We start from the raw sequence: 57,211 nt of genomic DNA, 5'->3' as shown, positions 1-57,211 counted from the left end.
TCGCCGGTGCCGCGCGCGTAGCCTCGGTGGCGCGCGAGGCCGGCCTGCCGTGCATGGTGGGCTGCATGCTGGAAAGCCCGATCGGCGCCGCGGCGGCAGCGCATTTCGCCGTCGCCAACGCCGACCTCGTGCGCCTTGTCGACCTCGACAGCCCCGGCCTCGCCCGTTTCGACCCCGTGGACGGCAACGTGTGTTTCGAAGGTCCGCGCATCACCGTCGGCGATACGCCGGGCCTCGGCATCCGCACCGTCGCCAGCCTTGAATTCCTGGATCCCTGACATGCCCAACCCCTGCCTCCCTTGGCGCGCATCAACGTCGGTCGTCGCCCTGGGCGTCCTCGCCCTGCTCGCCGGCTGCGGCAACCTCGGTGATCGCCGTCCGCTGCGCGCGACGCCGGACCCGGCCCAGGCCCCTGCCCCGCGCGCGCTCGACCATGGGCCTTGGCCGAACCCTTCGACGCGCCAGCTCGTGGTCGTGCTCACGCCGAACTGGGACGCCCCGCAGGGCCGCCTCGCGCGCTTCGAACGCGAGGCCGGCGGCGCCTGGCGACCGGTGGGACCGAGCGTCGCCGTCACCGTCGGCCGCAACGGAAGCGCGTGGGGCCTCGGCGTGCACGCACCGCAGGACGAGGGCCCGCAAAAGGCGGAAGGCGACGGCCGCGCGCCCGCAGGGGTGTTCGCCATCGGCAGCGCCTTCGGCTACGGCGCTGCGGCGACCACCCGGCTCGCTTACGCGCCGATGCAGCGCGAACACTGGTGCATCGACGTGCCCGGCTCCCCGCTCTACAACCGGATCGTCGACCGCCGCGAGGTCGGCGCGAAGGCGATCGAAGGCAGCACCGAACCGATGCGCCGCGATCTGCACAAGGACGGCGACCAGCGCTATCGCCTCGGCTTCGTCATCGAACACAACGCCGCCGGCGTGGGCCGCGCGGGCAGCTGCATCTTCGCCCACCTGTGGGAAGGGCCGGACGTGCCGACCGCCGGCTGCACCGCGATGGGCGAGGCCGCGATGGCCTCCCTGCTGGAATGGCTCGACCCGGCAGCGACACCGCGTTTCGTGCTGCTGCCGGTGCAGGCCTATGCACGCCTGCAGGCGCCCTGGGACCTGCCCGCCCCCGGCGGCAGCAACCCCAACGCGGGCCCCGCCGGCGGCACGCCGCCCGGCCGGGACGCGCACGAGTGAGCAGCGCGGCCAGGGTCTTCCTCGGCCTGCTGCTGGGGGCCGTCCTTGGCCTGCTGCTCGACGCCATCGCGCCGGCCGCGGCCCGGCACGCGGCGGCGATCGCGCAGCCCGTCGGACGCCTGTGGCTCAACGCCCTGCAGATGACCATCGTCCCCCTGGTGATGGGCCTGCTCGTCGTCGGCGTGGCGCAGGCGAGCGATGCGGCCGCGTCGGGGCGCATCGCGCGGCGCACACTGGCGTGGATCCTCGGCCTCGCCACCGCCTCGGCGGTATTCGCCGCGCTCTTCGCACCTTTCCTGCTGTCGTTCGCGCCGCGGAGCGACGCGCTCACCGAGGCCCTGCACGCCGCCACCGGCAGCGTGGCCGCGCCGGAGGGCAGCGTGGCCGCCAGCATCGCGGCGCTGGTACCGACGAATGCCATCGCCGCCGCGGCCCAAGGCGCCATCGTGCCGCTGGTGGTGTTCACCCTGCTGTTCGCCTTTGCGCTGACGCGCCTCCCGGCGGAACGCCGGGCACCGGTCCTGGCGCTGGCGCAAGGCGTGGCCGACGCGATGACGGTCATCGTCCACTGGGTGCTGAAGGTCGGGCCGATCGGCGTGTTCGCACTGATCCTGCCGGTGACGGTTCAGGCCGGCGGCAGCGTACTGGGCGCGCTCGGCGTGCACGTGGCGGTGCTCATCGCGACGTATCTCGCGATCACCGCCTCGCTCTACGTCATCGCGCCGCTCGCCGGCGGTGAGCCCCTGCGGCGCTTCGCCAGCGCCATCCTGCCGGCGCAGGTGGTCGCCGCCAGCACGCAGAGCTCGCTGGCCAGCCTGCCGGCCATGCTGCAGGCGTCGAACGAGCGCTTCGGCTACCCGGCGCAGGTCGGCGCGCTCGTGCTGCCGCTGGCGGTCTCGCTGTTCCGCATCACCAGCCCGGCGCAGTACCTCGGCGTGATGAGCTTCATCGCGTGGGCCTACGGCGTCGAGCTCGATGCGACGACGATCGCGACCGGCATCGCGCTCGCCGTGGTGATCAGCCTGGGCTCGGTGGGCCTGCCCGGACAGGCGAGCTTCATGGGCACCAACCTGCCGGTCGTGCAGGCCGCCGGCTTGCCGGTCGAGCCGCTCGGCCTGCTGCTCGCCGTCGATCTGATCCCCGATGTGTTCGCCACGGTCGGCAACGTGAGTGCCGACCTCACCGTGGCCAGCAAGGTGGCGCGGGCGGAGGACCGCGGGGCGTCGCCCTAGCGCAAGGGCTCAGGGGTGGGCACGGAGAGGTGCACGTCGACGCCGAGGCCTCCAAGGTCGGAATCACGCAGCCGGATCGTGCCGCCATGGCTGGCGAGTACCGCGCGGACGATGGACAGGCCGAGGCCGCTGCCCGTGGCCGTGCCTCCGAGCTCGCGGTGGAAGCGGTCGAACACGCGCTCGCGTGCTTCCACGGGCAAGCCCGGACCGGAATCGTCGATGCGGAGTTGGGCTCCACCGCGCCCACCGCGGACCTCGATTCGGATCCGCCCCCCATCGGGCGTATAGCGGAAGGCGTTGTCGAGCAGATTGCGGACCATGACGCCCAGCGCGACCTCGTCGCCGGCCACGGCCGCGTGCTCGTCGCCGATCACCTCGAGCTGGAGCCCCCGGCCGAGGCCAGCCACTCCCAACTCCGCGGCCTCGCGCCGTACCAGGGCCGCGAGGTCGATCGCGCCATCAGCGTGCATGGCGGCGACGGGCGCGACGGCGTCCTGTCGCGCCAGGTCGAGCATCTGCGCGATCACGCGCTCCATCCGGACCAGCGCGCGATCGACGCGCGCGGCCAGCCGGTCGCGGGCCGCGGGGTCTTCTTCGGCATGGCAGTTCGCGACATGGACCCGCAGCGCGGCGAGTGGCGTCCGGAGTTCATGCGCCGCATCCGCGGTGAAACGGCGCTCACGCTCCAACGCCGTCCGCATGCGGCCGAACAAACCGTTGATCGCGCGCACCAAGCCGCCAAGCTCCGAGGGCACCGAAGACGGGTCCATGGGCGTGAGGTCGTGGCCGGCGCGGCGCTCGACGCCATCGACGATACGGGCGAGGCCGCGCGCCGCGAAATCCAACACGACCCAGAGCAGCAGAACGAGGACAGGCAGTCCGAACATCAGGGGCAGCAGCGTGCCGCGGGCGATGCCGGTGGCCAGTTCCTCGCGGATCTCGCCCTCCTCTCCCGCCTGCACCCACAGGCCCTCGCGGCTGCGCAGGGTGAACACGCGCCACGGCTGGCCCTCGAGCTCGACGTCGGCGAATCCTGCGTGCAGTTCGGACAGCGGCGTCGCGGGCCCACTTTCGGAACGCAGCAGGAGGCGGCCTCCGGCATCGCGCACCTGGAAGGCGAGCTTGGTCTCGTAGGCGTGGCCGTCGGCACTCACGAGGGCATCGCCCCGGCCTTCGGCGTCGCCGTGCCACACCTCGATCAGCGACGGCGCGCCGTCGGCCTGCGGGAGGTCGGCGACATGCGGTGCGACGAGGGCGGACAGCACCCGGGCCGAGTGCGCGAGCTTGGCGTCGAACAGTTCCGCCGCCTCGGTGCGGCCCTCGCGGTAGCTGAAGAACGCCGCCACGGCCGACACGCTGCAGACCACGATGACCAGCGCCGCAAGCAGCATCAGCCGCGCCGACCTCATGCTGGCACCGAGAGGGTGTAGCCCACGCCGCGCACGGTGCGGATCAGGTCGGCGTCGAGCCGCTTGCGCAGGTGGTGCACGTGCACTTCGAGCGAGTTGCTGGCCACGTCCTCGTCCCAGCCGTAGATGGCCTGCTGCAGCGCATCGCGCGTCAGGATGCGGCCGGGCTGTTCCATCAACGCACGGAGCAGGGCGAACTCGCGCCGCGGCAAGTCGACGATACGCCCCTGCCAGTGCACGCTGAGCGTCGCCGGGTCGAGGCGCAGCGCGCCGTGCGACAGCGTGGACTGGGCCTGCCCCTGCGCGCGGCGATGCAGCGCCCGCAGGCGGGCAAGCAGTTCGTTCGGATCGAAGGGCTTGCCAAGGAAATCGTCGGCGCCGAGATCGAGTGCCTCGATGCGGTCACCGACGCGGTCGCGGGCGGTCAGCACGAGGATCGGCACGCGGCGCCCCTCCTGCCGCGCGGTGCGGATCACCTGCACGCCGTCCATCCGTGGCAGGCCGAGATCGAGCACCACCGCATCAAAGCCACCGTCACGGATGGCCGCCAGCGCGGCGACGCCGTCCTGAACCCAGTCCACCGCGATGGCCGCCCGGCGCAGGGCCGTCTGAAGGCCCTCGCCGAGCGAGGCGTCGTCTTCCACGAGCAGGATTCGCATGGCAGGAGTCTAGGCGTCAGCCATCCAACGCGGCCAGCGCAGCTTCGATCTCGCCGCGACGGCCGGCGTCGGCCGATTCACGGCCGGGGCGCGGCGGTGCGGCAAGGGCCTTGCGGAACGCCGCCACGGCGCCGGCTTCGTCGCCCTGGTCGCGCAGGAAGTCGGCCCAGAAGTAGTTACTGTCGATGCCCGCGGGGTTCATCCGCAAACCCGCCTGCAGGTGCTCGCGCGCGGCCTCCTCGTTACCGAAGCCGACCGGCCAACCGGGCACCTGGTAGTACAGGCTGCCGAGGCTGGTGTGTGCCGAACCGTCGAGGACGGCGTCGTCGATGGCGAGCGCGGCTTCGAAATCGGCCTTGGCCTTCTTCACCAGCGACAGCGCCCCAAGGCCGCCCTTCGCGCCGGCCCACGAGGCTTCGATGATCCCCCGCCAGGTCAGCGCGGCGGCATCGCGGGGGTGCGCGGCGACGACGGCATCGGCTTCCTTCGCCAGCGACTCGAACGCCGCGGCCCGGGCGTTCGCCTCCATGCCGTACTTGATCTCGGCCCAGCGGGCCTGCAACCCGGCGACGGTCGAAGAAGCCTCGCTCACGGCGACCGTGGACGCCACGGCGGGCGCGTCGGCAGCGCGGGCGGACGTCGCGACAAGCAGGCCGGCAATGATCGCCACGGCAAGGGGATGACGGAAGGCATTCATGGGCGGGACTCCAGGGCGGTTTCGGAAACGACGGGGGCGGCGGCGCGGGCGAAGCGCCGCACGGTGGGAAGCTGCTTGGCGAGCGCGCGATCGACGAGCTCGGGAACGAAGCCGTTGAGCCGGGCGAACAGGCGCTCGGGCCAGCCAAGCTGCCGGCGGCGCGTGCCGGCCTCGATCGCGTCGAGCAGCGCGGCGGCGACCCGATCGGCATCGTCGACGGCCACGCCGAGCTCGGCGTTCATGGCGTCGACCGCCGGGCTGTTCAACGCCGTGCGGGTGGCGCGCGGGGAGAGGTACTGCACGCGGAGCGCGGTGTCGGCGTGCTCGCGGGCAAGCGCTTCGAGGAACCCGCGCAGGCCGAACTTGCTGGCGCTGTAGGCGGCGAAGCCGGGGTAGCCGAGGCTGCCGAAGGTCGAGCCGATGCCGACCACACTGGCCTCCGGACGACGCGCCAGGGACGGCAGCAGGGCGCGTACCAGCAGCATCGGTGCCACGAGATTCGTGGCGACCTGGGCTTGCAAATCGACGACGCTGCTGTGTTCGAACAGCCCGAAACGCGAATCCGCCGCCCCGAGGATGAGCAGTGACACCGGGATCGGCGCCGCGACCACCGCGCGGCGGACCGCGTCGATGCCGTCCGTCGTGGCCAGGTCGGCCACCACGGGACGGATCGCGCCCGGGCGCGCACTTGCCGCCAGCGCTTGGAGCGCATCGGCACGGCGTCCGACGGCATGCACGGTCGCGCCGGCCTCGGCGAGGCGCAGCGCCAGGGCTTGCCCGATGCCGCCGCTGGCGCCCGTGAGCAGGACGCCGCGACCCGCGACGCCGCTCACGCGGCCACCGCCAGCGAGGGCGCGTTGCGCAGGCCCTGGAACACCGCGCCATACAGGCCGTAGAACATCCGCGCCGCGTGCATCACGGCCGCCTGGTCGGACGGTTCGTGCAGGCGGTCCATCAGGCCTTCGTAGAAGCCGGTGTGCTCGACATCGAGGCTGCCGTGCGAGCGCAGGTAGCGGAACGCTTTCTTCGGCAGCCCGAGCGTGGTCTCGATGACATCCGCCGCGCGTGTCGCCAGCGCGACGCTGGTGCCTTCGAGCACCAGCACCATGCCGAAAAAGCCGACCGGGTTGCCGCGATGGATGGTGTCGTAGGCGTAGGCGACCATCAGCTCGGTCGCAGGCGAGGGGCCGGCCTCGAGCACGGCGGCGCGCGACACGCCCAGCGTCTCGAGATCATCGAGGATCCATTCCTGGTGGCCGACCTCCTCCTCGATGTACTCGGCGATGGCCTCGCGCAGCCATTCCAGCCGCGCCGGCAGCCGGCTGCCGCAGGCCATCAGCAGCGGCGTGGTGTGGCGGACGTGGTGGTAGGCCTGGATGAGGAAGGCGATGTAGTCCTCGCGGGAGACGCGGCCCTGCACCGCCTCGCCGAGGATCGGCAAGGTCTGGAAGGCGGCGCGCGCTTCGGCGGTCTCCGCGATCAGTCGGGCATGGAAGCGGCCGATCTCGGGCAGCGGGCTGAAGGTCTTCATGGATGGACGCTCTCGTGGGAAGGATGGGCATGGGCCGTCCGCGCCTGCGGGTCCGGCGCGGCGACCAGGGCAGCGCCGTAGCGCTGCCACAGCGCCTCGCGCCGCGGTCGGCCGTTGCCGGTGAGCAGGCCGTTGGCGACGGTGAAGGGCTCGTCCGCGGGCAGCACGGCGGCCACGCGGGCGTAGTCGGGCAGGCCGGCGTTGACCTCGGCCACCGCGCGCTCGATCGCCGCAGGCGAGGCGTCGGCGCGGCGCGGCACGAGAACGGCAGCGCCTTGCACGCGGCCCTCGCCCCAGACGAAGGCCTGCGCGATCAGCGGGTGCTGGACGAGCTCGCTCTCCAGCCACTCGGGGCTGACGTTGCGGCCCCAGGCCGTGATGTACATCGCCTTGCGGCGGCCGCGGAGGTGCAGGAAGCCTTCGCCGTCGAACTCGCCGAGATCGCCCGTCGCATGCGGACCGTGAGCACGCGGGGGCTCGCCGGTGTAGCCAAGGAAGGCGGGGCCGTCGACCCACACCTCGCCCTCGCCGTCGACGCGAAGCTGCGCATGCGGCAAGGCACGACCGACACTGCCGGCGCGCTGCGCCCCCGGGCGGTTCAGGGCCACGACCGAGGCGCATTCGCTCAGGCCATAACCCTCGAAGACGGGCAAGCCGAGGGCCGCGGCGCGGCCGAGCAGGCTGAGCGGCACGCGGGCGCCGCCGACGGCGATCATCCGCAGCGAACGCGGCAAGGCCGCACCGGCCTCGGCCGCCTGTACCAGCCCCTGCAGCAGTTGCGGCACGAGGATGATCGACTCCGGGGCATGGCGGTGCAGCGTCGCCAGCAGGGCATGGATGTCCAGGCCTGCGCTGCCGCGATGGCCCACCGTGGCCAGCGAGGGCAGATGCACTTCGCCGCCCGCCAGCAGCGGCGCATACAGGCCGCCGACCGTTTCCAGCAGCACGCCCAAGGGCAGCAGGCACAGATGGCGGCGCACGCCCAAGGGGGCCATCGCCTGCACCAGCGAGGCGGCGACACGCTCCGGCAGCGCGCGGTCGAGGCAGACGCCCTTCGGGGCGCCGGTACTGCCGGAGGTATACGTGACGATCGCGGTGCCCGCCGGCAAGGCGCGTGGCGAGGACTCCAACTTGCGCCACTGCAGACAGTCCAGCGGCGATTCCGACGCGGCAGGCAGGGCGATCGCCACCGCCGACTGCGACGCGTGCGCTGCCTGCGCGTCGGTGAAGAACGGCGGCAGGGCGATGTGCGGGCGCGCGCTCGCCGCGAGGGCGAGATCGAGCACGACGGCGGCCAGACCGTTGTCGAGGCGGCTCGCGATCGCGCCGGGCGGCAGCGTCTCGAGCTGGTGGCGGCAGCGCGACACCGCGTCGCGCAACGCGGAGGCCGTGAGCGCCTGCTCGCCGTCGTGCACCAGCACGTCGCGGGGTACGCGATCGGCCAGCGACTGGAGGACGGCGCTCACGTGCCGACCCCGCGCATCGGCATCGCGGCCTCGCGTGCTTCAAGGAACGCCATGCCCGCGGCGATGTCGCCGGAGACGAGCGTCGGCGACGTGTCGTAATAGCGACCCCAGTCGGTCGCGCCGGGACGCAGCCGCGAGGCCAGCGCGGGCGCGAGGGCGACGGTGGCCAGCCCGAGGCGGTCGAAGGCATTGCGCAGCTGGCGCGTCGCGGCGAACAGCACCCAGCGCAAGCCGGCCCGGTGCAGGCCACGCGTCAGGCAAAGGATCAGGCGACGTGCATCACCGGGCCGCAAGGCGGCAAGGCCGCCGACTTCCACCATCGCATCGCGATCGATGCAGCGACCGAGCGCCGTGGCGACGGCCTGCTCTGCCGGCTGGTCGAGATATTGCTCGACGAACAGCGGCTGGCCCTTCGCGGGGCGCAGACCGACGACGGCGCGCAGCATGCCTTGCCGATCGTGGAAGACCAGCAGCCAGGGCATGAATTCGGCGAGTCGGGCGTCGAACTGATCGCGGTAGACGCGAGCGACAAAGGCCTCGGCGGTCCCTCGCTCGTCGTCGGGGCCGAGCAGGGTCGGCACCCAGTCCGGATCGGTGGCCGCGTCGAGCGCGGCGTGGGTGCGGGCGGGCAAGGGGAAGGCGGTCATCGGCATGGGGGCATCGTTGCCGCGCCGACTTAAGCCAGCCTTAGGCCAAGGTTAGGCAAGGGTTAGTCGCAGGCTAAGAAACCCGTAAACCGGCGATGCCGTCGCGCGGACGCTGAATGCTCGCTGCATGCGACGCCCCTCCGCTAGCATCGGACGCCCGCTTCCGGAGAACCCCATGCCCCCGCCGAACCGTACCGTCCTTCCGCACATGGCGCCGATCGCGCTCGCGCTCGGCGTCGGCCTTGCGTCGACACCCGCTGTCCGTGCGGCGACGGACGACTGGTCCACGCCCGCCGAGGCCAGCGGCTTCACGCGCACGCCGCGCTATGCCGAGACCATGGCCTACTTCGAGCGCCTCGATGCGGCCAGCCCGCAGGTGGCGATGATCGAGTTCGGCACGACGCCGCAAGGCCGGGCGATGAAGGCGGTGATCGTCTCGTCGGAAGGCGTGTCCACGCCGGCGGCGGCGCACGCCACGGGCAAGCCGGTGGTGCTCATCCAGGCCGCCATCCATCCGGGTGAGAACGAGGGCAAGGACGTGCTGATGGCGCTGGTGCGCGACCTCACCGTCAGCGGGGAGCACGCCGATCTCGTCGACGAAGCCGTGCTCGTCCTGGTGCCCATCTTCAACATCGACGGCCACGAGCGCTTCTCGCCGTTCAATCGCATCAACCAGAACGGCCCCGAGGCGATGGGCTGGCGCGCCACCGCGCAGAACCTCAACCTCAACCGTGACTACGCCAAGCTCGACGCGCCCGAGATGCAGGCGTGGATGCGCCTGTGGCAGGCCTGGAACCCCGACCTGCTCATCGACATGCACAACACCAACGGCGCGGACTACCAGTACGCGATGACCTGGGCCTTCGAGACGGCGCAGAACATCGAAACGCCGCTCGCGGACTGGCAGCGCCGCGCGTTCGACGGCGCGCTGAGGCCCGCGCTGGAGCGCCAAGGCTGGCCGATCGCCTTCTACGTGAGCCTGAAGGATCCGACGAACCTGCGCGCCGGCCTCGTCGAAGGGGCGTCCGGGCCGCGCTTCTCGGTGGGTTACGCCGCGTCGGCGAACCGCCCGGGGCTGCTGCTCGAGACCCACATGCTCAAGGACTTCCGCACCCGCGTGGCCGTGAACGAAGCGCTGCTGCTCGAACTGCTGCGCACGCTGGGCCGCGAAGGGGACTCGCTGCAGGCCGCGATCGCCGTGGCCGACGCGACGCGCTTTGCGATCGGCGAGACGATTCCGTTGGCCTTCGGCCTTGCCGAGACCACCGAGACGATCGACTTCCTCGGCTATGCCGACTCGCGCACCGACAGCGGCGTGTCGGGCGGTACGTGGGTGCGCTACGACACCTCGAAGCCGGAGACGATCCGCGTCCCAGTGCAGCGCGCCGTCACCGTCACCGCCGAGGCGCCGGCACCGGCGGCCTACGTGGTACCGCCGCAGTGGACTGCGGTCCTCGATCGCCTGCGGATGCACGGGGTCGCGATGACCCGCATCGCCGAAGCGACCACTGTCGAAGCCGGCCGCTACCGCTTCGGCAAGGTGGCGTGGGCCCCGCGCCCCTTCGAAGGCCGGCACGCCATCGTCGAACTGGAACAGACCCTCGAGACCGGCGAGCAGGCCATTCCCGCCGGCAGTTGGCTGGTGCCGATGGACCAGCCGAAAGCGCGCCTCGCCGCGCTGCTGCTCGAACCGGCCTCGCCCGACAGCTTCCTGCGCTGGGGTTTCTTCGACGCGATCTTCGAAGAGAAGGAGTACGCCGAGCCACGCGTGATGGAAGCGATGGCGCGCGCGATGATGGCCGAAGACCCGGCGCTGGAGGCGGAGTTCGACGCAAAGCTCGCCGCCGACGCGGCCTTTGCCGCCGACCCGCGCCAGCGCCTGCGCTTCTTCTATACGCGCACGCCCTTCTTCGACAGCGAATTCAGCCGTTATCCCGTGCTGCGCCTCGATGCCGACGCAGCGCGTCGAGCCGCTGGCGGAAACGCCGCGCCTCCCAGGCCAGCAGGCGCCAGGTGAGGTCGGCGAGCAGGGCGAAGGCGAGGCCCACGATCACCCCGCCGACGAACAGCGCATTGGTGTAACGCAGGGCGTCGGGCCATCCGGCCCCGACGCCCGCCAGCGCCATGGCGCCGAGGCCGACCCAGGCCGTGAACCCGTACACCGGGACGATGGTCAGCGGGTTGGTGATCATCTGCAGCGCCGCCATCACGGTCAGGTTGCCTCGCAAACCGAGGGCGAGGCCGAATCCGAACAGGATCTGCAGGCCATAGACGGGCAGGAAGGCCAGCACCGAACCGGCGTACAGCGAAGGCATCACGTTGGCGCGCTTGAACGACCAAAGGAACGCCGCCCGCCGCGCGTGGTCGGCGAACCATTTCAGCACCGGATAGCGGGCGAGATTGGCGCGGCGCGGAAGCGGTCGCAGCAGGCGGCGCAAGCGACGGCGGCGGCGGAGCCAACGCGCGTGGTGCCTGTGCAGGTCGTCGGGAGGCGTCATCCGCCGATTATCCGCCGCCCCGGGCCACGCCGTCAGCGGCGCCGTCGCTCACCCCACGGTCACCCTGCCTTCAAGGGCCATTGATGGCGCGCGGCGCATGCTGCGGCCCCGTTCGCCGCGAGTCGTCCATGAGCCTGTTCCGACTGATCTACGCCAGCCGCGCCTCGGATTCACTCACGCCCGCCGACCACGAGCAGATCCTGGAGTCCTCGCAGCGCAACAACGGCAAGGCCGGCGTGACCGGCATCCTCGCCTTCGGCGCCCGCGAGTTCCTGCAATGCCTCGAGGGGTCGCGCGAGGCGGTGAACGCGACCTACCACCGCATCCTCGCGGATCCACGCCATCGCGACCTCGTGCTCATCGACTGCCGCGACGTCGACCAGCGCTGGTTCGGCGAATGGGGCATGCACGGGCTGCCCCCTTCCCGCCTGACCCGGCAGCGGGTGCTGCGTTACAGCGAGCGCGAACTGTTCGCCCCGACGCGCCTTGGCGGCGCCAGTGCGATCGCCCTCCTCGCCGACCTCGCTAGGGAGCTGGAGGCCATCGACACGGCGCCGACCACGGAGCCTGCGGCTGCCGTCGGCACGGCATCCGCCCCGCTCGGCGGCGCCCTTCGCGCCTTCGCCCGACGCCTGCCGACGTCCTAGGCTCCGCGAGCACGATTGACCACGGTCAAGCCACGGAAGACGCACCGCGCCTACCGTGCGGCCATGACCACCGGCCGCCCCCGCTTCGACCCCGACCTGCTGGCCCGGCACGACACGCCGGGGCCGCGCTACACGTCGTACCCGACCGCGCCGCACTTCGACCCGGCGTTCGGAGAGTCGGCGCTCCGGTCGGCCATCGCGCGCAGCAACGACGCGCTGATCCCGAGACCGCTGTCGCTCTACGTGCACGTGCCCTTCTGCCTCAGTCCCTGCTTCTACTGCGGCTGCACCCGCATCGTCACCCGCGATACCGCCCGCGGCCCCCGCTACGCCGACCGCCTGCGCCGCGAGATCGACCGCATCGCCCCGCTGTTCGACGACGACCGCGAAGTGGCCCAGCTGCACTTCGGCGGCGGCACGCCGAATTTCCTCGACGATGCGACGCTCGCCGGCCTGGTCGCGCACCTCCGCGGGGCCTTCCGCTTCGCCGATGAACAGCACAGCGACCTCTCGATCGAGATCGATCCCCGCAGCACCTCCCCCGCCTCGATGGCGATGCTTCGCGACATCGGCTTCAACCGCGCCAGCTTCGGCATCCAGGACTTCGACCCCGACGTGCAGGTCGCGGTGAACCGCGTGCAGCCCTTCGAAGCGACCCGCGATGTCCTCGAGGCCGCGCGCGCAGCGGGAATGCGCTCGATCAACGTGGACTTGATCTATGGGCTGCCGAAGCAGACCCCCGACGGCTTCCGCGCGACGCTGGCGAAAGTGGTCGACCTGCGCCCCGACCGCGTCGCCATCTACAGCTATGCCCACCTGCCGGAGCTGTTCCGTCCGCAGCGACGCATCGATGCCGACGACCTGCCGACGCCGGCGGCGAAGATCGCCCTCCTTGGGCTCGCCATCGAGCGACTGACCGCCGCCGGCTACGTCTACATCGGCATGGACCATTTCGCCCTGCCTTTCGACGAGCTCGCCGTCGCGCAGCGCAAGGGCGGCCTGCACCGCAACTTCATGGGCTACACGACGCATGCCGACACCGACCTCGTCGGCTTCGGCGCCAGCGCCATTTCCCGCATCGCCGACGCCTACGCGCAGAATCCCCGCGAGCTCGGTGCCTGGGAGGCCGCCGTCGATGCCGGGCGGCTCCCGGTCTGGCGCGGCCTCGTCCTGGACGACGACGACCAGCTCCGCGCCACGCTGATCCAGGACCTGATGTGCCAGGGCGAGGTCGATTTCGATGCGCTCGGCCGCCGCCTTGGCGCGGAAACCCTGGCCGTCCTCGAGGAGGCGCGGCCCCGCCTCGCCGTCCTGGAAGCCGATGGCCTCGTCGCCTGCAGCGACCATCGCGTGAAGGTGACCGACCGCGGCCGGCTGCTGTTGCGCGTGGTGGCGTCCTGCTTCGACCGCTACCTGTCGGCGTCCCTGCCGAGGCCGGCAGTCGCGGGATTGGTGCCCAAGCTCTAGAAAGTGAAGGCTTGATGGCGGAGCGTTTACGCTAGCCTGCCACCCGCTTTCATCACCGGTGCCGCATCCCGGCCCCGTTCGACGAGCCCTCAAGAAGGAATCGCACCCCATGAACCGCAAGACCCTGCTTGCCGCCCTGCTTCTCGCCACCCTCCCCGGCGCCGCTGCCGCCGAGGGCTTCAACTGGAACGCCACGGTGGTCTCCGACTACCTGTACCGCGGCGTCGACCAGAACGACGACCAGCCCGCCCTGCAGCTGGGCGCCGGCTACGGATTCGCCAACGGCCTCTACGTCGGCACCTGGGCCTCGAACGTCGATTTCGGCGACAGCACCGACATCGAAGTCGACACCTTCGTCGGCTGGGCCGGCGACCTGTCGGACACCACCTCCTTCGACGTGCAGCTGGTCCGCTACAACTACCTGAACGAGCCGAACGGAACCGACTACGCTTACAACGAGCTGATCTCCAAGCTCGGCTTCGCCGAGGACTACACGTTTACGTTCGGCTACACCAACGACTACTTCAACGCCGGCGGCGACAGCTTCTATTACAACCTCGCCGGCAGCTGGGGCTTCGCCGAGCACTACACGTTCAGCGCGGCCGTGGGTTACACCACCATCAGCGGCGATCTGAAGCGCGTGGACGGGCTGCAGAACTTCGCCGACTACAGCGTGGGGGTGAGCCGGGAGTTCGGCCCGGCCACGGTCGCCCTCAGCTACGTCAACACCGACGGCAACGCCGAGGACAACTTCGGCCCGGACCTCGCCGAAGACAAGTTCCTTCTGACCATCGGCTTCGGCGGCTGATCCAAGCGCCAGCGCGCGACAGCCGGAACCCCGCGGCCCGCCGCGGGGTTCTTCGTTTCAGGGCTCAGCGCTGGTCCAGTGCGTGGTGGATCAGCACCACGCACTGCGAAGCGAACAGCATCCGCGAACCCAGCGAGAGCTTCGCGGCCCCGAGGCGCTCGAGGCTGCCGAAGGTCTTCTTCGGCATCGGGATGTGGTCGGTGAGCAGGAAGCAGGGGTTGTCGCCGAAGGCCTGTTCGCCGATCGGCGTGCCTTTACGGTCGAGCACGAACAGCGTGTGGTCGGCGCCGAGCTGTTGCACCAGCCGCTCGAAGCTGATCGTCTGCACGGTCACGCCCGATTCGACCGGCCGCGTTTCCTCCTTGCCCATGCCGCGCGAGGCATCGAGTGCCTTCGCCACCTTGCCGAGCAAGGCGCGCTCGTCGAACCCCCCAAGCTCGTGCATGGCCCGGGGCTCGAAGCGGATCGTGCGCGAGTAGTCCGCGGTGCTCTCCAGAACGAGGTAGACGACGACGTCGTCACGGTGCGACTGCGCGACGAAGACGGCGTTCATCAGCACGTGCGCAAGGATCTCGGAGTGCGCCTCGCCGCCCACGCCCGCCAGGAGCCTGGCGCTGTCGGTGGGCGCGGCGCGCGCGCGGAGGACGAAGGTTCGCATGGGGCTCCGGGATCGTCGTCGGGCCCGCGATTGTCGCATCGGCGCCGGACGGGCCGGACGCGCAAGACGCGCGCCCGGCCCCTGCAAGGCCTCAGTCGACGCGGTGGATCTCGAACCAGTTCAGGTTCCAGCCAGCGGCCGTGGCCGCGATGCCGAAGCGCCGCGGGCCGGCGGGCAGCACCACGCGGTGCGACACGGTGGTCCAACGCTCCCAGCCGCCCGTGCCCGGGAAGGCGATGCTGCCGTAGACGACCGAGCCGCCGGCCTCTTCCAGGCGCAGGCTGCCGCCCGCCCCCGCGCTGGAGACGCGGTAGCGGATCTCGTAGGTCCCGGTGGCCGGGATCACGATCGGCGAGTCCACGTACGACAGCCAGTCGCCCGGATCGATCCAACCCACGACGAGGCCACCACCGACGTCGCTGGTCGCGCCGGTCTGGATGCCGCTCATGTAGCTGTAGGCCTCGGCCTGCATCGTCGCGAGCGCCGGGCGCGTCACCGGGGGCGGCGGCCCCACCGGGTCGATGCGGAAGGCGTTGATGTTCCAGCCGCCGCGAACCGCCGCGATGGCCAGGTCCACGCGCCCCGAGGGCAGGCTCACCTCGTGGGAGGCGTCGGTCCAGGCCTGCCAGCCGCCGGTCGCCGGCACGTCGAGCTCGCCGAACACCGCGGAACCGCCGGTGCGCTCGAGGCGCAGGCGGCCGCCGGCGGACGGGGCCGCGACGCGATAGGTGACCCGGTAGCGGCCGGCCGTCGGCACGGTCACGGCGTACGCCATCCAATCGCCGCCATCGATCCAGCCGACGTTGCGGCCGCCACCCACGTCGGTCGTGGCCTCGGTCTGGATGCCGCTCATCGTGCAGTGGGCCTCGGCTTCGATCCGCACCGGCACCGACGGGCTGGGGCAAACCGGCGCGGGGCCCGGCCCCGGACCCGGTCCTGGCGCACCCAGCGGCGGCCAGTTGCGCACGATGTCGCGCGCGAGCAGTCCGGAGGGCGTGTAGTCGGCCAGGGTCCAACCGCCGTTCGGGTTCGCGCCGGGGCGCAGCGCCGAGGCGCCTTCGCTCTTGTCGTTGAGGGCCCAGTTCGCGTGGCTGATCTGGTTGTTGCGGAGGAAGGCCATCCAGTTCGCGGTTTCCTGCGCGTTGACCCCGCCGTTGCCGTCGGCGTTCACCGACCCCCACTCGGTGACGAACAGCGGGATGCCGCGGTCGAGGGCGTACTGCGCCTTGTTGCGCAGGTCCTGCCCGTGCGTTCCGGCGTAGAAGTGCAGCGTGTAGGCGATGTTGCGATGGCCGGTGATCGGATCGTTCGCCGCGGCGTCGACGTCCTGCGACCAGCGCGGGGTGCCGACGATGATGAGGTTGTCCGGGTCGACGGCGCGGATCGCGGCGATCACCGTCTCGGCGTACGGCTTGATCGTCGTGCTCCACGGCACCGTGAGCGGCTCGTTGTAGATCTCGTAGATGACGTTGTCGAAGCGGCCGTAGTCCTGCGCCATCTGGCGGAAGAACTGCACCGCCGAAGCGGTGTGGCGCTCGGCGTTGTGGCTGTGCCAATCGATGATGACGTACATGTCGTTGGCGATGGCTTCCTCGACCACGCGCCGCACCTTGGCGGTGTTGCCCGCCGGGTTCTGCAGGTAACCACCGCTGTCCTCGACGCCCATCGCGGCGCGGATCAGGGTGGCATTCCAGTCGCGCTTCGCGGTGGCGACCGCGCCGGGGGTGTAGAAGCGCTCGCCGCCCCACTGGTCGTTGCTCCAGAAGAGGCTGGGGCCGGCGATGCTGCCCGGCACGCCGCCGAACAGCACGCGATTGCCCTGCGTGGACACGGGGGGGACGGCCGCGTCGGCGAACGCGGCGGCGAACAGGCCGGCGGCCAGCACGCCGAGCCAGGCTTTCAGGGGGGATGGGTTCATCGTCGATGACCTGCGTTGGGGGGATGCGGGGGGATGGGGCGCGAGGCCGGGGGGCGTCGGGGGCGTCAGAGGGATTCGAGGAAGCGCAGCAGCTCCTGTTTCTGGGTGGCGCTGAGGGCGCGGTAGGCATTCCGGGAGGCCTCCGCCTCGCCGCCGTGCCAGAGGATGGCCTCCTCGATGGTCCGGGCGCGGCCGTCGTGCAGGTAGCTGTGGACCGGCGTGCAGACCTGCTGGCCCTGTGGCGCGTTCGTCGTACCGCCAGTGACGCAGGCCGACAGGCCGAGGCCCCACAGCGGCGCCGTGCGCCACTCGGAACCCGAGGCCTCGCCTTCGCCGAGCGAGTCGGCGAGGCCCGGCCCCATGTCGTGCAGCAGGAGGTCGGTGTAGGGGCGGATGGTCTGGTCGCGCAGCTCGGCCAGCGGATGGTGGGGGCTCGTCTGCATCGTCGGTCGATGGCAGGCGGCGCAACCGGCCGCACCGAAGTGGGCTTCGCCGCGCTGGACGGCCGGATCCTCGCTGTTGCGCTGCGGGCGGACGCCGAGCAGCGCGATATACTTGACGAGGTGGTCCAGATGCACGTCCGCCAACTCGACGCCGCTGGGGCCGCAGTCCGTCTGGCCGGAACCGCAGTCCGGCGACGGCATCACCGAGGTCGTCACGCCCATGTCGCGATTGAGCGCGCTGGCCACCTGGTGACGAACACTGATCTTCGCGGCCTTCGCGCCGAAACGACCCAGACGGGTTTGCCCGGTGACCGGGTCGGGCACGCGGTTCGCGCGGCCGGAAATCCCGTCGCCATTGGCATCGTTCGGGTCTTCCATCGCGAGCACCGTCGATTCCGGCACGGCCTCGAGCAGGCCCATGCCGACCAGTTGCGGCGCGATCCGCGCCGAGAAACGCGGCGGCGTCCCGTTCGAGAAGCGGTAGGTCGGGGCACGCAGGCCGTTGGCTTCGGTCCAGCCGGCGATCACGACCGTCCCTTCGCTCGCCGCACCGCCGTTCGCCTTGGGCTGCAGCACGCGGCCCATGGCCGGATGCGGGTTGCCCTGGATGTCGCCGACGTTGACCACCCAGGTGTCGAGGGGTACGCCGGGCGCCGCCGGCGCCGCACGGCCGTTGCGCACGTGGCAGGCGGTGCAGCGCTCGTTGACGTAGCGCGGCCCGGCCCGGCCCACCAGCTCCGGGAACACGCCATTCTCGGCGTGCTCATCATGCAGGCCGCTCAGGAACGACGTGTGGTGCACGCGACGCCCTTGCACGAAGGGCTGGCCGTTGTGGTAGTTCAGGTTGGTGGCCATCTGCAGGAAATGGTTGTCCGGCTCGCCGGACGTCATCTGCGCCAACGTCGTCCGTCCACCCAGCCACGCCCGCTCCGGAACCTTCACCGAGTCCTTGGTGCCGCCACTGAACATCGGCGTGCTGAACGGGCCCGGCTGCACGTCCCAGGGCACGATGCCTTCGCCGACGATGTAGAGGAAGGTGGTGCCGTAGTACGGCGCACGACCGCGCGGCACGCTCGGATCGAGGAACTGGCTGATCTCGAACTCGAGCTTGTCGCCGCGGCGGATCGACTGGCCGGTGCGGCAGTTCAGCGTGCGCTCCTTCCAGTAGTTGAAGGTGTCGACCACCATCATCGTGCCGTTGTCGCAGAACTCGGCGACCGTGCCGATGCCGCGGTAGAACCAGCGGTTCTCGGCCTCGCGGTCGTTCAGGCGCCACTGCGTACGCACGTTCATCCGGATCGACGCCGTGCCGTCGGGACGCTGGTCCTCGATGATCTCGATCCCCGCCGTGCGGTGCTCCCAGTAGAAACTCAGGTAGTGGTCGTAGGCCTGGAACTGGGTCTCCTTGGCGTGCCGGTCGCGCGCGCGATCGGCAAAGCGCGTGATCAGGCGGTTGCCCTGCTGGATGCGGCCCGCCGGCTCGAGGATCGTCGATGCGCCGTACAGCGGCTCGATGGTCCCCGGGGTCGGCGGCGGCGGCGTCACCGGGCCGCCCCCGGCGACGCGCGTGATGCGGAACCAGTTGAAGTTCCAACCGCCCTGCGCGGCGAACACGCCGAGGTTGTAGGTGCCGGCCGTGACGTCGACGACGTGCGAGACCGTGGTCCAGGCCTGCCAGCCGCCGGTCGCGGGGATGGCGACCGCGCCCAGCGGGATGCGGCCCGCGTTCAGATCCAGCGACAGTCGGGCACCCGAAGGACTGGCCACGCGGTACTCCACGCGATACCGCCCCGTCTCGGGGAAGGTGACGGCCGAATAGGCCATCCAGTCACCGGCGTCGATCCAGCCGACGCCCTGTCCGCCGCCGGCGTCGCTCGACGGCTCGACGGCCACGCCGGACATCGACGCGAAAGACTCGGCCTCGCGGAACACCAGCGCGCCTTCACCGGCGGACGGCGGTGCCGGCGTGAGCGCCGCCAGCGTGTAGGTACGCCAAGGCGTCGTCCGCCCGATGCCGCCATCGATGATGGTGTGGCTGATCGCCACCGGTGTCGTCGGCCCGAGACCGGTGACGTCGTACGCCCACTGCTCGCCGGTGCGCGTCATGCGGTGGTTGCGCTGCGCCCCCCCGTCGATGCGCAGGTGCACATCCACCACGCCGCCCTGCGAGACGACGGCACGCAGCGTGCCCGCCCCAGCAGCGACGGCGCAGCCATCCCGGCAGTTCGACGACGTCTGCGAAGACACCGGCCACGCGAGCGTCGCGCCGGCGACAGCGGCGAGGGCCACGAGGGTGCGCACCGCGGGCCCGGGGCCCGTACGTTCAGCGGTAAACACGGACGTAATCCACGGCGAGACGCTGCGGGAAGACGCTGCCGGCGTTCGGGCTGCCGGGCCACGCACCGCCCACCGCCACGTTCAGCAGCAGGAAGAAAGGCTGGTCGTAAACCCAAGCGCCACGTGCTTCGACCTGGGCGCGACTGACCTGGTGGAACAAGGTGCCGTCGACGAACCAGCGGATGGCGGTCGCGTCCCACTCCACGGCATAGACGCGGTAGCGCGCGCCTACCGGCTCGCGGGCATCGAAGGTGCCGATGATCGGGTTCGCGCCCGAATAGCCCGGGCCGTGGATCGCGCCGTGCGTCAGCGTCGGCTCGAAGCCGACGTGCTCCATGATGTCGATCTCGCCGCTCTGCGGCCATTCGACCCGGCCGAGGCTGGTACCGAGCATCCAGAACGCTGGCCAGATGCCCTGCGTGCTCGGAAGCCTCATGCGCGCCTCGACGCGGCCGTACTGGAACGCGCGCTTGCCGCGCGTGACCATGCGGGTCGACGTGTACGCGCAGCGCCCGTACCAGCAGCTGGCATTGCCCGGGTCCTCGCGGCGCGCTTCAAGGACCAGCACGTTGCTGCCCACCGCCGGGTCGAACTGGACCGACGCGTTGCGCCCGTCGGTGTAGTACTGCAGCTCCTGGTTGCCCCAGCCGTGACCGCCGGTCTCGAACGTCCAGCTGGCGGGATCGATGCGATCGAACTCGTCGGCCCACACCAGCGTGCGCGGCGGATCGGAGGACACGCGCGTCAGCCGGAACCAGTTGAAGTTCCAGCCGCCCTGCGCGGCGTAGACCCCGACGCTGAAGGTCCCGGCCGGCAGGTCGACCAGATGCGACACGGTGGTCCAGCGCTGCCAGCCGCCGGTCGCGGGGACCGCCACCTCGCCGAGCCGTGTCGCGCCGCCATTGAGGTCGAGCGAAAGGCGACCGCCATTGACGCTGGCCACGCGGTACTCCACCCGGTAACGGCCGGCGGCCGGGATCGCGACGCCGGCGTAGGCCATCCAGTCACCGGTGTCGATCCAGCCGACATTGCGGCCGCCGTCGGTATCCGACGTGGCTTCCAGGGCAACGCCCGACATCGCCGTGTAGGACTCCGCTTCGCGGAACACGGCCCCGGGGGCCGGCGGAGGCGCCGAGGTCGCGAGGCCCGACAGCGTGTGGGTCTGCCATGGCGTGGTCTGCCCCACGCCGTTGGTGATGATGGTGAAGCGGATCGTCACCGGCGTCGTGGCAGCGAGCCCGGCGATGTCGAAGGACCACTGGCCACCCGCCGAGTTCATCCGGCGGTTCTGCTGCGGGCCCTGGTCGACGCGGTAGTGCACGTCGACGACGGTGCCGTGCGACACCGTGGCGCGCAGGGTCGAGCCATTCAGGGCCGTGATGCAGCCCTGCGGGCACGGCCCGAGGTCGGCGGCGCGCGCCGGGGAAGCATCGCCGAGGAAGAGGAGGGCGAGGAGCGCACCGAAGGCGCGCGGAAGAACCGGGGGGATGAGCATGGGCGGGGGGAGCCTGCGACAGGTTGGGGGACGAGGCAGGACCGACGCACGGGGGTGCGTCCAGCGTCGCCCTGCCTCCCACAGAACGACTTCGAGACGGGATGACAGCGCTGCCATCGCCTCGGGGCCGAACCCTACGCCGGGGGCACCGACAAAACTGTGAGCCAGTACCGGTTTTCAGCGGTGCCAGGGCCGCGACCGGGGGACATGCCGGAACCTCGGACCACGCCGGGCCATCGGCAAGGGGATCGCGGTGACCGGCCGATGACGCGCCGGCCAGCGCCGGGGATTCAGTCGGCGCCCATGCGCGCGCTGAGCTCGTAGAGGCCGCCGCTGCCGCCCTCGTACACCTTCGCGACCACGGTGTAGGTGCCCGGCTGCACCTCGGTCGCGATCCGCGCGTGGGTGTCCCCACCACCGTCATCGTCCTCGAGGACGAGTTCATCGCCGCGACGCAGCTCGAGGACGGCGTCGAAATCGTCGCTGCGCAGGTCGATGACCAAGGGCCCGGCCTCGGCGATGGCCAGCCGGTAGCGGTGCGGCTCGCCGCCGATCACGCCCGTGGCCGTCCTGCCCAGCGTGAGGTCGCCACCACCGCGCAGCGTGGTGCCCGCGGGCAAGGCGGTCTGCGTGGCGGACAGGCGGAACAGGCCGCTGCCGGTGTCATTGAGGGCGCGCGCGACCACGGTGTAGGTGCCGGGCTGCAGCACGGCGGCGATGCGCGAGTCGGTGCCGTGGCCGCCACCATCGTCGTCGCTGAGCGAGACCTCGTTGCCGCGAAGCTCCAGCTGGGTGTCGAAGGATTCGCTGCCGAGCTCGATGACGACGCGACCCGCCTGCCGCACGCGGAGCTGGTACTCGCGGGGGCGGCCGGTCAGCGCGCCATGCACGTCGCTGCCATCGAGGGCCAGCGGGCCGTCGTTGCGCAGTCGCACGCCGGCCGGCAATGCGCCGGTCCCGACCGTGAGCTGGAACAGGCCCGTCGCCGCGTCCACCGACTTGGCGCGCAAGGTGTAGGTGCCGGCCTCGAGGGGCGCGCTGAGTCGCGCATTCAGGTCGCCACCGCCATCGTCGTCGCTGAGCGAGACGCCATGGCCCTCGAGTTCAAGCGCCGAATCGAGGTCGCTGGACCGCATGTCGATCTGGTAGTAACCGGACTCGCGCACCTCGAGCAGGTAGCTCCGGCCGTCCCGGCCCATCACGTCGGCGATGTCGGCGCCCGGACGCAGCGGGCCGTCGCCGCGATGCACCTGCAGCGGCTTGGCCTCGAGGCGGAACGGGCCATACGCACGCGCACCGCTGCCGCTGACCGCCACCTCGTAGCGGCCTTTCTCGCTGGCCACCACCGCCAGCCGGGCGCCGGCGGGGCCGTCACCGCAAGCGCCGTCGGTGGGACCGGCTACGGCGTCACCGTCGCGCAGCACGAACAGACGGGCGCACAGCGCGCCGCTGGTCTCGAGGCTCACGGCCTGGCCGGCCTCGAGGTCGATGGCATAGAGGAGGCTGCGGCTGCCGTCGCTGTAGTTGAGGCGATTGGCGGTGGTGATCTCGCCGCGGACGCTGGCGCCGACGGCGAGCGGTTGGGCTGAAGGCTCGATGACGTTCTGCGCCATCGCCAGGGCGGGCGACAGCATCAGGGCGAGCGCGAGGGGAGTCTTCTTCATCGGGAAGCGGTCCATGGTTCAACGGGGGGAACGCCGGAACGGATCCGGCGGAAGGAGCGCGTATCAGACCCGTTCACGAGGGCCGGCGCCAGCGATCCTCGACATCGACCGGATGCGCATCGCCCATGCCATGGGCGGGCCAACGTGCACCCACAAACAGCGGAAACACGGGAAAAGACCGGGCGGACGACGTCATGGCGCAAGACCGGGAGCCCCAACGAAGCACGCCTCCCCGGGCTCCCACCACGGTCGACCGCGTCGCCACGTGTCCTTGCCGCCGGCGGCGGAACTCGCCTACCGCTGGCCCGAACGGACGCTCCATGTCGCGCTGACGCCGCCGAGGTCCAGTGTCGCCACGGTGACTTCATCGGCGGTGGACGAGGCCGTGAGGCGCAAACGCAACCTGTCGCCATTCCTGACCGTCCCCGGCGCGCTGGTGAAGGCGCCGCCGTTCTTCGAGTAGACCGCCGTCGTCCCGCGGACCGACACCGGGATCGTCGCGTTGATCCCGGAGGCGGTGATGGTGTTGGACGTGACCGTCCGTCCTCGGCGCGCGCCGGACACATCGATGAAGGCGAATGCGTTCGGCGTCGTATCCACGCTGCCGGTGGTGCTGGTGAACACATCGGTGACGCCGCCGATGGTCAGCGTGGTGTGGGTGGCCGTCAGCGCACTCGACGCCGACGTGTGGCGAACCTCGACCTGGTCCCCCGGCTGCACCACGCCGGCCTGCGTGGTGAAGCTGCCGCCGTTCAGGCGATAGCTCCCATCCGAGACAGTGATCGAAGCGGGGGCGTTGATGCCGAAAACCCGGACAGGCGCAGACACCCTCTCGGTGCCTGTGGCCACACCCACCTGGTCAACCAGCCCGATCGGATCGGGCACCGTGTCCATGGCTTCCGTCGTGCTGGCGAAGTTCGCCGAAACGCCGCCGATGCTCAGCTCCGACCGGATCGAGGTCGAGAACTGCTCGGCAGCCACATGGCGCACGCGCACGCGCTGCCCCGCGAGGACGGTGCTGGCGGCACTGGTGAAGTCGCCGCCGTCGATGCTGTAGGTGCCTCCTCGGATGCTGATCGGGGCCGACGCGTTGATGCCGGCAACCGTGATCTCGCCCGACGTCACCACGCTACCGCGAACGACGTGGGGCATCGGTGCGAACTCGAACGGCTCTGGCGTGGTGTCCGGCGGCGGCGCGCACTGCTGTCCGCGCAACACGACGAGGCCCGGGCCACGACCGGCAACGGCCACGTCCGGACACCCGTCACCATCGACATCGCCCGTGGCCAACGCCGTCGGACCGTAGTCGCCGTAGGGAACGGCGACCATCTCGCTCAGTGACAGACCGGCGGCGCTGGTCGAATAGATCGACAGGTTGCCCCATCCCCGGTGCAACACCAGGACCGACCGGCCGCCCGTACCGTCGAGGTCGACGATCGCCAGATCGGACGGGATATCGAGCGTTGGCACCTCGACCTGGCCGAATCGACCGCCGCTCTGCTGCGTCAGGACGTACAGCGACGTGGGGGCGTTCCCGGAGCGCGACAGCACGAGGTCTTCAGCACCGTCGGCATTCACGTCCCCGGCGGCGATGCCGTTGGTGTTCACGCCATCGGCAACGCGGAAGGCGTTGCTGGGGGAAGCGAAACCACCGACCCCGTTGGAGTGGAAGATCTCGGCGTGCGGCGCCAGGTAGTACTGCCCTGACATCACGATCCAATCCTTGAATCCGTCGCGATTCATGTCGCCCACCGCAGCGTCATTCCATCCCGCGGCGCCCGTCGGCATCTGGCGAACGAGTTGCAAGCTTCCTCCCGGCACGACCCGGAACAGCGCGGCACCCGCTGACCAGCTCTGCCCCACGATCTCGTCGCGACCGTCGCCGTCGAGATCGAGCGGCTGGATCACCTCCATCGCGACCGGCGTGGTGATGGAACGGGAGACGAACTGCACGCCATCGAACTCGATCGCGGTGAGGCTGTTCCCCGCACCCACGACGACCTCCCCACGCCCGTCGTCATCGAGCTCCGCGGCGACCGCCGACACGCGGTTCGGGTAGTGGTCCGGAAACGACGCCGAACCGGCGGGCACGAACCGGCGGCTCAGGGGGTCGTGACGGTAGATGTGCAACTTCGCCCGACGCGTGGCGTCCGTCGACCAGCCCGTGGCAACCGCCAGCTCGTTGGCACCATCGCCATCGAGATCGACGATCACCACCGACTCGGCATCGGCGGGAAGCGCGATCGTCTCGTAGGGGGCCAGGGCGCTGGCGTGGGCGGGCGTGGACGCAACGGCGAGCGAGACCGCGGCGGAAAGCGTTCGAAGCATCACGATGTCCCCAGGTCCGGGAGGCTCTCGAGGGCGAGCACCGGACGTCAGAATTGAGAAAACAGGGAAATCGGCGCTCCAAGACCCGAGTCCTTGGTCGCATGTCGCCGCGGAAAGGCATCCCCTGCCCCTGAGCGGAGGAATCTATCGGCAGCAGGCGGCGGATGCCATAGGAGTTTTCTTACACGATCGCCTTGGGCGATCCAAAAAGACGAAGCCCGGCGCAGGGCCGGGCTTCGCGGTCAAACCTTCGGAAACGCTGGACTTAGAAGTCCATGTCGCCCATGCCGCCCATGCCCGGGCCGCCGGCCGGAGCCGACGATTCCTTCTTCGGGGCTTCGGCGACCATCGCTTCGGTCGTGATCATCAGGCCGGCGATCGAGGCAGCGTTCTGCAGCGCCGTGCGCGTGACCTTGGTCGGGTCCAGGATGCCGAACTGCACCATGTCGCCGAACTCGCCGTTCGCCGCGTTGTAGCCGTAGTTGCCCGACTGCTCGAGCACCTTGTTGAGGATGACCGACGGCTCGTCGCCGGCGTTGGTCACGATCTCGCGCAGCGGGGCTTCCATCGCGCGCAGGGCGATGGCGATGCCGTGGTTCTGGTCCTCGTTCGCACCCTTCAGGTTGGCGATCGCGGCCTTGGCGCGCAGCAGGGCGACGCCGCCGCCCGGGACGATGCCTTCCTCGACGGCCGCACGGGTGGCGTGCAGGGCGTCTTCGACGCGGGCCTTCTTCTCCTTCATCTCGACTTCCGTCGCGGCGCCGACCTTGATGACGGCCACGCCGCCGGCCAGCTTGGCCACGCGCTCCTGCAGCTTCTCGCGGTCGTAGTCCGAGGTGGTCTCCTCGATCTGCGCCTTGATCTGCTTGATGCGGGCCTGGATGGCTTCGGCATTGCCTGCGCCGTCGATGATGGTGCTGTTTTCCTTCGAGACCTGGATCTTCTTGGCGCGGCCGAGGTCCTTGATGGTCGCCTTGTCGAGCTGCAGGCCGACCTCTTCCGAGATCACCGTGCCGCCGGTCAGGATGGCCATGTCTTCCAGCATCGCCTTGCGGCGGTCACCGAAGCCCGGGGCCTTCACGGCGCAGACCTTGACGATGCCGCGGATGGTGTTGACGACGAGCGTGGCCAGGGCCTCGCCCTCGACTTCCTCGGCGACGATCAGCAGCGGCTTGCCGGCCTTGGCCACACCCTCGAGCACCGGGAGCAGCTCGCGGACGTTCGAGATCTTCTTGTCGTGCAGCAGGATGAACGGGTCGTCCAGCTCGGCCTGCATCGACTGCTGGTTGTTGATGAAGTACGGCGACAGGTAGCCGCGGTCGAACTGCATGCCTTCGACGACGTCGAGCTCGTTGTCCAGGCCCGAGCCTTCCTCGACCGTGATGACGCCTTCCTTGCCGACCTTGTCCATCGCCTTGGCGATCAGCTCGCCGATGTTGGCGTCGGAGTTGGCCGAGATCGAACCGACCTGGGCGATCTCCTTCGAGGTCGAGCAGGGCTTCGAGAGCTTCTTCAGCTCGCCCGTGGCCTCGGTCACGGCCTTGTCGATGCCGCGCTTCAGGTCCATCGGGTTCATGCCGGCGGCGACCGCCTTCATGCCTTCGCGGATCAGCGCCTGGGCCAGCACGGTGGCCGTGGTGGTGCCGTCACCGGCGACGTCCGAGGTCTTGGACGCGACTTCCTTGACCATCTGGGCGCCCATGTTCTCGAACTTGTCGGCCAGCTCGATCTCCTTGGCGACGGACACGCCGTCCTTGGTGATCGTCGGGGCGCCGAAGCTCTTCTCGAGCACGACGTTGCGGCCCTTCGGACCGAGGGTCGCCTTGACGGCGTTGGCGAGGATGTTCACGCCGCGGACCATGCGGACGCGGGCGTCTTCACCGAAACGGATGTCTTTTGCTGCCATGGGAATGACTCCAGGAATTCAGTAGTGGGGATGGGGTTCGCGGCGGACGCCTGCGATCAACCCAGGATGGCGAAGATGTCGTCTTCGCGGACGACCAGGTACTCGGTGCCGTCCAGCTTCACTTCGGTGCCGGCGTACTTGCCGAACAGCACCTTGTCGCCGACCTTCACGGCCGGGGCGCGCGTCGAACCGTTGTCCAGCGCCTTGCCGGCGCCGACGGCCACGACCTCACCCTTGATCGGCTTCTCGGTGGCCGAATCGGGGATGACGATGCCACCAGCGGAGACTTTCTCTTCTTCCATACGCTTGATGACCACGCGGTCGAACAGCGGCTTGATGCTCATGAGGGAAACCTCTTTGCCTTGTTGATCAATGGGTTACGTTTTCCCGGACCGGCATTGCTAGCACTCGGCCCGGATGAGTGCCAATTCTAGCGCGCGCCGGAGACGCCAAGGTCACCGGGTCGCGGGGCGGAAGATGGGGCCCGGCCGGCGCGTTTCAAGGGGGGTGCCGACGACGCGTCGCCACGGGGCGGCGCACGGCACAATCCGACCATGTCCGCCCTGATCGTCTTCTGCACCGTGCCCGCCACGGCCGCCGACCGTCTCGCCCGCCTGCTGGTCGAGGAGCGCCTCGCCGCCTGCGTCCAGGCCCTTCCGGGCCTCCGCTCCACCTACCGCTGGGAAGGCGAGGTGCAGCAGAGCGACGAGAGCCTGCTGATGGTCAAGACGACGGCCGAGCGCTACCCGGCGCTGGAGCGGACGCTGGCCGCCCACCATCCCTACGACCTGCCCGAGATCCTCGCGGTCGATGCCGCCGCCGGCCTGCCTGCCTATCTGCGCTGGCTGCAGGACGAAACCGCGACCGGCGAGCCGGGCGACGCCGACTGAAGCGGCCGGGTTCACCCCCCGACGACGTCAAGCGCTTGTGAGGAAGGCAGGATTCGGGTTTTCCCCCGCCTTTCTTACCCCCGAGGTGCATCGATGCGACATCGCGCGGCCCCGTTCCTGGCCCTTTCCGTCCTTTTCGCGTCGGCCGCCGACGCCCAGCGCACATTGGCGATCGCCGACTACGCCCTGCCCGAGGCCGGGGCCGTCGCGATCCCGGTGAAGCAGGGCGTGCCCGACGAGGGCGCGTTCGCCGCGATCGACCAGCGCAGCAATGGCGCCCTGAGGCGCGCAGTGCGGACCTCCGGCTTCCTCGGCGACCGCGGCACGGTGCTGAACCTGCCCGGCGTCGGCCCCTACGACCAGGTGCTGCTCGTCGGCACCGGCAGCGACCCGGTCACCCCGCGCCTGCTGGAGGACGTGGGTGGACTCGTGGGGCAAGCGGGCGTACTCAGTGCCGCCACCGACCTCACGCTGCTCTGGCCCGATGCCGGCCTGCCGACCGCCGGGGCCCATCTTGCCCTCGGCGCGTCGCTCGGCCAGTACACCTTCCGCCAGTACAAGACGCCGAAGCCGGGTACCCCCGTGCTCGGCCAGGGCACCCTCACCGTCCGCGTCGCCGATGCGCCCGCGTCGAGCGCCGCTTGGCGCAACGACTGGGCCCACGTGGCCGAAGGCGTGCGGTTCGCCCGCGACCTGAAGACCGAACCGGGCAACGCCATCTACCCGGAGACCTTCGTCGCACGGACCCGCCAGGCCTTCGAAGGCGTTCGCGGCGTCAGCATCGAAGTGGTGGACGAGGCGCGCATGCGCGAACTGGGCATGGGGGCGATGCTCTCGGTCGGCGGTGGCAGCGTGCGCCCCCCGCGCGTGCTCCTGGTGCGCTACCGCGGCGCCGGCGACGATGCGCCGGTGGCCTTCGTCGGCAAGGGCATCACCTTCGACACCGGCGGCATCTCGATCAAAGCCTCCGAAAACATGTGGCGGATGAAGCACGACATGGCCGGCGCGGCCTCCGCCACCGGCGCGGTGCTGGCGCTCGCCAAGCGCGGCGCCCGGGTGAACGCCATCGCCGTGGCGGCGCTCGCCGAGAACATGCCGGACGGCGCCGCCGCCCGCCCGGGCGACGTCGTGCGGACGCTGGGTGGCCTCACCTTCGAGAACCTCAATACCGACGCCGAAGGGCGCCTCGTGCTGGTCGACGCCATCAGCTACGTGCAGCGGCAGGACAAGCCGGCGATGCTGATCGACATCGCGACCTTGACGGGTTCGCAGGTCACGGCGGTGGGCGACGAATACGGCGGCCTCTTCTCGCGCGACGACGCGCTCGTGGCCGACCTCGTCGCCGCCGGCGCGGCCAGCGGCGAGGAGCTGTGGCGCCTGCCGCTGCACCCGAGCTACGCCAAGGACCTCGAATCGCCGATCGCCGACCTCCGCAACGTCGGCAGTGGCGGCCGGGCCGGCGCCGGCGTGGCGGCACACTTCATCGGCGCCTGGGTGGACCCGGCCGTGCGCTGGGCCCACGTGGACATGGCCTCGATGGCGTGGCGCGACGACGCGCCGCTGCCGACCGTGCCGCTCGGTGCGAGCGGCTACGGCGTACGCCTGTTCGACCGGTTCGTCCGCGACGCGATCGAAGCGCCGAAGCGCAGGAACTGAATGGCGTGAGGGGTCGGGGCGTCCGACGACGCCCCGGCCGTGCCCGCCCTTGCCTCAGGGCAGCGGCGGCGGCGCGGCGTTGTTGTGGATGAACTTCTCGAAGATCCGCGAGTAGTCGCGCGTCGTGTGGCGGTCGAGCATCGCCGCGTTGAGGTTGTCGAGCACGGCGTTGAAGTGCGCGACCACGGCGGCCTCGCCCTGCAGGTTGCCGAGCTTCAGCATGCCGCCCATGGCATCGAGCGTGCGCACGGCGTTGTCGCGCGAGATCGCATCGCGCGACTGCTGGCGGCCGATGGCGATCAGCGCCTTGTAGATGTCCTTCACCTGCTCGATGAAGCTCTTCTTGACGTCGATGCTGAAGTGGGCCTCGCCGATCGAGAACTTGAGCTCCACGTCCATGTCGAGGTTGCCAGCGGTCTCGATGGCGCAGTAGCCGATGCGGTTGCTGGCGTACTCGTAGCGCTTCACGGTGCGCTTGGTCGACACCGCCGACTCGCCGTCGACGTGGATCAGGGCCTGGTTGGTGAAGCAGTACTCGTCCTTCTTCGATTTGATCAGGAAGAAGATGCGCTCGCCCTCTTCGTGGAAGAGGTAGTCGTCGGCGTCGACCTTGTCGAAGTCGCTGGCCGGGACGATCACGCCGATGTCGCTGATGCCGAGGGCTTCGGCGGCGAGTTTCTTGAACATGGGATGCGGCTCCTGAACGCGGAAAGGGAGTCGGAACGATGGCCTGAAACCGGCGAAGGCCGGGTTACGAACCGGTGAATGGAACAACGCCGTCCACGCGCGGCCGACGCGTCGCGGCGATAATGCCCGACCGCGCCCGGAACCGACCCCTGCCTGATGCCACGCCTTTTCGCACCGCTGCTCCGCCTGCTGCGCTACGCCGCGCTGGCCTCCTTGCTGATCGGCGCCGCCAGCGCGCTCGCCATCGAGCAGGACGACCTGCTGCCGGTCGACGAGGCGTTCGCGCTGTCGGCGGCGGCCACCTCGCGCAACGCCATCGAAGTGCGCTTCGCCATTGCCGAAGGCTATTACCTGTACCGCCACCGCACGGCCGTCGAGGTCGTGGGCGGGGGCTTCAAGGTGAATCCGCTGCGACTGCCCGATGGCACGAAGCACACCGACGAGTTCTTCGGCGAGGTCGAGACCTACCGCGGCGCCTTGGTGGCCACGCTGACCGGCGCCGCCGGCGATGGCATCACCGCGCTGCGACTGCGGGTGAAATACCAGGGCTGCGCCGACCTCGGCATCTGCTACCCGCCGCAGGCCCGCGAGGTCACGGTGGCGCTACCGCCGCCGGCGGCGGAGGGCGGCGCCCTTCCCCCGGTCGCCGGCCTGCTCTCCGGAGGCCGCGGCAGCAGCCTGCTGTCGGGCGGCGTCGGGGGAGGGCCGGGCCTCACGACGACCGCGGCGGCCGGGCTGCCGCTTCCCGACACCGAGGCCTACCGCCTCGAGGCCGTCACCGACGGCCCGGATCGCATCGTGGTGCGCTTCACCATCGCACCGGGCTACTACCTCTACCGCGACAAGACCACCTTTGCCGCCGAGAGCGGACGCGGCGCCCTCGTTCGCCCCGGCGAGTGGCCGGAAGCGCGCACGCACAGCGACGAATACTTCGGCGAGCAGGCCGTCTACTACGACGAAGTGCTGGTGCCCCTGACGGTCGTCCGCACGCAGGCCGGCACCGACACCCTGCGCCTGACCGTCGGCTTCATGGGCTGCCAGGAGGGCGGCGTCTGCTACCCGCCGCTGAAGCGCGAGCTCGTCGTCGACCTCGCCGATGCGCCGGCCAATGCCGACGCGCTCGCCACCGACGCGGCACCGTCCGACACGGCCGGCGGTGGCGCGAACCGCACGAGCGGCGGCATCGGCCTGTTCGCGGCCCTCGGCATGGCCCTGCTCGGCGGCCTGATCCTGAACCTGATGCCCTGCGTGCTGCCGATCCTGTCGCTGAAGGCACTGGGGCTCGCGGGCAGCGGCGAAAGCGCGGCCAAGGCCCGTTCGCATGCGCTCTGGTACACGGCCGGCGTGGTGCTCAGCTTCGCGGTCCTCGGCGGTCTCGCGCTCGCCCTGCGCGAAGCCGGGCTGGCGCTGGGCTGGGGCTTCCAGCTGCAGCAGCCGGCGGTCGTCGGCGGCCTTGCCCTGCTGATGTTCGCGGTGGGCCTCTCGCTGTCCGGCGTCTTCAACCTCGGTGGCGGCCTCGCCAACGTCGGTGGCGCGCTGACGAAGAAGTCTGGCCCGGCTGGCGATTTCTTCACCGGCGTGCTGGCGGTGGTGGTCGCCGCGCCGTGCACCGCGCCGTTCATGGGCGCCGCGCTCGCGTACGCCTTCGCGGCCTCGCCGGCCGTCGCCATCGGCGTGTTCGTGGCACTGGGCCTGGGCCTCGCCCTGCCCTTCCTCGCCATCGGCTTCGTGCCGGGGCTCGCGCAGCGCCTGCCGAAGCCGGGCGCGTGGATGGACACGCTGAAGCAGGTGCTGGCCTTCCCGATGTACCTCACGGCCGTGTGGCTGGTGTGGGTGCTGGCCAAGCAGCGCGGCGCCGATGCCGTGGGCTGGGTGCTGGGCGGCGCGGTGCTGTTGGCCCTCGGCCTCTGGGCCTGGGAGCAGGCACGCTTCAAGAGCGCGGCGCTGCGGGCCTTCGCCCTCGCGGTGGCGGTAGCCGGCGTCGCCGTGCTGTGGCCGGTGCAGCAACTGCCGTCGGCGCGCGCGTCGGCGGAGGCCGCCGGCGCGACCGGCGACGCCAGCGCGTCCTCGCAGCCCGCCGCGGACGGCAGCGTGCCCTACTCGGCCGAAGCCCTCGCCGCGCTGCGCGCGGAAGGCCGCGTGGTCTTCGTCAACATGACCGCCGACTGGTGCGTGAGCTGCAAGGCCAACGAGCGCGGCGTGCTCTCGACCGACGCCTTCGCCACCGCGCGCGACACGGCCGACGCCGTGTACATGAAGGGCGACTGGACCGATGTCGATCCCGCCATCACCGCCTACCTGCAGCAGTACGGCGCAGTGGGCGTGCCGTTCTACGCCGTCTATCCGGCCGGCGGCGGCGAACCCGAGATCCTGCCGAACCTGCTGACCACCGGCATCGTCGAGACGGCGCTGGCGAAGGCCGCGGCGAAATGAGGCGCCGCGCATGAAACCCTGGCTGCAATGGGCGCTGATCGGCGTGTTCGCCGTGGCCAGCGCGGCGCTCGGCATCTGGCTGCGCGGCGAGTTCGACGCCGCGCGCACGCCGCCCGCGCCGGAAGGCCTGAAGGTCGTCGCCCTCGGCGAGTCGGCGGAACCGCTGCTCGGCACGACGCTCGACGGCGTGAACCAGCCACTGCCCGGCGAGGGGCGCTGGCGGCTCATCAACTTCTGGGCCAGCTGGTGCCCGCCCTGCGTCAAGGAGATGCCGGTGCTCGACGCCTACCACCACGCCCAGGGCGCGGACGGCGTGCAGGTCATCGGCATCGCGCTGGAAGATGCCGCCGAGGCGCGCGCCTTCCTCGAACGCGTGCCGGTGGGCTTCCCCATCTTCGCCGAGCCGAACTCGATCCGCGACAGCTCCGTGCGTCTCGGGAACGCCCGCGGCCTGCTGCCCTACACGGTGCTGATCGATCCGCAAGGCCGCTTGGTGGCGCAGCATCTCAGCCCCTTCCCCGACGTCGAGGCGATCGCCGCCTGGGTGGACGACGCGAAGGCCGCCACGCCGCGCTGAGCCGACTCATCTCCGCACGTCGACGCCCCCCGCCTGCCACGCGCGGATGTCCGCTTCGCTGGCCCGCAGGGCGTCGCCGGGCTGGCTGTGTTTGTACGCACCGGCCGCGAGCCCGAAGGCCAACACCTCCGCGGTCGACCAGCCGCGGAGTCGACCGTGGAGGATGCCGGCGGCGAAGGCGTCGCCACCTCCGATACGGTCGACGATGCCGTCGAGACGCAGGGGCGGAGCCACGGTCAAGGCGTGGCCGCGTTCGACCATCACCGCGCCGAGGGACTGCGACTGCGTCGCTTCGGCGCCGCGCGTCGTCGCGGCGATCCAGGCGAGGTTCGGAAAGGCGGCGAACGCGGCTTCCGCCGCCGCTGCAAAACTCGCCACCGGCTCCCCGCGATCCAGTTCCACGCCGAGCGCGAGGCCAAGGTCGCGATGGTTGACGAACAGGCCATCGGCCTCGGCCATCAGCGCGCGCAGCAGTCGAGGTGCGTCTCCACCCCAGGCCTGCCATAGCTTTGGCCGGTAGTTGCCGTCGACGCTCACGCCGAGACCCAGCGAGCGCGCCGCGCGCACCGCGTCGAGCGCCGCTTGCGCGCTCTCCGCGCCCAGGGCGGGCGTGATGCCGGAAACGTGCAGGTGCGCGGCGCCGGCGAACAGCGCCGGCCAGTCCCATGCCGAGGCCGGAAGGCGGGCGAAGGCCGAGTCGGTCCGGTCGTACAGCACCTCGCTCGGTCGCTGCAGTGCCCCCTGCTCGAAGAAATAGAGGCCCATGCGTCCCGGTGCGCACCGCATCCGCGAGGTATCCACGCCGGCGCGACGGAGTTCGCCGCACGCCGCCACGCCCAGGGCATTGTCCGCCACCGCGCCGAGCATCGCGACCGGATGGCCGAAGCCCGAGAGGCCGACGGCGACGTTCGCTTCGGCACCGCCGACATGCACGTCGAAACGCGCGGACTGGAGCAGTCGCTCGTGTCCGGGCGCCGAGAGACGGAGGAGCAGCTCCCCCCAACACAACACCAGCTTCGGATTCATCGCATCGCGTCCTCGATTCCCTGCCGCCGCCGAGCATGCGCCGGAGCGGTGAGTTGCTGCGCCGCAGCACGAAGGATGCCACCCCCGTGCTGCACGGCACCATTAAAAACCTCTTTTCCGATCAATGACCTGCAAGGCCCGCAGGGCAAACACCGCATGGCGCTTGTTGTCCGCAGGCGCGGTTTGCTAGCGTCATGTCTACCGGTGTCAGCGCAGTTCACGTCGACGATGCTACCGGTGTCAACAGCATCGCGCGCAGCGCCACCGGTACGCGCGCATCATTCCTGGGGAGGGATCGACAGATGAATAGCACCACCCGCCGGCTTCCGGCGTGCGCATTGGCTCCGTTGTCCATGGCGATCGCCATCGGCCTCGCGGGCCCCACCATCGCTCAGGACACGGCTCCGGTCGCCACGCCGGACGGGGGCGACGCGAAGCAGCTCGACGAAGTCGTCGTCAGCTTCCGCGGCAGCCTGAGCCGCGCCCTCGACCTCAAGCGCGACGAGATCGGCCAGGTCGACGTGATCGTCGCGGAGGACATCGGCAAGTTCCCCGATCTCAACCTCGCCGAATCGCTGCAGCGCGTGCCCGGCGTGGCCATCACCCGCGACGCCGGCGAGGGTCGGAACATTTCCGTCCGCGGCCTCGGTCCGCAGTTCACCCGCATCCGCATCAACGGCCTCGAGGCGCTCGCCACCGGCGGCGGCACCGATGCCTCGGGTGGCGCGAATCGAGGCCGCGGCTTCGACTTCAACGTCTTCGCGTCCGATCTCTTCAACAGCATCACGGTGCGCAAGACCGCGTCGGCCGACGTCGACGAAGGCTCGCTCGGCGCGACCGTCGACCTGCAGACCGCGCGGCCCTTCGACTACGACGGACTGACGATGGTCGGTTCGGCGCAGGCGAGCTATGGCGACCTTTCCGACGACATCGACCCGCGCCTTGCCGGGATGCTGAGCAATACGTGGATGGACGGTCGCTTCGGAGCCCTCGTTTCCGTCGCGCGCTCCGAGCGCTCGCTGATCGAGGAAGGCCACAGCACCGTGCGCTGGAGCGCCGCCACCGCCAACGGCAACTTCGCCGCGGCATCGCCCTTCGCGCCCGGCCGTCTCGCGACGACCTTCCATCCGCGCCTGCCGCGATACGGGGTGATCGAGCACGAACAGGAACGGCTCGGGGCCACGCTGTCGCTGCAGCTGAAGGCGACCGAAGACACCCAGGTCAACTTCGACGTTCTGCACGCCGACTTCGATGCGACGCGCGGTGAGAATTTCCTGCAGGCGCAAAGCTTCTCGCGCGCCGGCAACGGCAAGCCGCAGACGGTCATCCGCGACGGCGTGGTCGATGCGAACGGCAACCTCGTCTACGGTGTGTTCGACGGCGTGGACCTTCGTTCCGAGTCCCGCTACGACGAGCTCAGCACGCGGTTCACGCAGTACAACCTCGAGCTGGGCCATCGCTTCAGCGACAGCGTCCGCCTCGACGCCATGTTCGGCGCATCCGACTCGCGCTTCGACAATCCGATCCAGACGACCGTCACGCTCGAGCGCGCCAACGTCAACGGCTACAGCTGGGACTACCGCGGCAACAGCCGGCTGCCGGCGATCGGCTACGGATTCGACGTGGCCAACCCCGCGAACTGGAGCTGGCTTGCCACGGCTCCGAACAGCCAGGGATCGGAGATCCGCCTTCGCCCGCAGAGCGCCGACAACAGCTTCCGCACCGGACGCGCGGACCTGACCTGGGATGCGAGCGAGACGTGGTCGTTCAAGGGCGGCCTGAGCCTGAAGGACTACACGTTCGACACCACCGAGCGGCGCCGCGCATCGGAGACCGCCGTCCCGGCGCTGCCGGCGGGCACCAACCTCGCGTCGCTGACGCGGCCCATCGGGTTGTCCGGCACGAATCCCGGCGGCGGCACGCCCCTGACGTGGACGATCCCGAACGTGCAGGCCTTCGCCGACCTGCTCGGGATCTACTGCAACTGCGGCACGTATGCGCTGTCGACCGACGCCGCCCGCGGCAACAACGCCAGCGTCGGCGAAGAGTCGCTGGCGGGCTACGTGCAGGCCGACTTCGACAGCGAATTCCTCGGCCGTGGCTTCAGCGGTTCCTTCGGCCTGCGCCATGTGCGCACCGAGCAGCGGTCGACGGGCATCGGGGTGGTGGCCGGCGTGCCGCAATCCATCACGGTGGTGCGGGACTACAGCGACACCCTGCCCTCGCTGAACCTGTCGTGGGCCGTCGCCGACGACCTGCTGCTGCGCTTCGGCGCCGCCAAGGTGATGGCCCGTCCCGGCCTCGGCAACCTGAGCCCGGGTGTCAACATCACCGTCTCCGGCTCGTCGCGCACGGTGAGCGGGCAGAACCCGTTGCTCGAGCCATTCCGCGCCACCACCTACGACCTCGGCCTCGAGTGGTACTTCGCCGAGGACGCGCTGCTGTCGGCCGCGTTCTTCCACAAGGACATCGACAGCTTCGTGCAGACGACGCGGGCCACGGGTACCTTCGACCAGAACCCCTTCGGCCTGCCGGCCAGCCTGCGTCCGGCGACCACCTCGCCGCAGGACAGCTGGGAGTTCACCTTCCCGGTGAACACGCCCGGCGGCCCGCTCAAAGGCTACGAGCTGAGCTACCAGCAGCCCTTCAGCGCCCTGCCGGGCGCGTGGGCGAACTTCGGCATCCTGCTCAACCACACGCACGTCGAATCGACCATCGACTACCTCACGGCCACGGGCGCGCTCGCTGCGCGCGAGAATCTCACCGGCCTTTCCGAGGATGCGTGGAACGCGACGCTCTACTACGAGGGCGAGCGCTTCAGCGCGCGCGTTTCGCTGGCGGATCGCAGCGACTACCTCACCACCGTGCCCGGCCGCGATGGCAACAACGTCGAGGGCACGCGCGGCACCCGTTCCATCGATGCGTCGGCGTCGTACAAGCTCAACGACCGGATCGAGTTCACGCTCGAAGGCATCAACCTCAACAACGAGTGGAACGACCAGTGGGTCGATTCCAACGGCGATCGCGTGAACGTCTACCACCAGACCGGCCGGGTCTACATCCTCGGCGTGCGTGCGCGGTTCTGACGGCAGCGGGCTCGACGGCCGGAATGGCCGCCGGGCCTTTCTCCACGGAGGGGCGGCGCTCGGCGCCGCCCTTCTTCTTTCGCCGGCCACCGCGCTCGCCCGCTCGGGCCGTTCCGACCCGCATGTCGTCGTCGGTGACGGCGACGCCCTCGGCGTCCCGCGCGTCGCGCACCTCGAGGAGGCGCTCTCCCTCGCGCCCGCGGATGGCTCGCCATGGCGCATCGCGATCGGTCCCGGCGACTGGCGCGGCCCGTGGGCCATCACTCGCCCGAACGTCACGCTGATCGGGGCGGGCCTGGAACGCACGCTACTGCATGCGGACCACCACGCCGGCGCCTTGGATTCCGACGGTCGTCCGTTCGGCACCGCCGGATCCGCCACCCTCGGCATCTTCGCCCACGGCTTCTCCGCCGAAGCACTGGCGATCGAAAACCGCTTCGATTACCCGACGGCGATCGCCGCACGGACGGGCGATCCCATCGGCGCGAACGGGCTGCAGGCGGTGGCGCTCCGACTGGACAGGGCCGCCTCCGGGGCGAGGTTCCACGCGGTTGCGCTGTGGGGCCACCAGGACACGCTGCTCGTCGATGCCGTCGATGTTCGCTTCGACCGCTGCCGGGTCGCCGGCAGCGTGGATGTCGTCTTCGGCGCGGGCGACGCCTGGTTCGACGACTGCCGGGTGATCAGCCGCGCACGACCCACGCGTGATGCGCTGCACGGCATCGTCTGCGCGCCCAGCACGCCGATCACCCGCGAGCACGGCTTCGTTTTCCACCGCTGCCGCTTCGAACGCGAGGCCGTCGTGCCCGACGGATCGGTGGCCTTGGCCCGCCCGTGGCGGCCGACGCGGCGGTTCGCCGACGGCGAGTACGGCAATCCCGCGGCGGTTGGCGCGGCGTGCTTCGTCGCGTGTTGGATGGACGCCCACGTGGCCCGCGAACCGTGGGCGTCGATGGGCTACCGGACGCGCGAAGGACAACGCGTGATGCTGGAACCCCGCGAGGCCCGCTTCGCGATCCGGGGCGCGCGAGGCCCCGGCGGCATGCGGCTGCGCGATGGGGTCAGCGCGGCGGCGGGCGGCGCGGCAGCGGGCGCTTCGGTTCCATGGTCTCGAGATTCCAGTCGGCCTCGATGAACGGCGCGCGCACTTCCGGCACGACCGGATAGCCGCCCACGGCGTCCTCATGGTCGATGATCGCACCGCGGCCCTCGACGACATTGGCGAGGATGCGGCGGTCGATGTCATCGCGGTCCCAGGGCCGCGCACCGGCATTGGCGAGCACGGCGTCCTGCACGTCGGCGGCCGCGAGGAGGCGCACGCCCGGCGGCAGTGGCGGCGGCGTGCGCATCGGGACCATCCCCGCGCGGCTGGTGCTGTAGCGGCCGGCCATGGGCAGGGGCTGGCCGATGCGGTCGACCGCGAGGTTGTCGTCCATGAATACGCGCACGTCGCCGGAGCCACCGAACATGAAGAAGGCGAGAGGCTCGGTGGACGGCCCGGCGCGCAGCACGTTGCCGCGCAGGCTGAGCTCGCCCACCTGCTTTTCGTCAAGGTGCTCGGCCCACTCCTCGTCGACGAGGTTGTAGTGCACGGCGCGCTGGCCGGGGTCGTAGATCAGGTTGTTGAGGAACTGCCCGCGCGCGCCGCCCTTGAACAGCACGTTGCGCTCATGGTTGTGCGCGTAGAGGTTCCCCACGATCAGGATGTCGCTGCTGTTGTCGTGGATCAGCGAGCCCTTGCTGTGCTCGCCCTTTGCATGCGTGGCGTGGCGCAGGCCTTCGGCCAGCAGGTTGTTGCTGAAGGTGATCCGGTGCGACACGTTCGCCCGCCACGCGTCCGGCGTGGCGCCGACGAAGCGCGTGCCCGAGGCCGACAGGTTCTCATCGGTGGCCCAGGTCAGCGAGCAATGGTCGACGATGACGTCGTGCGCGCCGCTCACGGTCGTGATGGCATCGAAATCGACGCCCGCGCGCTGGCGCAGGCCGCCGGTGCCCGGACGGATGCGCAGGTGCCGGACCACCACGTCGTGCGTGGCGATGGTCAGCCCGCCACGGATGAGCGTGATGCCCGGCGAGGGCGCCGTCTGACCGGCGATGGTCAGGAAGGGCTCGGTGATTCGCAGTTCCTGAAGCCTCAGGTCGATCACGCCCGCCACCTCGAACACGACGATGCGCGGCCCGGGCGTGCGCAGCGCCTCGGCGAACGAACCGGGGCCATCGGCCGCCAGCGTGGTCACGCGCAGCACCTTGCCGCCGCGCCCACCCGCCGTGGTCGCCGCCCAGCCCTGGGCGCCGGGAAAGGCGACGGCCGGCGTCGACCCCGTGGTGGCCGGCAGCATCGGGGGCAGCAGCCCCAGCGTCGCGACAAGGGCCAAGGCGACGGAACGAAGACGGGCGTGGATCACGAAGGCCTCTCCCGGCCCCTCGGGGCCGCTGTGGATTGAAAATGACACCGGTTTCCCTTATACAGCCATCGAAGCGCCCGCTCCACCCGGACGGGCGGGACGCGAGCCTCGGGGAGTGGCGAGTGGAACACATGACGATGGCCATCGAGTCGCCCGAGGACAGCGTCGCCGTCGCCCGCCGGTTCGTCGACGCGCGACGCTGTTCCCGCGCCCTGCCGGGCTATCCCGGCACCCTCCCGCGCTCCCTCGACGAGGCCTACGCACGGCAGGATGCGGCCATCGGGCTTTGGGGCGAGCCGATCGTCGGCTGGAAGGTCGGGCGCATCCCGGACGCCTGGATCGGGCCGCTGGGGGAAGACCGCCTGATGGGGCCGGTCTTCGAAAGCCGGCTGCAGTGGCTCGAGGCCGGCGACGAACTCACCTTCCCCGTCATCCGCGGCGGATTCGCCGCCGTCGAGGCCGAATACATCTTCGTCCTCGCGAACGACGCCGATCCCGGCCGATCGGACTATGGCCCCGTGGAGGCGTCGGCACTCGTGCGCAGCCTGCACATCGGCGTCGAACTGGCCGGAAGTCCATTGGCGACGATCAATGAACTCGGACCGCCCGTGGTCGTTTCCGACTTCGGCAACAACGCCGGCATCTACGTCGGACGAGCCATCGAAGACTGGCGCGACCGCCCGTGGTCACGGTTCACCTGCGCGACCTGGATCGACGGCCGCCCGGTCGGCCGCGGGGGCGCGCTCAGCCTTCCCGGCGGCCCCTTGGCCGCGCTGGCGTTCGCACTGAACCGCGGCGCAAGGCGCGGACGGCCGCTCAAGGCCGGGATGGTGGTGTCCACCGGCGCCGCCACCGGCATCCACGACATCCTTCCCGGCCAGCGCGCCCTGGTCGGCTTCGACGGCCTCGGCGATCTCGCGGGCCGCGCTTTCACTGCCTTGCTGCTGGACGCCTCCGCATGAGCGCCCCATTCGCCCCATCCCCGCGACGCCGCCGATTCCTCGGCGCCTTCGGGCTCGCCGCCGCCGCGACCGCAGTGCCTGCCGTTGCCCGAGAAGCGAACAGGGTCCTCACGGCCACCGACGTCCATGTACGGGACTACCCGACGGTGCAAGCCACGCGCTGGTTCGGCGAGCGGTTGGCCGAGGAAACCGGCGGGCGTCTGGGGCTGCGCCTCTACCACTCGGGCCAACTGGGCCGCGAAGCCGACCAGGTGGACATGGCACGCTTTGGTGCCATCGATCTCACCCGCGTCTACAGCGGCGGCCTGCACAACGCGTTCCCGCTGACCGCCGCCCTCGGCCTGCCCTACCTGGTCCGCTCGAAGACGCACCTGCGTCGCGTCATCGATGGCCCCGTGGGGGCCGCGATTCTCGCCGGTTTCGAGGCACGCGGCCTGGTCGGCCTCGCGATCTACGACTGCGGGGCGCGCAGCGTCTACAACGTGCGCGGCCCGATCGTCGAACCCGGCGACCTGCGTGGGCTGAAGTTGCGCGTACCGCCGTCCGACCTGTTCCTCGCGCTGATGCGCGGATTCGGCGCGAACCCCACGCCGCTGCCCTTCGGCGAGGTGTTCTCCTCGCTGCAGACGCATCTGATCGACGGCGCCGAGAACAACATCAAGAGCTTCCACAGCAGCCGCCAGTTCGAGGTCGCGCGCTACTGGTCGGAGACCCGCCACTCGTGGGCGCCGGACGTGCTGGTGATGTCGAAGCGCCGGTTCGACGCGCTCGACGCCGCCGACCGCGAGCGAATCCGCCGCCTCGCCGGGAACTCGGTATCGGTGATGCGCGAGCAGTGGGACCGGACGGAAGACGCCGCGCGCGAAGCGGTGATCGCCGCGGGTGTCGCGGTGAACGATGTCGACCATGCCGCTTTCGAAGCCGCCGCACGCCCACTGCGGGAGCGCTACGCCGCGTTGCCGGGCATCGGCCCCCTGATCGCCCGCATCGCCGAGGACACCGACGCATGAGCGACACCCTGCCCAACCCGGGGGCGCCCGTCCTCGACCGGCTGGCCACCGTCGCCACCGCGCTGTCCGCCTTCGGCCTTGCCGGCATGGTCGCGGTGCAGGCTTGGCAAGTGGTCGCGCGCTACGCGCTGAACGCGTCACCGTCCTGGACCGAGCCCGTCACCCTGGTGCTGCTGAGCACGACGCTGAGTTTCGGCGCCGCAGCCGGCGTGCATGCGCGCAGCCACTTCGCGTTCCCGCTCCTCGTCACACTGATGCCCATCGCGGTGCAGCGGGCACTGGCCCGCCTCGCCAGCGGCCTCATCGCAGGCATCGGCACGCTCCTCGCCCTTGGCGCCGGCCAGCTCGTGCTGGACGGCCTCGGAGTGAAGATGGCCGGCGCTCCGCTACCGCAAGGCATCGCCTTCCTTCCGCTGTGCGCGGGCGGCGCCTTGATGCTGGTGTTCGCGCTGGCGCAGCTCCGGCGCCCCATCCTCGAGACCGAATGACCATGGATACCGCCCTGCTGTTCGGCCTCTTCTTCCTGCTCCTGCTGCTCGGCGTCCCGGTGGCCTATGCGCTGGCGACCGCCGCCGTGGCCACCGTGCTCTACCTCGACCTGCCGGTGATCCTCGCCGTGCAGCAGTTCGCCGCGGGATCGGGCGCGGTGTCGCTGATCGCCATCCCGCTCTTCATCTTCACCGGCGAGCTGATGCTGCGCGGCGGCATCTCCGAGCGCCTGATCCATCTCGCCGCGGCGATGGTGGGCCACATCCGCGGCGGCCTCGGCCAGGTCAACGTGCTGTCGAACCTGTTCTTCGGCGGCGTCTCCGGTTCGGCGATCGCCGACGTCTCGGCCGTCGGCGGCGCGATGATCCCGCAGATGGTGAAGCGCGGCTTCGACCGCGACTTCGCCGTCAACATCAGCATCAGCGCGGCGCTCGTCGCCCTGCTGGTGCCGCCTTCGCACAACCTGATCCTGTACTCGGCGGCCGCCGGCGGCGGCATCTCCATCATCGACCTGTTCGCAGCCGGCGTCGTGCCCGCGCTGATGATGACCGGCGCGATGATGCTTACCGGTTGGATCATCGCCCGGAAGCGCGGCTACGCCGTCGAAGCGTTCCCGGGGATGCGCGAGCTGCTGGTGCGCGCTGTCGCCGCGGCGCCCGGCCTCGCCCTGGTGCTGCTGATCTTCTTCGGCATCCGCTCGGGTGTCTTCACTGCGGTGGAGAGCGCGGCGGTGGCCGTGGTGTACGCGCTCGTCATCACGGTACTGGTCTACCGTTCACTGCGCGGTGCGGCCCTCGTCGCCGCGGTGATGCATGCCGCGCGCACCACGGGGAGCATACTTTTCGTCATCGCCGCCGCCGGCCTGTTCGGCTGGCTGCTGGCCTTCCTCGAAGTCCCCGCCGCGGCCGTGGCGCTGCTGCAGGGCATCGCCACCGAGGGCTGGATGGTGCTGCTCATGATCGTGCTGGCCCTGCTCGTGCTCGGCACCTTCATGGACCTCGCCCCGCTCATCCTGATCTGCACGCCGATCTTCCTGCCGGTGGCCCGCGCCTTCGAGATCGCGCCGGTGCACTTCGGCATCGTGCTGATCCTCGCCGGCGGCATCGGTCTCATCACGCCGCCGGTGGGCTCGGTGCTGTTCGTCGGCGCCGCCATCGGCCGCATCGACGTGGCCCAGACCCTGCGCACCCTGTGGCCGTTCTATGGCGCCGCGGCGACGGTGCTGTTGGCCGTTACCCTGATCCCGGCGCTGTCGCTGTGGCTGCCCGCGGCCCTGAAGTGAGGAACGGCTCGCTACCCCACCGCATGGCCGCTAGCATCGCCCGGTCCCCACTGCCGCGACGCCAATGAGTGCCGAGAAGACCCCGCCGCGCAAGGCGAAGCCCGCGACCCCGCGCGCCACCACGAAGGCGGCGAAGCCCGCCGCCGACGCGCCACCCGCCGGCCGCGCCACGATCAACGACATCGCCCGGCTGGCCGGCGTGTCGAAGAAGACCGTCTCCCGGGTCATCAACGGCTCGGAGCTGGTGCGCGGCCCCACCCGCGAGAAGGTGCAGCGGCTGATGGACGAGCTCGGCTACACGCCGGACCCGCAGGCGCGCGGCCTCGCCTTCCGCCATGCCTTCCTGATCGGCCTCGTGTTCGACAACCCGACGGCCCAGTACATCGTCAACATCCAGTACGGCGTGCTCGATGCCCTGCGCGGCTCGGGTTTCGAGCTGGTCGTGCACCCCTGCGACAGCAAGAACCCGGACTACGTCGAGGACATCAAGCGCTTCGTCCAGCAGCAGAAGCTCTACGGCGTGGTGCTGGTGCCGCGCGTCTCCGAGGACCAGGCGCTGGCCGAGATGCTGCAGTCGCTGGGCGTGCGCTACGCGCGCATCGCCTCGGTGCCGCTCGACGAGGCGGGGCGCATGGTGCTCACCCACGACCGCCGCGCCGGCGCCGAAGTGGCCGAGTACCTCGAATCGCTGGGCCACCGCCGCTTCGGCTTGATCACCGGCCCGAAGCGCTACCGTTCCTCGCTCGAGCGCGGCGGCGGCTTCCTCGAAGGCTTGAAGCGCCGCGGCATCAGCCTCGACGACGAGCAGGTCTACGAAGGCGGCTACACCTTCGAATCCGGCGTGGCCGGCGCAGACGCCCTGCTGTCGCTGGAGCCGCGGCCCACCGCCATCTTCGCCTGCAACGACGAGATGGCCGCCGGCGTCTACAAGGCCGCGCAGCGTCGCGGGCTCTCCGTGCCCGCCGACCTTTCGGTCGTCGGCTACGACGACAGCCCGCTGGCGCGCCAACTGTGGCCGTCGCTCACCACCATCCACCTGCCGGTGCGCGATCTCGGCCGCGAAGCCGCGCAACTGCTGCTCTCGAAGGATTGGCCGCGCGCGGTCGAGCCGGCCGCCGCCTTCACCGTCCACCCGCACCTCGCGGTGCGCGATTCCACCCAGCCCCCGCGCGGCTGAGCCGCCGCGCCCCACGACACCGGACCACCGCCATGAACCCCTTCTCGCTCGCCGGCCAGGTCGCCCTCGTCACCGGGGCCAACAAGGGCCTCGGCCAGGGCATCGCCCTCGCCCTTGCCGCCGCCGGCGCCGACATCGTGGCCGTGAGCAGTTCGAACGCCGACGAGACGGAGGCGAAGGTGAAGTCGCTCGGCCGCCGCTTCCACTTCATCGCCGCCGACCTCACCAGCATCGCGCCGATCCCGGGCATCCTCGAGGGCACGCTCGCCGCCTTCGGCCGGCTCGACGTCCTCGTCAACAACGCCGGCATGATCCGCCGCGCCGACGCCGTCGACTTCACCGAAGCCGACTGGGACGCGGTGATGGACCTGAACCTGAAGTCCGCCTTCTTCCTCGCCCAGGCCGCCGGCCGGCACTTCATCGCCCAGGGCCGCGGCAAGATCATCAACATCGCCTCGATGCTGAGCTTCCAGGGCGGCATCCGCGTGCCGTCCTACACGGCCAGCAAGTCCGGCCTGGCCGGCATCACCAAGCTGCTCGCCAACGAATGGGCGGCGAAGGGCGTGAACGTCAACGCCATCGCGCCCGGCTACATGGCCACCGACAACACCGCCGCGCTGCGCGCGGACGAGAACCGCAACCGCGACATCCTCGCCCGCCTGCCCGCAGGGCGCTGGGGCGAACCCGCCGACCTCGGCGGCGCCGCGGTCTTCCTCGCCTCGGCCGCGGCCGACTACGTGCACGGCGTCGTGCTGCCCGTCGACGGCGGCTGGCAGGCCCGCTGACCCCCGCTTCCCCTCTCGCGCGCCCGCGCGCACCGCAAGGACTCCGCCATGAAGATCGCCCTCATCACCGAGAACAGCCAGGCCGCCAAGAACGAGCTGATCCACACCGCGCTGAAGACCGTCGCCGAGCCGCTGGGCCACACGGTGTTCAACTACGGGATGTACACGCCCGAGGACAAGGCCTCGCTCACCTACGTGATGAACGGCCTGCTGGCCGGCATCCTGCTGAATTCGAAAGCGGCCGATTTCGTGGTGACCGGCTGCGGCACCGGCATGGGCTCGATGCTCGCCTGCAACGCCATGCCGGGCGTGTTCTGCGGCCTCGTGGTCGATCCGACCGACGCCTTCCTCTTCGGCCAGATCAACGACGGCAACGCCATCTCCATGCCCTACGCCAAGGGCTTCGGCTGGGCGGCCGAGCTGAACCTGCAGGACTGCTACCGCAAGCTGTTCGACGGCGAGCGCGGCCTGGGCTATCCCAAGGAGCGCGCGGCGATCATGGCCCGGAACCGCGGCATCCTGTCCCAGGTGAAGGCGGTGGCCTGCAAGGACATGCTGAGCGTGCTCCGCGAGATCGACCAAGACCTGCTCAAGGCCGCGATCGCCGGCGAGAAGTTCGCCGAGCTGTTCTTCCCGAACTGCCAGGACGAGGCCATCGCGGCGTTCCTGCGCGGGCTGAAGTAAGGGTCATCGGCGCCCGGGCGGAGGCCGCCCAACAAAATTCAAACAGTCGCGATCTCCGGGGATCTGACACCGAAACCCTAGACAGCAAGCTCTAGCGCGGGCAGGCTGTGCACCTTGCCCACCCGGCCCGCTCCCGCGACATGGCGTCGATCCTCGTCCTGCACGGCCCCAACCTCAATCTGCTCGGCACCCGCGAGCCGGCGGTGTATGGCCACGACACGCTGGCGGACATCGATCGTCGCCTCGGTGAACGCGCCGCGGCCGCAGGCCACGACCTGACGACGCTCCAGAGCAATGCCGAGCATGCGCTCGTCGACCGCGTGCAAGCCACCCGCACCGACGGCACGGCCTTCATCCTGGTCAACCCGGCGGCCTTCACCCACACCTCGGTGGCCCTGCGCGACGCCTTCGCGGCGGTGCGCACGCCCTTCATCGAAGTGCACCTGAGCAATCCCCACGCCCGCGAGGCGTTCCGGCACCACAGCTACCTGTCCGACCTTGCCGTCGGGGTGGTCTGCGGTTTCGGCGCGCAAAGCTACGGGCTGGCCCTCGAGGCCGCGATCACGCGACTGGGCGCCGCCGCGCCGGCCCGCTGAGCCTGCGCCGGCACCGCGCCATTTCCCTTTCCACCCTTCAACGCACGCGAGACCGTCCATGGACCTCCGCAAAATCAAGGCACTGATCGACCTGCTCGAGAAGTCCAACCTCACCGAGATCGAGATCAAGGAAGGCGAGGAATCCGTCCGCCTGTCGCGCGCCAGCCGCGCCGCGCCGATGCCCGCCTACGTGCAGGCCGCGCCGGCGGAGCACGCGCCCGCCGCCGCACCGGCCGCACCGGTCGCCGCGAAGGCCCCGGCCGCCGAGCACGCCAGCGAGTCGCACGGCAAGCCGGGCAAGGAGGTGCCCGACGGCCACACCATCCGCTCGCCGATGGTCGGCACGTTCTACGCCAGCCCCAACCCGGACGCCCCGGCCTTCGTGAAGGTCGGCCAGACGGTCAAGGCCGGCGACACGCTGGGCATCATCGAAGCGATGAAGATGTTCAACCCGATCGAAGCCGACGTCAGCGGCACCGTGCGCGCGATCCTCGTGCAGAGCGGCCAGCCGATCGAGTTCGACGAGCCGATGTTCGTCATCTCCTGAGCCCGACGCCATGCTCAAGAAAGTCGTCATCGCCAACCGCGGCGAAATCGCGCTCCGCGTGATGCGCGCCTGCCACGCGCTGGGCATCCAGACCGTGGCCGTGCACAGCACCGTCGACCGCAACCTCAAGCACGTGGCGATGGCCGACGAATCCGTCTGCATCGGCCCGGCGCCCTCGGCCGAGAGCTACCTCAACATCCCGGCGATCATCGCGGCGGCGGAAGTGACCGACGCCGACGGCATCCACCCGGGCTACGGCTTCCTCTCCGAGAACGCCACCTTCGCCGAACGCGTCGAGGGCTCGGGCTTCGTCTTCATCGGCCCCACCGCCGACGTCATCCGCATGATGGGCGACAAGGTCGAGGCCATCCGCGCGATGAAGGAGGCCGGCGTGCCCTGCGTGCCGGGCTCCGGCGGCCCGCTGCCCGACGACGAGGACGAGTGCCTGCGCATCGGCCGCGAGATCGGCTACCCCGTGATCATTAAGGCCGCGGGCGGCGGCGGCGGCCGCGGCATGCGCGTCGTCCGCGAGGAGTCGGCGCTCATCGCCTCCATCGCCACCACGCAGGCCGAGGCCAAGGCGGCCTTCGGCAACGGCATGGTGTACATGGAGAAGTTCCTCGAGAACCCGCGCCACGTGGAGATCCAGGTGCTGGCCGACGGCCAGGGCAACGCCATCCACCTCGGCGAGCGCGACTGCTCGATGCAGCGCCGCCACCAGAAGGTGGTCGAGGAAGCGCCGGCCCCCGGCATCACCGAGGCGCAGCGCGCCGAGATCGGCCGCGTCTGCACCGAAGCCTGCATCCGCATCGGCTACCGCGGCGCCGGCACCTTCGAGTTCCTGTACGAGAACGGCCGCTTCTACTTCATCGAGATGAACACCCGAATCCAGGTGGAGCATCCGGTGACCGAGCTCGTCACCGGCATCGACCTGGTGCGCGAGCAGCTGCTGATCGCCGGCGGCGAGAAGCTTTCGATCAAGCAGGAGGACGTGGTGCTGCGCGGCCACGCCATCGAGTGCCGCATCAATGCCGAAGACCCGGAAACCTTCGCGCCCTGCCCCGGCCTGATCAAGCATTTCCATGCGGCCGGCGGCCCCGGCGTGCGCGTGGATTCGCACATCTACGAGGGCTACAAGGTCCCGCCGAACTACGACTCGATGATCGGCAAGCTGATCGTCCACGGCGCCACCCGCGCGCAGGCCATCGCCCGCATGCGCGTGGCGCTGGCCGAGATGATCGTCGACGGCATCAAGACGAACATCCCGCTGCAGCAGCGGATCATGGCGGACATCGGCTTCCAGCAGGGTGGCACCAACATCCACTACCTCGAGAAGCGGCTGGCCGAGCGCAAGGAAAAGAGCTTCGGCCTCGGCTGAAGCACCCACTGCCGCATCGTCGCGCCGCACCGCCCATGGTCGAACCCGCCGCCGATTTCACGATGACCGTGCTGATGACGCCGGACAAGGCGAACTTCAGCGGCAAGGTGCACGGCGGCGCGCTGTTGAAGCTGCTCGACGAAGTGGCGTATGCCTGCGCCTCGCGCTACGCCGGGCGCTACTGCGTGACCCTTTCGGTCGACCAGGTGACCTTCCGCGAGGCCATCCACGTCGGCGAACTCGTGCACTTCATGGCGCGGGTGAACTACACCGGCACCAGCTCGATGGAGGTCGGCATCAAGGTCGTGGCGGAGAACATCCGCGAGCGCTCGGTGCGCCACGTGAACAGCTGCTTCTTCACCATGGTGGCCATGGGCGACGACGGTCGCCCCACGCCGGTGCCGCCGCTCGAACCCCAGACCGAAGATGAGCTCCGGCGCTTCCGCAAAGGCGAGCAGCGTCGCGCCTTGCGCGCCGAGAACGCCAAGCGCCTCGCCGAGATCAAGTCGGGCGGCTGAGGCGCCGCCCCGGGGCCGCCCGGAACGGGTTCAGCGCCGGGGTGCGACAATGCCGGCATGACGACCCCCTTCGCTTCGCTCGGCCTGCCCGAGCCCTTGGCCCGCGCCTGCGAGTCGCTCGGCTTCACCGAGCCCACGGCCATCCAGTTGCAGGCCATCGGTCCCGCGCTGCAGGGCCGCGACCTGCTCGCGCAGGCACGCACCGGCAGCGGCAAGACGCTGGCCTTCGGCCTGCCCTTGCTGGCGAAGATCGAACCCGCCGCGCTGCGCACCCAAGCGCTCGTGCTCTGCCCCACGCGCGAGCTCGCCGACCAGGTCGCCAAGGACTTGCGCGCCGCCGCGCGCTTCCTGCCCAACCTGAAGATCGTGACGCTCTGCGGCGGCATCCCGCTGCGCCCGCAGCTGGCCTCGCTCGAGGTGGCGCCGGACGTGGTCGTCGGCACGCCGGGGCGCATCCTCGAGTTGATCGCCGAGAACGCGCTGTCGCTCGAACAGGTGGCGACGTTCGTGCTCGACGAAGCCGACCGCATGCTCGACATGGGTTTCGTCGAGGACATCCGAACGCTGGCCAAGCGCCTGCCGAAAACCGCGCAGACCCTGCTGTTCTCGGCCACCTTCAGCGAGGAGATCCGCGCCATCGCCGGCACGCTGCTGCGCGATCCGCTGGAGATCGCCGCGGCGCTCGACGACGCGCCGAAGATCGACGAGTGGGTGCACGTGGTCGAAGGCGGCCAACGCCACTGGGCGGTGATGCAGGTGCTGGCCGACAAGGCCCCCGAGGCCGCGCTGGTGTTCTGCAACACGCGCAAGGAAACCGCGGCGCTCACCGAGGCGCTGCAGCGCGAGGGCTTCGCCGCCGACGCCCTGCACGGCGACCTCGAGCAGCGCGAGCGCGAGGAAGTGCTGGCGCGTTTCGCCAACGGCAGCCTGCGTGTGCTCGTCGCCACCGACGTCGCCGCGCGCGGCATCGACATCGCCGGCCTGCCCATGGTGCTCAGCGCCGAGATCGCTTCCGACGCCGACCAGCACGTGCATCGCATCGGCCGCACCGGTCGCGCCGGCGAGACCGGGCTCGCCGTCAGCATCGTCACGCCGGCGGAAGCCCACTGGCGGCGCAGCATCGAGGCGGCCCGCGGCGCACCCTTCCATGAGCGTTCCCTGCGCCTGAGCCCGCAGCGTCCGAAACCGCTGCCCGCCGCGTTCCGCACCCTGCAGATCGACGCCGGTCGGCAGGACAAGCTGCGCCCGGGCGATGTCATGGGCGCACTCACCGGTGCCGCCGGCCTGCCGGCCGACGCGGTGGGAAAGATCAGCCTCTACCCCACGCGCTGCTACGTGGCCGTGGCGAGGACGCAGGCCGAGAAGGCCCTGGCCAAGCTGCGCGAGCAGGGCATCAAGGGGCGGAAGCTGAGGGTCAGGGCGATCGGCTGACGTCGACCGGGTGATCGGCGCTGCGGCTGGCTAGACTCGCCGCATGCCCAGCCCGTCCCCGGTCCTCCTGCTTCTCGCCCACCCACGGCTGTCCGCCAGCCGGATCAACGCCGCGCTTTGGGCCGCCGCGCGCGGCATCGATGGCGTCACCGTGCACGACCTGTACCGCGCCTATCCCGATGGCTTCATCGACGTGTCGTCCGAACAGCAGCGCTTGCTGGCCCATGACACCGTCGTGCTGCAGTTCCCGATCCACTGGTACGCGATGCCGGCACTCCTGAAGCACTGGTTCGACGAAGTGCTGCAGTCGGGCTGGGCCTACGGGCAGGATGGCAGTGCGCTGCACGGCAAGGGCCTGTTCGTCGCCGCCACGAGCGGCGGCGATCCTCAGGGCTATGGCCGCCACGCCGGGCAGTTCACGCTGGCCGAGCTGTTCCGACCGATCGAAGCCAGCGCGCGCTACTGCGGCATGCGCTGGCTGGGTCATGTGGCCTACGGGGCGAACGAGCGCATCAACGCCCGACTGCCCGAGTTCGCCGCCGACTATGCGGCGCGGCTCGCCGTCCTGGCCGGCGGCGGCGCCCCGCCCGAACACGACAGCCGCTGAGGGCCCGGGCATGCTGCATGACGCGTTGATCTACCTCGCCGCCGCCGTCGTCGCCGTGCCGCTTTTCAAGCGCCTGGGTCTCGGGGCCGTCCTCGGCTACCTGATCGCCGGAATGCTGATCGGGCCCTCGGTCTCCGGGCTGATCGTCGACCCGGAAACGGTGCTCGCATTCTCCGAGTTCGGCGTCGTGCTGCTGCTGTTCCTCGTCGGCCTCGAGCTCAACCCGCGCAAGCTCTGGCAGCTGCGCGTGCCGATCTTCGGCATGGGCGGGCTGCAGGTGCTCTGCACGGCCGGGCTGGTGGGCGGCGCGCTGCTCGCGCTCGGCTCGCCCTGGTTGATCGCCCTGGTGCTCGGCATCGCCGCCGTCCAGAGCTCCACGAGCGTCGCCCTGGCGCTGATGGCGGAGAAGGGCCTCGCGCCGACGGCCGGCGGACGCAGTGCGCTGGCGGTGTCGCTGTTCCAGGACATCATGGTGATCCCGATCCTGTTGCTGCTCGCCTGGGTGGCTCCCTCCGGGAACGGGAGCGGCGCGGCATTCTCACCGCTGGCCGCCGCGGGGCTGATCGTGGGGATGGTTGTGCTCGCACGCTTCGCCATGCGCCCGCTGCTGCGCTTCATCGCCAACACCGGCCTGCGCGAGGTGTTCGTCGCCTTCGCCCTGCTGCTGGTACTGGGCGCCGCCGTCGCCGCCGGACACGTGGGCTTCTCCCCGGCGCTGGGGACATTCCTCGCCGGCGTGCTGTTGGCGGAAAGCGAGTACCGCCACGAACTCAACATCGTGATCGAACCGTTCAAGGGCCTGCTGCTCGGCCTGTTCTTCATCGCCGTCGGGATGGACGTGCAGCTGCCGCTCTTCCTCGAACGACCCGGCCTGATCCTCGGCGCAGCCCTCGCGCTGGTGGTCCTGAAATTCGCCCTCCTCCTCGGCATCGCCCGGCTGTTCCGCCTGTGCGGGCAGGACGGCGTGCTGTTCGCGACCGTGCTCTCGCAGGTGGGTGAGTTCGCCTTCGTCATCCTCGCCGCGGCGCGCGCCAATGGAAGCCTGCCGGCCGACATCGCGGCACAGATGAACGCCATTGTCGCGGCGAGCATCCTCAGCACGCCGCTGCTGTTCCTCGTGGTTTCACGCCTGGTCATGCCGCGCATGAACCGTGCGGAGGCCCGCGAGGCCGACCCCATCGGCGAGCGCAACGAGGTGATCGTCGCCGGCGTGGGACGCTTCGGCCAGGTGGTCTCGCGATTGCTGATCGGCCGCGGCTATGGCGTCACCCTCATCGACCACGATCCCGAACAGGTCGAGCTGATGCGCCGCTTCGGCTTCCGCACGTACTACGGCGACGCCTCGCGGCGCGACGTGCTGGAGTCCGCCGGCATCGAGGACGCCCGCCTGCTGGTGCTGGCCTTCGACGATCCGGAACGCGTGCAGGAGACCGCGCGGCTGGTGCGCGAGCGGTTCCCCACGGTGCGGCTGATCGCCCGCGCGCGGGGCCGAACCGAGGCGTTCGAGCTGGCCGAACTGGGCATCCCGTTCGAGCGCGAGACCTTCCGCTCCGCCGCAGCCGTCGGGGAGCAGGCGCTCGTGGCGCTCGGCGAGCATCCGCACGACGCGCACCGGGCCCATCAGGCCTTCGTCCGCCATGACCTCGCCGTCCTGCACGAGGCGGCGCGGGTCCGCGGCGACGCGCCCGCGCTGGTCAACCTTGCCGCCCAAGGGCGGTCCGACCTCGCGCGCCTGCTCAAGCGCGAGGGTTTGGCCGATGCCGAGGCCGACGACGACAACGACAACCGGTCGCCGGCATCATGGCGCTGAACTCTCGAGGGGTGTCCATGGCAAGCGCCGGGGTCCGGGCGACAGGGCGGAACGCGTGGCACCGCATCGCCGCCTGCGCGCTGGCGCTCGTGCTGCTCGCCGTCGCCCTTCCCGTCGCGGCCAGCGGCCAGCGTGCGCTGAAGGACCTCAACCGCAACCAGTGGACGACGCGCGAAGGCCTGCCGCACAACTCGATCAACGCCATCGGGCAAACGGCCGAAGGCTACCTTTGGTTCGCCACTTGGGAGGGCGTGGTCCGCTACAACGGCCACGAATTCGCCGTCTTCGACCGCCGCGAGATTCCCGTGCTGGCCGACGCCGCGCTTCGCGCCCTCCACGTCGATCACGACGGCCGCCTCGTGCTCGGCGGCGCCCGCGGCACCCTCGTGCGTCGCGAACTCGATGGCGCGTGGCGCTCCCTGCCCGATGCCCCGGCCATGGTGACCCAGGTCGAAGGCGACGCCGAAAGCCGCCTGTGGGTTGGCACCGAAACCTTCGGGGTGATGCAGATCGACCCGACAGGCCGCGGCAAAGTGCTCGAACCGGATGACGGGGTGGACGTCGGCACCAACTACGGCTTGGCCCGCGACGCACGGGGCGGCTGGTGGGCCGCCCATGCGGCCGGCCTGTATCGGGTGGGTGACGACAACCTGCATCCCGCGGGCGCGCGTGGCCTTCCGGCCGGCCCGGTCACCGCGATCACCGCGGACGGCGACCGCCTGCTCGTCGGTACGCCGAGCGGCCTCTATGTGGCCGACGCACGCCAGGTGCCGCTCGACTTCCAACCGCTCGACCCGCAGCTCGCCGGCATCAGCATCAGCCGCCTGCTGCCGGACGGCCAAGGCGGCCTGTGGATCGGCACGCTGAACGACGGCCTGATGCGCTGGACGACACGCGGGCTCGATCGCCTCGGCGTCGGCGGCGACCGCCCGAGTTCCCGCGTGCTCAGCCTGTTCATCGACCGCGAAGGCAGCCTCTGGGTCGGCACCAACGGCGGGCTGTTCCGCTTCACCGACTCGCCCTTCACCAACACCGTCCGCCATCACGGCCTGCCCGACGATTTCGTCCGCACCGTGCTGGCACGCGACGACGGCAGCGTGCTCATCGGCACCGCGCAGGGCCTCGCCGTGCATGCCGAAGACGGCACCGTGACATCGCTTGGCGGGGGCACTCCGCTGGAAGGCGCGTCGGTGCTGAGCCTCGCCGACGCCGGCCAAGGGCGGGTGTGGGTGGGCACCCACGACGATGGCGCGATGCTGTGGGACGGGCAGCGCGTCCTGAAGCACCTGCACACCGCCGAGGGGCTGCCGTCGAATGAAATCCGGGCCCTCCAGACGGACGGCGACCGCCTGTGGCTGGGGACCACCCGCGGCCTTGTGCGCTGGGAGGCTGGCACCCTCCGTCGCTGGGACGAGACCAGCGGCTTGCCCACCAATTTCATCGTCGCCCTCCACCTCGGGGTGCGCCGGGAGCTTTGGGTCGGCACCGGCCTGGGCGCCGTCATCGTCGAGGACGACCGGTTGCGCCCCCTGGATCTCGGCGTCTTCGAGGAGGCGAAGTACGCCTTCGGTTTCCTCCACGACGCCACGCGCGACCACGTGTGGATCGCCTCCGACCGCGGCCTGTTGCGCTTCGACGTGAACGGCCGCCCCACCGGTGCCGTGGGCCTCGCGCAGGGCTTGCCCTACGAAAAGGTGTTCGGCCTGCTGCGCGACCCCCAGGACCAGCTCTGGGCGAGCGGCAACCGGGGCGTGCTTCGCCTCGACATGACCCGACTGAACGACGTCGCCGACGGCGCGGCGGTGCCGCTCGACGTCGAGCGCTTCACCGAAGCGGATGGCATGGCCAGCGCGCAGTGCAACGGCGGCTCGCAGCCGGTGGTGGCGATGGACCGCCGCGGGCGCCAGTGGTTCGCCACCTCGGTCGGAGCGGCGCGCATCGACCCCGCCGACCTCCAGCGCTACACGCGCAACGCCCCGCCGGTGGTCATCGAGTCGATCACCGCCGACGGCCAGGGCATTGCCCCCGCGGGGGCGGCCGCGGTGACGGTGCCGGGCGGCACACGCCGCATCGAACTGCGCTATGCCGGGCTGGGCTTCGTGCTGTCGGAGCGCCTGCGTTACCGCTACCGGCTCGACGGCTTCGACCAGGACTGGATCGAACGCGGCGGTGAAACACTCGCCGAGTACACCACGCTCCCGCCAGGCCGCTACACCTTCCGCGTCGAGGCGGCGCACCCACGCGGCGAATGGGGACAAAGCCGCGCCAGCGTGGTGATCGACGTGGCGCCCCTCTGGTGGGAGCGCACGCTGGTGGTCTGGGGCTTCGTCGTCGCCGCCACCCTGGGTGCCGGCCTGCTGCTGCGCTGGCGCCTCCACCGCTTGGCCGCGAACGAGCAGCGATTGGCCCGGCTGGTCGAGGAGCGCACGCTGGAGATCGAACAGCAGAAGGCGCGCCTGCGGTTCCAGGCCGAGGAGTTCGCCCGCCAGGCGCGCGAGGACGCCCTCACCGGCATCAACAACCGTCGCGCCTTCGACGAGGCACTCGCCCGCGAGTTCGCGCGGGCGCGCCGCAATGGCGCGCCCCTGAGCATCGCCATCGTCGACCTCGATCACTTCAAGGCGATCAACGACCGCTTCAGCCATGCGGTTGGCGATGAGGTGCTCAAGCGCGTGGCGCAGCGGCTGAAGAACGACTCGCGCGGCTTCGACGTGGTGGCGCGCTGGGGCGGCGAAGAGTTCGCGATGCTGCTGCCCGAAACCGCCTTGGGGTCGGCCCGTGCCGCCTGCGAGCGGCTGCGCGAGAGCATCCAGGCCGTGGACCTGTCCGACATCGATCCGGCGCTGCGCATCACCGCCAGCGTCGGCGTGGCGGAAGCCGCCGGCCTGGACGACCACCACCGCCTGCTGCTGCGCGCCGACGAGGCGCTGTACCGGGCCAAGGCCAACGGCCGCAACCGCGTGGAAGGCTGAGCCGGCGCCCCGCGCCGGCAACGCCGCTCAGTGCAGGTTCGGGCCCGGCCCGGCCGCCGCCGCGGCGCGCTTCTTCTCGGCGTGCTCGGCGCGTTCGGCCTCCAGCATCGCCAGCCACTCCTCGAGCGTGTGCCCGCCCTCGGCGGCTTCCTCGGCAGCGGCCTTTTCCAGCACCGGCGAGATCCGCAGCGTGGTGCCGCGGCCTTCCGATTCGCAGCGCGACGCCGTGTGCTTGAGCATGGCGATCAGCAGGCCCGGGCTGTCGATGCCGTCCAGCGCGCGCCCGGCCACCACCATCACCCACTCGTCGCCATGGAGCCCGCCCGCGGCCACGAGGGCGCCAGCGTCATCGACGAGCTGCGCATGCGCGACGAAGGGCGTGCCCGTTCGGCGGGAGGCGGCCGCGTTCGCGGCCTTCTTTTCGCGCTTCTTGCGGGCGGCGCGCTTGGCCTGGGAGTGCTGGGACATGCCGGCATCCTACAATGCCCCCATGCCCCACCTCGAACTCTCCCTGCGCTGCCGCGCCGCCGACGAGCCCTGGCTCGAGCGCGCCCTCACCGACCTCGGCGCGATGAGCGTCACCCTGCTCGATCCGCAGGCCGACACCACGAACGAGCAGGCCATCCTCGAACCCGGCGTCGGCGAAACGCCGCTGTGGGCGGACTGCCTCGTGGTGGCGCTGTTCGAGGAGAACGTGCCGCGCGAGCCGCTTCTCGCCGCGCTGGAATCGATCGATCCGCGCGCCGATCTCGCGTCGGCCTCGTTCCGCGTGGTCGACGACCAGGACTGGGTTCGCGCGTGGATGGACCAGTTCCAGCCGATGGCCTTCGGCACCCGCACGTGGATCGTGCCCTGGGACCACGACCTGCCCGAGGCCGCGCAGGCCGCGAACGCGGCCGTCGTGCGCCTTGATCCGGGCCTCGCCTTCGGCTCGGGCACGCACGCCACCACCGCGCTCTGCCTCGAGTGGCTCGACGGCCTCGATCTCGCCGGCAAGACCGCGCTCGATTTCGGCTGCGGCAGCGGCATCCTCGCGCTGGCCGCGCTGAAGCTCGGGGCCGGGCGCGCGGTCGGCGTCGACAACGACCCGCAGGCCATCCTCGCCACCACCGACAACGCGTCGCGCAACGGCGTGGCCGATCGGATGGGCGTGTTCCTGCCCTCGGAAGAACCGAAGGCGACCTATCCCGTCGTCGTCGCCAACATCC

49 protein-coding genes (2 of these 49 cut by a window edge) are annotated in these 57,211 nt (G+C 70.6%); 29 read left to right on the top strand and 20 right to left on the bottom strand.

The window, feature by feature from the left end; all coding sequences use genetic code 11:
* The 3 genes in view from ACYVAK_RS12830 to ACYVAK_RS12820 are tightly spaced (at most 1 nt apart) and all read left to right on the top strand, a layout consistent with a single transcriptional unit that may run on beyond the window.
* Positions 1–278 carry the final stretch of a dipeptide epimerase gene (locus ACYVAK_RS12830; RefSeq protein ID WP_461061582.1) on the top strand. Its footprint begins 829 nt before the window's first position, so 278 of the gene's 1,107 nt are visible here — the last part of the coding sequence; its start codon lies beyond the left edge, outside the window; it ends in the stop codon at positions 276–278.
* A gap of 1 nt (position 279) precedes the next feature.
* Positions 280–1,185: a L,D-transpeptidase family protein gene (locus ACYVAK_RS12825; RefSeq protein ID WP_461061580.1), complete on the top strand. Its 906-nt coding sequence runs from the start codon at positions 280–282 to the stop codon at positions 1,183–1,185.
* Positions 1,182–2,417, top strand: coding sequence for a dicarboxylate/amino acid:cation symporter (locus ACYVAK_RS12820; protein ID WP_461061578.1), 1,236 nt, complete (start codon positions 1,182–1,184; stop codon positions 2,415–2,417). The genes ACYVAK_RS12825 and ACYVAK_RS12820 overlap by 4 nt, the downstream gene beginning before the upstream one ends.
* Here ACYVAK_RS12820 and ACYVAK_RS12815 read toward each other — a convergent pair.
* Genes ACYVAK_RS12815 through ACYVAK_RS12785 form a run of 7 tightly spaced genes read right to left on the bottom strand, consistent with a single transcriptional unit; the run spans position 2,414 to position 8,832 of the window.
* Positions 2,414–3,826: an ATP-binding protein gene (locus ACYVAK_RS12815; protein WP_461061576.1), complete on the bottom strand. Its 1,413-nt coding sequence runs from the start codon at positions 3,824–3,826 to the stop codon at positions 2,414–2,416. The two genes, ACYVAK_RS12820 and ACYVAK_RS12815, sit on opposite strands and share 4 nt — an antisense overlap.
* Entirely contained in the window at positions 3,823–4,485 is a 663-nt protein-coding gene (locus ACYVAK_RS12810; RefSeq protein WP_461061574.1) for a response regulator, read from the bottom strand. The genes ACYVAK_RS12815 and ACYVAK_RS12810 overlap by 4 nt, the downstream gene beginning before the upstream one ends.
* Positions 4,486–4,501: 16 nt before the next feature.
* Entirely contained in the window at positions 4,502–5,182 is a 681-nt protein-coding gene (locus ACYVAK_RS12805) for a hypothetical protein (protein ID WP_461061572.1), read from the bottom strand.
* Complete coding sequence (locus tag ACYVAK_RS12800; protein ID WP_461061570.1) at positions 5,179–6,015, bottom strand: SDR family oxidoreductase; 837 nt, start codon at positions 6,013–6,015, stop codon at positions 5,179–5,181. The genes ACYVAK_RS12805 and ACYVAK_RS12800 overlap by 4 nt, the downstream gene beginning before the upstream one ends.
* The gene (locus ACYVAK_RS12795; protein ID WP_461061568.1) at positions 6,012–6,713 is read right to left on the bottom strand and encodes a TenA family transcriptional regulator; all 702 of its coding nucleotides are present in this window, start codon (positions 6,711–6,713) and stop codon (positions 6,012–6,014) included. The genes ACYVAK_RS12800 and ACYVAK_RS12795 overlap by 4 nt, the downstream gene beginning before the upstream one ends.
* The gene (locus ACYVAK_RS12790) at positions 6,710–8,179 is read right to left on the bottom strand and encodes an AMP-binding protein (RefSeq protein WP_461061566.1); all 1,470 of its coding nucleotides are present in this window, start codon (positions 8,177–8,179) and stop codon (positions 6,710–6,712) included. The genes ACYVAK_RS12795 and ACYVAK_RS12790 overlap by 4 nt, the downstream gene beginning before the upstream one ends.
* Positions 8,176–8,832: a thermostable hemolysin gene (locus ACYVAK_RS12785; protein WP_461061564.1), complete on the bottom strand. Its 657-nt coding sequence runs from the start codon at positions 8,830–8,832 to the stop codon at positions 8,176–8,178. The genes ACYVAK_RS12790 and ACYVAK_RS12785 overlap by 4 nt, the downstream gene beginning before the upstream one ends.
* A 169-nt stretch (positions 8,833–9,001) precedes the next feature.
* On the opposite strand from ACYVAK_RS12785, the gene ACYVAK_RS12780 reads away from it, so the two are divergent.
* A complete protein-coding gene (locus tag ACYVAK_RS12780; protein WP_461061562.1) occupies positions 9,002–10,843 on the top strand; it encodes a M14 family metallopeptidase in 1,842 nt (613 codons plus the stop codon).
* On the opposite strand, the gene ACYVAK_RS12775 is transcribed toward ACYVAK_RS12780, so the two are convergent.
* Positions 10,749–11,324 carry a DUF2062 domain-containing protein gene (locus tag ACYVAK_RS12775; RefSeq protein WP_461061560.1) on the bottom strand — a complete coding sequence of 192 codons (576 nt, stop codon included), beginning with the start codon at positions 11,322–11,324 and terminating at the stop codon, positions 10,749–10,751. The genes ACYVAK_RS12780 and ACYVAK_RS12775 overlap by 95 nt on opposite strands.
* Before the next feature lie 128 nt (positions 11,325–11,452).
* Here ACYVAK_RS12775 and ACYVAK_RS12770 point away from each other — a divergent pair, with 128 nt between their 5' ends.
* The 3 genes from ACYVAK_RS12770 to ACYVAK_RS12760 all read left to right on the top strand — a co-directional run bounded on the left by ACYVAK_RS12770 (position 11,453) and on the right by ACYVAK_RS12760 (position 14,246).
* Complete coding sequence (locus tag ACYVAK_RS12770) at positions 11,453–11,971, top strand: BLUF domain-containing protein (RefSeq protein ID WP_461061558.1); 519 nt, start codon at positions 11,453–11,455, stop codon at positions 11,969–11,971.
* A 63-nt stretch (positions 11,972–12,034) separates the two neighbouring features.
* Positions 12,035–13,438, top strand: a complete 1,404-nt coding sequence (hemN, locus tag ACYVAK_RS12765; RefSeq protein ID WP_461061556.1) for an oxygen-independent coproporphyrinogen III oxidase — start codon at positions 12,035–12,037, stop codon at positions 13,436–13,438.
* Positions 13,439–13,547: 109 nt separating this feature from the next.
* The gene (locus tag ACYVAK_RS12760) at positions 13,548–14,246 is read left to right on the top strand and encodes a TorF family putative porin (RefSeq protein ID WP_461061554.1); all 699 of its coding nucleotides are present in this window, start codon (positions 13,548–13,550) and stop codon (positions 14,244–14,246) included.
* A 64-nt stretch (positions 14,247–14,310) separates the two neighbouring features.
* Here the strand turns inward: ACYVAK_RS12760 and trmY are convergent, their stop codons facing one another.
* The 8 genes from trmY to groES all read right to left on the bottom strand — a co-directional run bounded on the left by trmY (position 14,311) and on the right by groES (position 27,339).
* Positions 14,311–14,904 carry a tRNA (pseudouridine(54)-N(1))-methyltransferase TrmY gene (trmY, locus tag ACYVAK_RS12755; protein ID WP_461061552.1) on the bottom strand — a complete coding sequence of 198 codons (594 nt, stop codon included), beginning with the start codon at positions 14,902–14,904 and terminating at the stop codon, positions 14,311–14,313.
* Positions 14,905–14,995: 91 nt separating this feature from the next.
* Entirely contained in the window at positions 14,996–16,822 is a 1,827-nt protein-coding gene (locus ACYVAK_RS12750) for a cellulase family glycosylhydrolase (RefSeq protein WP_461061550.1), read from the bottom strand.
* Positions 16,823–16,887: 65 nt separating this feature from the next.
* Entirely contained in the window at positions 16,888–19,602 is a 2,715-nt protein-coding gene (locus ACYVAK_RS12745; protein WP_461061548.1) for a di-heme oxidoredictase family protein, read from the bottom strand.
* Positions 19,589–21,097: a carbohydrate-binding protein gene (locus tag ACYVAK_RS12740; protein WP_461061546.1), complete on the bottom strand. Its 1,509-nt coding sequence runs from the start codon at positions 21,095–21,097 to the stop codon at positions 19,589–19,591. The genes ACYVAK_RS12745 and ACYVAK_RS12740 overlap by 14 nt, the downstream gene beginning before the upstream one ends.
* A 290-nt stretch (positions 21,098–21,387) precedes the next feature.
* The gene (locus ACYVAK_RS12735; protein WP_461061544.1) at positions 21,388–22,761 is read right to left on the bottom strand and encodes a hypothetical protein; all 1,374 of its coding nucleotides are present in this window, start codon (positions 22,759–22,761) and stop codon (positions 21,388–21,390) included.
* 294 nt (positions 22,762–23,055) lie between these two features.
* On the bottom strand, positions 23,056–25,089 hold the full coding sequence (locus ACYVAK_RS12730; RefSeq protein WP_461061542.1) for an FG-GAP repeat domain-containing protein: 2,034 nt from the start codon (positions 25,087–25,089) through the stop codon (positions 23,056–23,058).
* Between the two features lie 265 nt (positions 25,090–25,354).
* Positions 25,355–26,995, bottom strand: a complete 1,641-nt coding sequence (groL, locus tag ACYVAK_RS12725) for a chaperonin GroEL (RefSeq protein ID WP_461061540.1) — start codon at positions 26,993–26,995, stop codon at positions 25,355–25,357.
* A gap of 56 nt (positions 26,996–27,051) precedes the next feature.
* On the bottom strand, positions 27,052–27,339 hold the full coding sequence (gene groES / locus ACYVAK_RS12720) for a co-chaperone GroES (protein ID WP_461061538.1): 288 nt from the start codon (positions 27,337–27,339) through the stop codon (positions 27,052–27,054).
* Positions 27,340–27,549: 210 nt separating this feature from the next.
* Here groES and cutA point away from each other — a divergent pair, with 210 nt between their 5' ends.
* Positions 27,550–27,885, top strand: coding sequence for a divalent-cation tolerance protein CutA (cutA, locus tag ACYVAK_RS12715; RefSeq protein ID WP_461061536.1), 336 nt, complete (start codon positions 27,550–27,552; stop codon positions 27,883–27,885).
* A 93-nt stretch (positions 27,886–27,978) separates the two neighbouring features.
* Positions 27,979–29,541 carry a leucyl aminopeptidase gene (locus ACYVAK_RS12710; RefSeq protein ID WP_461061534.1) on the top strand — a complete coding sequence of 521 codons (1,563 nt, stop codon included), beginning with the start codon at positions 27,979–27,981 and terminating at the stop codon, positions 29,539–29,541.
* Between the two features lie 54 nt (positions 29,542–29,595).
* On the opposite strand, the gene ACYVAK_RS12705 is transcribed toward ACYVAK_RS12710, so the two are convergent.
* Positions 29,596–30,228, bottom strand: coding sequence for a PH domain-containing protein (locus tag ACYVAK_RS12705; RefSeq protein WP_461061532.1), 633 nt, complete (start codon positions 30,226–30,228; stop codon positions 29,596–29,598).
* A gap of 156 nt (positions 30,229–30,384) precedes the next feature.
* Between ACYVAK_RS12705 and ACYVAK_RS12700 the strand changes: the two genes are divergently transcribed.
* Positions 30,385–32,661: a protein-disulfide reductase DsbD family protein gene (locus tag ACYVAK_RS12700; protein ID WP_461061530.1), complete on the top strand. Its 2,277-nt coding sequence runs from the start codon at positions 30,385–30,387 to the stop codon at positions 32,659–32,661.
* Positions 32,662–32,671: 10 nt separating this feature from the next.
* Positions 32,672–33,238 (top strand): TlpA disulfide reductase family protein, encoded by a 567-nt coding sequence (locus tag ACYVAK_RS12695; protein ID WP_461061527.1) that lies wholly within the window; start codon positions 32,672–32,674, stop codon positions 33,236–33,238.
* A 6-nt stretch (positions 33,239–33,244) separates the two neighbouring features.
* Here the strand turns inward: ACYVAK_RS12695 and ACYVAK_RS12690 are convergent, their stop codons facing one another.
* Positions 33,245–34,264 (bottom strand): PfkB family carbohydrate kinase, encoded by a 1,020-nt coding sequence (locus ACYVAK_RS12690; RefSeq protein ID WP_461061525.1) that lies wholly within the window; start codon positions 34,262–34,264, stop codon positions 33,245–33,247.
* A gap of 353 nt (positions 34,265–34,617) precedes the next feature.
* Between ACYVAK_RS12690 and ACYVAK_RS12685 the strand changes: the two genes are divergently transcribed.
* Both ACYVAK_RS12685 and ACYVAK_RS12680 read left to right on the top strand, forming a co-directional pair.
* Entirely contained in the window at positions 34,618–37,350 is a 2,733-nt protein-coding gene (locus tag ACYVAK_RS12685; RefSeq protein ID WP_461061523.1) for a TonB-dependent receptor, read from the top strand.
* Positions 37,337–38,485 carry a pectinesterase family protein gene (locus ACYVAK_RS12680; RefSeq protein ID WP_461061521.1) on the top strand — a complete coding sequence of 383 codons (1,149 nt, stop codon included), beginning with the start codon at positions 37,337–37,339 and terminating at the stop codon, positions 38,483–38,485. The genes ACYVAK_RS12685 and ACYVAK_RS12680 overlap by 14 nt, the downstream gene beginning before the upstream one ends.
* On the opposite strand, the gene ACYVAK_RS12675 is transcribed toward ACYVAK_RS12680, so the two are convergent.
* A complete protein-coding gene (locus ACYVAK_RS12675; protein ID WP_461061519.1) occupies positions 38,412–39,755 on the bottom strand; it encodes a pectate lyase family protein in 1,344 nt (447 codons plus the stop codon). The genes ACYVAK_RS12680 and ACYVAK_RS12675 overlap by 74 nt on opposite strands.
* A 131-nt stretch (positions 39,756–39,886) precedes the next feature.
* Between ACYVAK_RS12675 and ACYVAK_RS12670 the strand changes: the two genes are divergently transcribed.
* From ACYVAK_RS12670 to ACYVAK_RS12600, 15 genes are all read left to right on the top strand, one after another.
* Entirely contained in the window at positions 39,887–40,717 is an 831-nt protein-coding gene (locus tag ACYVAK_RS12670) for a 2-keto-4-pentenoate hydratase (RefSeq protein ID WP_461061516.1), read from the top strand.
* On the top strand, positions 40,714–41,727 hold the full coding sequence (locus ACYVAK_RS12665) for a TRAP transporter substrate-binding protein (protein ID WP_461061514.1): 1,014 nt from the start codon (positions 40,714–40,716) through the stop codon (positions 41,725–41,727). The genes ACYVAK_RS12670 and ACYVAK_RS12665 overlap by 4 nt, the downstream gene beginning before the upstream one ends.
* On the top strand, positions 41,724–42,215 hold the full coding sequence (locus tag ACYVAK_RS12660; RefSeq protein WP_461061512.1) for a TRAP transporter small permease: 492 nt from the start codon (positions 41,724–41,726) through the stop codon (positions 42,213–42,215). Before ACYVAK_RS12665 ends, ACYVAK_RS12660 begins: the two co-directional genes overlap by 4 nt.
* Positions 42,216–42,217: 2 nt before the next feature.
* Positions 42,218–43,498, top strand: coding sequence for a TRAP transporter large permease (locus ACYVAK_RS12655; protein WP_461061510.1), 1,281 nt, complete (start codon positions 42,218–42,220; stop codon positions 43,496–43,498).
* A gap of 64 nt (positions 43,499–43,562) precedes the next feature.
* The gene (locus ACYVAK_RS12650) at positions 43,563–44,675 is read left to right on the top strand and encodes a LacI family DNA-binding transcriptional regulator (protein WP_461061508.1); all 1,113 of its coding nucleotides are present in this window, start codon (positions 43,563–43,565) and stop codon (positions 44,673–44,675) included.
* Between the two features lie 32 nt (positions 44,676–44,707).
* Positions 44,708–45,460 (top strand): 2-dehydro-3-deoxy-D-gluconate 5-dehydrogenase KduD, encoded by a 753-nt coding sequence (gene kduD, locus ACYVAK_RS12645; RefSeq protein ID WP_461061506.1) that lies wholly within the window; start codon positions 44,708–44,710, stop codon positions 45,458–45,460.
* A 48-nt stretch (positions 45,461–45,508) separates the two neighbouring features.
* Positions 45,509–46,144, top strand: a complete 636-nt coding sequence (locus ACYVAK_RS12640; RefSeq protein WP_461061504.1) for an RpiB/LacA/LacB family sugar-phosphate isomerase — start codon at positions 45,509–45,511, stop codon at positions 46,142–46,144.
* Between the two features lie 140 nt (positions 46,145–46,284).
* Positions 46,285–46,740 carry a type II 3-dehydroquinate dehydratase gene (gene aroQ / locus ACYVAK_RS12635; RefSeq protein WP_461061502.1) on the top strand — a complete coding sequence of 152 codons (456 nt, stop codon included), beginning with the start codon at positions 46,285–46,287 and terminating at the stop codon, positions 46,738–46,740.
* A gap of 58 nt (positions 46,741–46,798) precedes the next feature.
* On the top strand, positions 46,799–47,287 hold the full coding sequence (gene accB / locus ACYVAK_RS12630) for an acetyl-CoA carboxylase biotin carboxyl carrier protein (RefSeq protein WP_461061500.1): 489 nt from the start codon (positions 46,799–46,801) through the stop codon (positions 47,285–47,287).
* Positions 47,288–47,297: 10 nt separating this feature from the next.
* Positions 47,298–48,665, top strand: a complete 1,368-nt coding sequence (gene accC, locus ACYVAK_RS12625; RefSeq protein WP_461061498.1) for an acetyl-CoA carboxylase biotin carboxylase subunit — start codon at positions 47,298–47,300, stop codon at positions 48,663–48,665.
* A gap of 35 nt (positions 48,666–48,700) precedes the next feature.
* On the top strand, positions 48,701–49,183 hold the full coding sequence (locus tag ACYVAK_RS12620; protein ID WP_461061496.1) for an acyl-CoA thioesterase: 483 nt from the start codon (positions 48,701–48,703) through the stop codon (positions 49,181–49,183).
* Between the two features lie 57 nt (positions 49,184–49,240).
* On the top strand, positions 49,241–50,614 hold the full coding sequence (gene dbpA / locus ACYVAK_RS12615) for an ATP-dependent RNA helicase DbpA (protein WP_461061494.1): 1,374 nt from the start codon (positions 49,241–49,243) through the stop codon (positions 50,612–50,614).
* Positions 50,615–50,657: 43 nt separating this feature from the next.
* Positions 50,658–51,221, top strand: coding sequence for an NAD(P)H-dependent oxidoreductase (locus ACYVAK_RS12610; RefSeq protein WP_461061492.1), 564 nt, complete (start codon positions 50,658–50,660; stop codon positions 51,219–51,221).
* Positions 51,222–51,231: 10 nt separating this feature from the next.
* Positions 51,232–53,031: a cation:proton antiporter domain-containing protein gene (locus ACYVAK_RS12605; protein WP_461061490.1), complete on the top strand. Its 1,800-nt coding sequence runs from the start codon at positions 51,232–51,234 to the stop codon at positions 53,029–53,031.
* Between the two features lie 17 nt (positions 53,032–53,048).
* The gene (locus tag ACYVAK_RS12600; protein ID WP_461061488.1) at positions 53,049–56,003 is read left to right on the top strand and encodes a diguanylate cyclase; all 2,955 of its coding nucleotides are present in this window, start codon (positions 53,049–53,051) and stop codon (positions 56,001–56,003) included.
* A gap of 27 nt (positions 56,004–56,030) precedes the next feature.
* On the opposite strand, the gene ACYVAK_RS12595 is transcribed toward ACYVAK_RS12600, so the two are convergent.
* Entirely contained in the window at positions 56,031–56,471 is a 441-nt protein-coding gene (locus ACYVAK_RS12595; RefSeq protein ID WP_461061486.1) for a hypothetical protein, read from the bottom strand.
* Positions 56,472–56,493: 22 nt separating this feature from the next.
* Here ACYVAK_RS12595 and prmA point away from each other — a divergent pair, with 22 nt between their 5' ends.
* A protein-coding gene (gene prmA / locus ACYVAK_RS12590; protein ID WP_461061484.1) for a 50S ribosomal protein L11 methyltransferase crosses the window boundary here: on the top strand, positions 56,494–57,211 show its 5' portion. 194 nt of this gene lie beyond the right edge of the window; the window shows 718 of its 912 coding nt (coding positions 1–718); it begins with the start codon at positions 56,494–56,496; its stop codon lies off the right edge, out of view.

Source organism: Silanimonas algicola (assembly GCF_054777375.1).
This window is presented reverse-complemented; position numbering and strand designations above follow the sequence as displayed.

Coding starts and splice junctions, on each gene's coding strand:
- ACYVAK_RS12825 (WP_461061580.1), top strand. CDS start 280: ATGCCCAACCCCTGCCTCCCTTGGCGCGCATCAACGTCGGTCGTCGCC.
- ACYVAK_RS12815 (WP_461061576.1), bottom strand. CDS start 3,826: ATGAGGTCGGCGCGGCTGATGCTGCTTGCGGCGCTGGTCATCGTGGTC.
- ACYVAK_RS12810 (WP_461061574.1), bottom strand. CDS start 4,485: ATGCGAATCCTGCTCGTGGAAGACGACGCCTCGCTCGGCGAGGGCCTT.
- ACYVAK_RS12805 (WP_461061572.1), bottom strand. CDS start 5,182: ATGAATGCCTTCCGTCATCCCCTTGCCGTGGCGATCATTGCCGGCCTG.
- ACYVAK_RS12795 (WP_461061568.1), bottom strand. CDS start 6,713: ATGAAGACCTTCAGCCCGCTGCCCGAGATCGGCCGCTTCCATGCCCGA.
- ACYVAK_RS12785 (WP_461061564.1), bottom strand. CDS start 8,832: ATGCCGATGACCGCCTTCCCCTTGCCCGCCCGCACCCACGCCGCGCTC.
- ACYVAK_RS12780 (WP_461061562.1), top strand. CDS start 9,002: ATGCCCCCGCCGAACCGTACCGTCCTTCCGCACATGGCGCCGATCGCG.
- ACYVAK_RS12775 (WP_461061560.1), bottom strand. CDS start 11,324: ATGACGCCTCCCGACGACCTGCACAGGCACCACGCGCGTTGGCTCCGC.
- ACYVAK_RS12770 (WP_461061558.1), top strand. CDS start 11,453: ATGAGCCTGTTCCGACTGATCTACGCCAGCCGCGCCTCGGATTCACTC.
- hemN (WP_461061556.1), top strand. CDS start 12,035: ATGACCACCGGCCGCCCCCGCTTCGACCCCGACCTGCTGGCCCGGCAC.
- ACYVAK_RS12760 (WP_461061554.1), top strand. CDS start 13,548: ATGAACCGCAAGACCCTGCTTGCCGCCCTGCTTCTCGCCACCCTCCCC.
- trmY (WP_461061552.1), bottom strand. CDS start 14,904: ATGCGAACCTTCGTCCTCCGCGCGCGCGCCGCGCCCACCGACAGCGCC.
- ACYVAK_RS12750 (WP_461061550.1), bottom strand. CDS start 16,822: ATGAACCCATCCCCCCTGAAAGCCTGGCTCGGCGTGCTGGCCGCCGGC.
- ACYVAK_RS12740 (WP_461061546.1), bottom strand. CDS start 21,097: ATGCTCATCCCCCCGGTTCTTCCGCGCGCCTTCGGTGCGCTCCTCGCC.
- ACYVAK_RS12735 (WP_461061544.1), bottom strand. CDS start 22,761: ATGAAGAAGACTCCCCTCGCGCTCGCCCTGATGCTGTCGCCCGCCCTG.
- ACYVAK_RS12730 (WP_461061542.1), bottom strand. CDS start 25,089: ATGCTTCGAACGCTTTCCGCCGCGGTCTCGCTCGCCGTTGCGTCCACG.
- groL (WP_461061540.1), bottom strand. CDS start 26,995: ATGGCAGCAAAAGACATCCGTTTCGGTGAAGACGCCCGCGTCCGCATG.
- groES (WP_461061538.1), bottom strand. CDS start 27,339: ATGAGCATCAAGCCGCTGTTCGACCGCGTGGTCATCAAGCGTATGGAA.
- cutA (WP_461061536.1), top strand. CDS start 27,550: ATGTCCGCCCTGATCGTCTTCTGCACCGTGCCCGCCACGGCCGCCGAC.
- ACYVAK_RS12710 (WP_461061534.1), top strand. CDS start 27,979: ATGCGACATCGCGCGGCCCCGTTCCTGGCCCTTTCCGTCCTTTTCGCG.
- ACYVAK_RS12705 (WP_461061532.1), bottom strand. CDS start 30,228: ATGTTCAAGAAACTCGCCGCCGAAGCCCTCGGCATCAGCGACATCGGC.
- ACYVAK_RS12700 (WP_461061530.1), top strand. CDS start 30,385: ATGCCACGCCTTTTCGCACCGCTGCTCCGCCTGCTGCGCTACGCCGCG.
- ACYVAK_RS12695 (WP_461061527.1), top strand. CDS start 32,672: ATGAAACCCTGGCTGCAATGGGCGCTGATCGGCGTGTTCGCCGTGGCC.
- ACYVAK_RS12690 (WP_461061525.1), bottom strand. CDS start 34,264: ATGAATCCGAAGCTGGTGTTGTGTTGGGGGGAGCTGCTCCTCCGTCTC.
- ACYVAK_RS12685 (WP_461061523.1), top strand. CDS start 34,618: ATGGCGATCGCCATCGGCCTCGCGGGCCCCACCATCGCTCAGGACACG.
- ACYVAK_RS12670 (WP_461061516.1), top strand. CDS start 39,887: ATGACGATGGCCATCGAGTCGCCCGAGGACAGCGTCGCCGTCGCCCGC.
- ACYVAK_RS12665 (WP_461061514.1), top strand. CDS start 40,714: ATGAGCGCCCCATTCGCCCCATCCCCGCGACGCCGCCGATTCCTCGGC.
- ACYVAK_RS12660 (WP_461061512.1), top strand. CDS start 41,724: ATGAGCGACACCCTGCCCAACCCGGGGGCGCCCGTCCTCGACCGGCTG.
- ACYVAK_RS12655 (WP_461061510.1), top strand. CDS start 42,218: ATGGATACCGCCCTGCTGTTCGGCCTCTTCTTCCTGCTCCTGCTGCTC.
- ACYVAK_RS12650 (WP_461061508.1), top strand. CDS start 43,563: ATGAGTGCCGAGAAGACCCCGCCGCGCAAGGCGAAGCCCGCGACCCCG.
- kduD (WP_461061506.1), top strand. CDS start 44,708: ATGAACCCCTTCTCGCTCGCCGGCCAGGTCGCCCTCGTCACCGGGGCC.
- ACYVAK_RS12640 (WP_461061504.1), top strand. CDS start 45,509: ATGAAGATCGCCCTCATCACCGAGAACAGCCAGGCCGCCAAGAACGAG.
- aroQ (WP_461061502.1), top strand. CDS start 46,285: ATGGCGTCGATCCTCGTCCTGCACGGCCCCAACCTCAATCTGCTCGGC.
- accB (WP_461061500.1), top strand. CDS start 46,799: ATGGACCTCCGCAAAATCAAGGCACTGATCGACCTGCTCGAGAAGTCC.
- accC (WP_461061498.1), top strand. CDS start 47,298: ATGCTCAAGAAAGTCGTCATCGCCAACCGCGGCGAAATCGCGCTCCGC.
- ACYVAK_RS12620 (WP_461061496.1), top strand. CDS start 48,701: ATGGTCGAACCCGCCGCCGATTTCACGATGACCGTGCTGATGACGCCG.
- dbpA (WP_461061494.1), top strand. CDS start 49,241: ATGACGACCCCCTTCGCTTCGCTCGGCCTGCCCGAGCCCTTGGCCCGC.
- ACYVAK_RS12610 (WP_461061492.1), top strand. CDS start 50,658: ATGCCCAGCCCGTCCCCGGTCCTCCTGCTTCTCGCCCACCCACGGCTG.
- ACYVAK_RS12605 (WP_461061490.1), top strand. CDS start 51,232: ATGCTGCATGACGCGTTGATCTACCTCGCCGCCGCCGTCGTCGCCGTG.
- ACYVAK_RS12600 (WP_461061488.1), top strand. CDS start 53,049: ATGGCAAGCGCCGGGGTCCGGGCGACAGGGCGGAACGCGTGGCACCGC.
- ACYVAK_RS12595 (WP_461061486.1), bottom strand. CDS start 56,471: ATGTCCCAGCACTCCCAGGCCAAGCGCGCCGCCCGCAAGAAGCGCGAA.